This window comes from Mesobacillus subterraneus (assembly GCF_023715485.1).
Taxonomy (GTDB): Bacteria; Bacillota; Bacilli; order Bacillales; family Cytobacillaceae; genus Mesobacillus; species Mesobacillus subterraneus_B.
This window is the reverse complement of sequence record NZ_JAMBOF010000001.1, coordinates 403,701-461,371: the sequence shown is the minus strand read 5'-3', so window position 1 is coordinate 461,371 and position 57,671 is coordinate 403,701. Positions and strand designations below refer to the sequence as shown.

53 protein-coding genes and 1 riboswitch (2 of these 54 cut by a window edge) are annotated in these 57,671 nt (G+C 42.2%); of the genes, 17 read left to right on the top strand and 36 right to left on the bottom strand.

The window, feature by feature from the left end; translation table 11 throughout:
* The 3 genes from M3204_RS02295 to M3204_RS02285 form a co-directional block, all read right to left on the bottom strand.
* Nucleotides 1–391, bottom strand: partial view of a DUF58 domain-containing protein gene (locus M3204_RS02295; protein ID WP_251477944.1) — the 5' portion only. It extends 809 nt beyond the left edge of the window; only the first 391 of its 1,200 coding nucleotides appear in the window; the start codon lies at nt 389–391; its stop codon lies off the left edge, out of view.
* Nucleotides 392–395: 4 nt separating this feature from the next.
* Nucleotides 396–1,340, bottom strand: a complete 945-nt coding sequence (locus tag M3204_RS02290; protein WP_251477941.1) for an AAA family ATPase — start codon at nt 1,338–1,340, stop codon at nt 396–398.
* Nucleotides 1,341–1,675: 335 nt separating this feature from the next.
* Entirely contained in the window at nt 1,676–1,870 is a 195-nt protein-coding gene (locus tag M3204_RS02285; protein WP_251477939.1) for a hypothetical protein, read from the bottom strand.
* 375 nt (nt 1,871–2,245) lie between these two features.
* Between M3204_RS02285 and M3204_RS02280 the strand changes: the two genes are divergently transcribed.
* Nucleotides 2,246–2,434, top strand: coding sequence for a YkvS family protein (locus M3204_RS02280; protein WP_023615106.1), 189 nt, complete (start codon nt 2,246–2,248; stop codon nt 2,432–2,434).
* A gap of 45 nt (nt 2,435–2,479) precedes the next feature.
* Here M3204_RS02280 and M3204_RS02275 read toward each other — a convergent pair whose 3' ends face one another.
* Entirely contained in the window at nt 2,480–2,596 is a 117-nt protein-coding gene (locus M3204_RS02275) for a DUF6254 family protein (protein ID WP_251477936.1), read from the bottom strand.
* A 128-nt stretch (nt 2,597–2,724) separates the two neighbouring features.
* Here M3204_RS02275 and M3204_RS02270 point away from each other — a divergent pair, with 128 nt between their 5' ends.
* Together M3204_RS02270 and M3204_RS02265 are read left to right on the top strand one after the other, a co-directional pair.
* On the top strand, nt 2,725–3,336 hold the full coding sequence (locus tag M3204_RS02270; RefSeq protein WP_251477934.1) for a CPBP family intramembrane glutamic endopeptidase: 612 nt from the start codon (nt 2,725–2,727) through the stop codon (nt 3,334–3,336).
* 190 nt (nt 3,337–3,526) lie between these two features.
* Nucleotides 3,527–4,192: a hypothetical protein gene (locus M3204_RS02265; RefSeq protein WP_251477932.1), complete on the top strand. Its 666-nt coding sequence runs from the start codon at nt 3,527–3,529 to the stop codon at nt 4,190–4,192.
* 46 nt (nt 4,193–4,238) lie between these two features.
* Here M3204_RS02265 and M3204_RS02260 read toward each other — a convergent pair whose 3' ends face one another.
* A complete protein-coding gene (locus tag M3204_RS02260) occupies nt 4,239–5,282 on the bottom strand; it encodes a YkvI family membrane protein (RefSeq protein WP_251477930.1) in 1,044 nt (347 codons plus the stop codon).
* A 363-nt stretch (nt 5,283–5,645) separates the two neighbouring features.
* On the opposite strand from M3204_RS02260, the gene M3204_RS02255 reads away from it, so the two are divergent.
* Both M3204_RS02255 and M3204_RS02250 read left to right on the top strand, forming a co-directional pair.
* A complete protein-coding gene (locus tag M3204_RS02255; RefSeq protein WP_251477927.1) occupies nt 5,646–7,799 on the top strand; it encodes an ATP-dependent Clp protease ATP-binding subunit in 2,154 nt (717 codons plus the stop codon).
* Between the two features lie 118 nt (nt 7,800–7,917).
* Entirely contained in the window at nt 7,918–10,944 is a 3,027-nt protein-coding gene (locus M3204_RS02250; RefSeq protein ID WP_251477924.1) for an efflux RND transporter permease subunit, read from the top strand.
* A gap of 282 nt (nt 10,945–11,226) precedes the next feature.
* On the opposite strand, the gene M3204_RS02245 is transcribed toward M3204_RS02250, so the two are convergent.
* On the bottom strand, nt 11,227–12,921 hold the full coding sequence (locus M3204_RS02245; RefSeq protein WP_251477921.1) for a M3 family oligoendopeptidase: 1,695 nt from the start codon (nt 12,919–12,921) through the stop codon (nt 11,227–11,229).
* 160 nt (nt 12,922–13,081) lie between these two features.
* Nucleotides 13,082–13,516, bottom strand: coding sequence for a MarR family winged helix-turn-helix transcriptional regulator (locus M3204_RS02240; protein ID WP_251477918.1), 435 nt, complete (start codon nt 13,514–13,516; stop codon nt 13,082–13,084).
* Between the two features lie 279 nt (nt 13,517–13,795).
* On the opposite strand from M3204_RS02240, the gene M3204_RS02235 reads away from it, so the two are divergent.
* The gene (locus M3204_RS02235; RefSeq protein ID WP_251477916.1) at nt 13,796–14,365 is read left to right on the top strand and encodes a LemA family protein; all 570 of its coding nucleotides are present in this window, start codon (nt 13,796–13,798) and stop codon (nt 14,363–14,365) included.
* A gap of 2 nt (nt 14,366–14,367) precedes the next feature.
* Complete coding sequence (locus tag M3204_RS02230) at nt 14,368–15,102, top strand: TPM domain-containing protein (RefSeq protein WP_251477913.1); 735 nt, start codon at nt 14,368–14,370, stop codon at nt 15,100–15,102.
* A 295-nt stretch (nt 15,103–15,397) separates the two neighbouring features.
* Here M3204_RS02230 and M3204_RS02225 read toward each other — a convergent pair whose 3' ends face one another.
* Nucleotides 15,398–16,390, bottom strand: a complete 993-nt coding sequence (locus M3204_RS02225; RefSeq protein ID WP_251477911.1) for a phosphotransferase enzyme family protein — start codon at nt 16,388–16,390, stop codon at nt 15,398–15,400.
* Between the two features lie 152 nt (nt 16,391–16,542).
* Here M3204_RS02225 and M3204_RS02220 point away from each other — a divergent pair, with 152 nt between their 5' ends.
* A complete protein-coding gene (locus tag M3204_RS02220; RefSeq protein WP_251477908.1) occupies nt 16,543–17,775 on the top strand; it encodes an MFS transporter in 1,233 nt (410 codons plus the stop codon).
* Nucleotides 17,776–17,856: 81 nt separating this feature from the next.
* Nucleotides 17,857–18,054 (top strand): hypothetical protein, encoded by a 198-nt coding sequence (locus M3204_RS02215; protein WP_251477905.1) that lies wholly within the window; start codon nt 17,857–17,859, stop codon nt 18,052–18,054.
* Between the two features lie 103 nt (nt 18,055–18,157).
* On the opposite strand, the gene M3204_RS02210 is transcribed toward M3204_RS02215, so the two are convergent.
* Nucleotides 18,158–18,685: a hemerythrin domain-containing protein gene (locus M3204_RS02210; RefSeq protein WP_251477902.1), complete on the bottom strand. Its 528-nt coding sequence runs from the start codon at nt 18,683–18,685 to the stop codon at nt 18,158–18,160.
* 217 nt (nt 18,686–18,902) lie between these two features.
* Here M3204_RS02210 and M3204_RS02205 point away from each other — a divergent pair, with 217 nt between their 5' ends.
* The gene (locus tag M3204_RS02205; RefSeq protein WP_251477899.1) at nt 18,903–19,238 is read left to right on the top strand and encodes a hypothetical protein; all 336 of its coding nucleotides are present in this window, start codon (nt 18,903–18,905) and stop codon (nt 19,236–19,238) included.
* Between the two features lie 301 nt (nt 19,239–19,539).
* Here M3204_RS02205 and M3204_RS02200 read toward each other — a convergent pair whose 3' ends face one another.
* Genes M3204_RS02200 through M3204_RS02185 form a run of 4 tightly spaced genes read right to left on the bottom strand, consistent with a single transcriptional unit; the run spans nt 19,540 to nt 22,992 of the window.
* Nucleotides 19,540–19,824, bottom strand: coding sequence for a ferredoxin family protein (locus tag M3204_RS02200; RefSeq protein WP_023615122.1), 285 nt, complete (start codon nt 19,822–19,824; stop codon nt 19,540–19,542).
* Entirely contained in the window at nt 19,824–21,119 is a 1,296-nt protein-coding gene (locus M3204_RS02195; RefSeq protein WP_251477896.1) for an FAD-dependent oxidoreductase, read from the bottom strand. Before M3204_RS02195 ends, M3204_RS02200 begins: the two co-directional genes overlap by 1 nt.
* Complete coding sequence (locus M3204_RS02190; protein WP_251477893.1) at nt 21,112–22,137, bottom strand: electron transfer flavoprotein subunit alpha/FixB family protein; 1,026 nt, start codon at nt 22,135–22,137, stop codon at nt 21,112–21,114. Before M3204_RS02190 ends, M3204_RS02195 begins: the two co-directional genes overlap by 8 nt.
* A 27-nt stretch (nt 22,138–22,164) precedes the next feature.
* A complete protein-coding gene (locus M3204_RS02185; RefSeq protein WP_251477890.1) occupies nt 22,165–22,992 on the bottom strand; it encodes an electron transfer flavoprotein subunit beta/FixA family protein in 828 nt (275 codons plus the stop codon).
* 399 nt (nt 22,993–23,391) lie between these two features.
* On the opposite strand from M3204_RS02185, the gene M3204_RS02180 reads away from it, so the two are divergent.
* The gene (locus M3204_RS02180; protein WP_251477886.1) at nt 23,392–24,126 is read left to right on the top strand and encodes a ZIP family metal transporter; all 735 of its coding nucleotides are present in this window, start codon (nt 23,392–23,394) and stop codon (nt 24,124–24,126) included.
* 57 nt (nt 24,127–24,183) lie between these two features.
* Here the strand turns inward: M3204_RS02180 and M3204_RS02175 are convergent, their stop codons facing one another.
* The 6 genes from M3204_RS02175 to M3204_RS02150 all read right to left on the bottom strand — a co-directional run bounded on the left by M3204_RS02175 (nt 24,184) and on the right by M3204_RS02150 (nt 29,228).
* The gene (locus M3204_RS02175) at nt 24,184–24,429 is read right to left on the bottom strand and encodes a Spo0E family sporulation regulatory protein-aspartic acid phosphatase (RefSeq protein ID WP_251477883.1); all 246 of its coding nucleotides are present in this window, start codon (nt 24,427–24,429) and stop codon (nt 24,184–24,186) included.
* A 180-nt stretch (nt 24,430–24,609) separates the two neighbouring features.
* A complete protein-coding gene (locus M3204_RS02170) occupies nt 24,610–25,143 on the bottom strand; it encodes a 1,2-dihydroxy-3-keto-5-methylthiopentene dioxygenase (RefSeq protein WP_251477880.1) in 534 nt (177 codons plus the stop codon).
* Between the two features lie 112 nt (nt 25,144–25,255).
* Nucleotides 25,256–25,891 (bottom strand): methylthioribulose 1-phosphate dehydratase, encoded by a 636-nt coding sequence (locus M3204_RS02165; RefSeq protein ID WP_251477877.1) that lies wholly within the window; start codon nt 25,889–25,891, stop codon nt 25,256–25,258.
* Complete coding sequence (locus tag M3204_RS02160) at nt 25,888–26,550, bottom strand: 2-hydroxy-3-keto-5-methylthiopentenyl-1-phosphate phosphatase (protein ID WP_251477874.1); 663 nt, start codon at nt 26,548–26,550, stop codon at nt 25,888–25,890. Before M3204_RS02160 ends, M3204_RS02165 begins: the two co-directional genes overlap by 4 nt.
* Nucleotides 26,547–27,770: a 2,3-diketo-5-methylthiopentyl-1-phosphate enolase gene (gene mtnW / locus M3204_RS02155; RefSeq protein ID WP_251477871.1), complete on the bottom strand. Its 1,224-nt coding sequence runs from the start codon at nt 27,768–27,770 to the stop codon at nt 26,547–26,549. Before mtnW ends, M3204_RS02160 begins: the two co-directional genes overlap by 4 nt.
* A 95-nt stretch (nt 27,771–27,865) precedes the next feature.
* Nucleotides 27,866–27,973, bottom strand: a riboswitch (SAM riboswitch).
* Between the two features lie 61 nt (nt 27,974–28,034).
* Entirely contained in the window at nt 28,035–29,228 is a 1,194-nt protein-coding gene (locus tag M3204_RS02150; RefSeq protein WP_251477868.1) for a pyridoxal phosphate-dependent aminotransferase, read from the bottom strand.
* A 127-nt stretch (nt 29,229–29,355) separates the two neighbouring features.
* Between M3204_RS02150 and M3204_RS02145 the strand changes: the two genes are divergently transcribed.
* A complete protein-coding gene (locus M3204_RS02145) occupies nt 29,356–30,138 on the top strand; it encodes a carbon-nitrogen family hydrolase (RefSeq protein WP_251477865.1) in 783 nt (260 codons plus the stop codon).
* A 72-nt stretch (nt 30,139–30,210) separates the two neighbouring features.
* Here M3204_RS02145 and M3204_RS02140 read toward each other — a convergent pair whose 3' ends face one another.
* From M3204_RS02140 to M3204_RS02125, 4 genes are all read right to left on the bottom strand, one after another.
* A complete protein-coding gene (locus M3204_RS02140) occupies nt 30,211–30,795 on the bottom strand; it encodes a metalloregulator ArsR/SmtB family transcription factor (protein ID WP_251477862.1) in 585 nt (194 codons plus the stop codon).
* A gap of 192 nt (nt 30,796–30,987) precedes the next feature.
* Nucleotides 30,988–32,568, bottom strand: coding sequence for a PAS domain-containing sensor histidine kinase (locus M3204_RS02135; protein ID WP_251477859.1), 1,581 nt, complete (start codon nt 32,566–32,568; stop codon nt 30,988–30,990).
* A 198-nt stretch (nt 32,569–32,766) separates the two neighbouring features.
* Nucleotides 32,767–35,061, bottom strand: coding sequence for a thiamine pyrophosphate-dependent enzyme (locus M3204_RS02130; RefSeq protein WP_251477856.1), 2,295 nt, complete (start codon nt 35,059–35,061; stop codon nt 32,767–32,769).
* Complete coding sequence (locus M3204_RS02125; RefSeq protein WP_251477852.1) at nt 35,061–36,074, bottom strand: 2-oxoacid:acceptor oxidoreductase family protein; 1,014 nt, start codon at nt 36,072–36,074, stop codon at nt 35,061–35,063. The genes M3204_RS02130 and M3204_RS02125 overlap by 1 nt, the downstream gene beginning before the upstream one ends.
* Nucleotides 36,075–36,403: 329 nt before the next feature.
* Here M3204_RS02125 and M3204_RS02120 point away from each other — a divergent pair, with 329 nt between their 5' ends.
* Complete coding sequence (locus tag M3204_RS02120) at nt 36,404–37,447, top strand: acyltransferase family protein (protein ID WP_251477849.1); 1,044 nt, start codon at nt 36,404–36,406, stop codon at nt 37,445–37,447.
* A 318-nt stretch (nt 37,448–37,765) separates the two neighbouring features.
* Entirely contained in the window at nt 37,766–39,508 is a 1,743-nt protein-coding gene (locus M3204_RS02115; protein WP_251477847.1) for a B12-binding domain-containing radical SAM protein, read from the top strand.
* 185 nt (nt 39,509–39,693) lie between these two features.
* On the opposite strand, the gene M3204_RS02110 is transcribed toward M3204_RS02115, so the two are convergent.
* Both M3204_RS02110 and M3204_RS02105 read right to left on the bottom strand, forming a co-directional pair.
* Nucleotides 39,694–39,834 carry a hypothetical protein gene (locus M3204_RS02110; RefSeq protein ID WP_251477843.1) on the bottom strand — a complete coding sequence of 47 codons (141 nt, stop codon included), beginning with the start codon at nt 39,832–39,834 and terminating at the stop codon, nt 39,694–39,696.
* Nucleotides 39,835–39,996, bottom strand: a complete 162-nt coding sequence (locus tag M3204_RS02105; protein ID WP_251477840.1) for a hypothetical protein — start codon at nt 39,994–39,996, stop codon at nt 39,835–39,837. It abuts the gene before it with no gap.
* Between the two features lie 138 nt (nt 39,997–40,134).
* On the opposite strand from M3204_RS02105, the gene M3204_RS02100 reads away from it, so the two are divergent.
* On the top strand, nt 40,135–40,482 hold the full coding sequence (locus M3204_RS02100) for a DUF3905 domain-containing protein (RefSeq protein WP_251477837.1): 348 nt from the start codon (nt 40,135–40,137) through the stop codon (nt 40,480–40,482).
* Between the two features lie 84 nt (nt 40,483–40,566).
* Here M3204_RS02100 and M3204_RS02095 read toward each other — a convergent pair whose 3' ends face one another.
* A complete protein-coding gene (locus M3204_RS02095; protein WP_251477835.1) occupies nt 40,567–41,925 on the bottom strand; it encodes a TrkH family potassium uptake protein in 1,359 nt (452 codons plus the stop codon).
* Nucleotides 41,926–42,246: 321 nt separating this feature from the next.
* On the opposite strand from M3204_RS02095, the gene M3204_RS02090 reads away from it, so the two are divergent.
* Nucleotides 42,247–42,447 (top strand): alpha/beta-type small acid-soluble spore protein, encoded by a 201-nt coding sequence (locus M3204_RS02090; RefSeq protein ID WP_251477833.1) that lies wholly within the window; start codon nt 42,247–42,249, stop codon nt 42,445–42,447.
* Nucleotides 42,448–42,534: 87 nt separating this feature from the next.
* Here M3204_RS02090 and M3204_RS02085 read toward each other — a convergent pair whose 3' ends face one another.
* The 10 genes from M3204_RS02085 to M3204_RS02040 form a co-directional block, all read right to left on the bottom strand.
* Complete coding sequence (locus M3204_RS02085) at nt 42,535–43,605, bottom strand: anti-sigma factor domain-containing protein (RefSeq protein WP_251477830.1); 1,071 nt, start codon at nt 43,603–43,605, stop codon at nt 42,535–42,537.
* A complete protein-coding gene (gene sigI, locus M3204_RS02080) occupies nt 43,602–44,348 on the bottom strand; it encodes an RNA polymerase sigma factor SigI (protein WP_251478132.1) in 747 nt (248 codons plus the stop codon). Before sigI ends, M3204_RS02085 begins: the two co-directional genes overlap by 4 nt.
* Before the next feature lie 118 nt (nt 44,349–44,466).
* Nucleotides 44,467–45,636: a DUF5667 domain-containing protein gene (locus M3204_RS02075; RefSeq protein ID WP_251477827.1), complete on the bottom strand. Its 1,170-nt coding sequence runs from the start codon at nt 45,634–45,636 to the stop codon at nt 44,467–44,469.
* 185 nt (nt 45,637–45,821) lie between these two features.
* Nucleotides 45,822–46,592, bottom strand: a complete 771-nt coding sequence (locus tag M3204_RS02070; protein WP_251477824.1) for a TerC family protein — start codon at nt 46,590–46,592, stop codon at nt 45,822–45,824.
* Nucleotides 46,593–46,869: 277 nt separating this feature from the next.
* Nucleotides 46,870–47,304, bottom strand: a complete 435-nt coding sequence (locus M3204_RS02065) for a hypothetical protein (RefSeq protein WP_251478129.1) — start codon at nt 47,302–47,304, stop codon at nt 46,870–46,872.
* Between the two features lie 371 nt (nt 47,305–47,675).
* The gene (locus tag M3204_RS02060) at nt 47,676–49,229 is read right to left on the bottom strand and encodes an aldehyde dehydrogenase family protein (RefSeq protein WP_251477821.1); all 1,554 of its coding nucleotides are present in this window, start codon (nt 49,227–49,229) and stop codon (nt 47,676–47,678) included.
* Nucleotides 49,230–49,237: 8 nt separating this feature from the next.
* The gene (locus tag M3204_RS02055; RefSeq protein WP_251477818.1) at nt 49,238–50,335 is read right to left on the bottom strand and encodes an SDR family oxidoreductase; all 1,098 of its coding nucleotides are present in this window, start codon (nt 50,333–50,335) and stop codon (nt 49,238–49,240) included.
* A 228-nt stretch (nt 50,336–50,563) separates the two neighbouring features.
* Complete coding sequence (locus M3204_RS02050) at nt 50,564–53,836, bottom strand: efflux RND transporter permease subunit (RefSeq protein ID WP_251477815.1); 3,273 nt, start codon at nt 53,834–53,836, stop codon at nt 50,564–50,566.
* 831 nt (nt 53,837–54,667) lie between these two features.
* The gene (locus tag M3204_RS02045; protein ID WP_251477813.1) at nt 54,668–56,065 is read right to left on the bottom strand and encodes a Na+/H+ antiporter NhaC family protein; all 1,398 of its coding nucleotides are present in this window, start codon (nt 56,063–56,065) and stop codon (nt 54,668–54,670) included.
* 363 nt (nt 56,066–56,428) lie between these two features.
* Nucleotides 56,429–57,442, bottom strand: a complete 1,014-nt coding sequence (locus M3204_RS02040; RefSeq protein WP_251477810.1) for an EAL domain-containing protein — start codon at nt 57,440–57,442, stop codon at nt 56,429–56,431.
* 139 nt (nt 57,443–57,581) lie between these two features.
* Here M3204_RS02040 and M3204_RS02035 point away from each other — a divergent pair, with 139 nt between their 5' ends.
* Nucleotides 57,582–57,671 carry the 5' portion of a hypothetical protein gene (locus tag M3204_RS02035; RefSeq protein ID WP_251477808.1) on the top strand. The gene runs 117 nt beyond the window's last position, so 90 of the gene's 207 nt are visible here — the first part of the coding sequence; it begins with the start codon at nt 57,582–57,584; its stop codon lies beyond the right edge, outside the window.

The following is a 57,671-nucleotide window of genomic DNA, read 5'->3' as shown; positions in this document are numbered from 1 at the left end:
TTTTTTCCTTTTGGCTAAGGGAAAAAGGAACATAGACATCGACCTTTGACTGATGGATGTGAAATTCCCCAAAAGCAGGCGTGACTGCATCATCAAAATAAATGGTTAAATTCCCCTTCATGATCGGCAGTCCATAATTCGCAAACTTTAGTGACCACTCCCCTTGATCACCAATAAAAAAACGGTTCCTTTCACGGATGTTCTCAAACAAAAGTCCTTCGCCTATGTGTGTTAAATAATAGCTATTACCAGCCGCAATCAAAATAACCATCAGCCCGGAACCAAAAATCAGCCATGAATTGATATAAAAGCTGGCGATAAGCAATAGAATGCCGAGAAAGGACAGGATGGATAGAAAGCGGTCCTCTATGATTACTTTTTTCCACTGCATAGCCTTAAACCTCAACTTCCACCGGGAGTGGAATTGATTCCAGCAAATCCTTAACTACTTTTTCAGGCGTAGATGTTAATGAAGCCTCAGCAGATAAATAAATCCTGTGGCCTAATACGAAAGGCGCCATTTCTTTGACATCATTAGGAATCACATAACTCCTGCCATTAACGAGGGCCCTCCCCTGGGCTGCCTTCACCAATGCCAGAGTGCCTCGAGGACTGACTCCGAGTTCAATGGACGGATGATTCCTGGTTTCCCTGGTGATTTGAAGCAGGTACTGCTCGACAACCTCAGAAAGCTTCACATTTTCAAGCTCCCTCTTTAACTCGTGGATATCCTCTTCATTCAAGACAGGGTTAATTTCTGCCCTTGAAGAACCAAATCTATGTTTACGGATCATTTCGCTTTCTTCATTTAAATCCGGATAACCAAGTGAAAGCTTAATAAAGAAGCGGTCCATTTGCGCCACAGGCAGCTGAAATGTACCTTGCTGTGATTCAACCGGGTTTTGTGTTGCAATTACAAGAAAAGGAGATTTCAGCTGGATAGTGTGGCCGTCAATCGTAACCTGGTGCTCCTCCATTGCTTCAAGCAAGCTGGACTGAGTACGTGGCGTTGCACGATTTATCTCATCAGCTAACAGAATATTCGTTACGATTGGTCCTGGTTTTAATTCAAACTCCTGAAGTTTCGGATTAAAAAACTGAATACCCGTAATATCGCTTGGCAGTACATCAGGTGTAAATTGAATCCTGGAAAACTGCCCGCTGATTACACCCGCAAAAGTTTTAGCGAGCAAGGTCTTACCTGTCCCGGGTACGCTTTCCATAAGGATATGGCCATTATTTAAAAGAGAAATGACCATCATCTCCACTTCATGATCGCGGCCGATTACATTCTTGCTAATTTCCATTTTTAATAAATTGAGCTTCTCATTCCAACCCATCTCAAATCCCCCTAAAAACATTTCTTTTTTAGGCTCTTTTCGTATACAATTTGGATTTTTCTTTATGTATCATCGATCTTCCTTCTTAATGAAAAGAGCACGAAATTAGTTTCTTTCCAAAAAATCAAAGCTTGTAAAAAACTGATTTTTATAAAATTTGCTTATCTCAAAGTTTAACATCAGTATTTATAAAAGGATACTTATAACCATTTTTATCCAACAAAAAAAGAGACACCCTCAACGAGTGCCCTAGTAGTTTATTAAACTGAGCAAGGAACAGTTTTCTTGCCGGGAAATACGAAAAGAGCCTTTAATAATTACCGTTTTTTTTGAAATTAACTGCGAGCTTCATTCATATATTGATAAATGACATCCCCACCTCTTTGTGCGATGCCCCTGAATTTTTTAAAGTCCTCTCTTTTCACAATAACCTCCCGAAAAACCATAAAATCCTGTTTCGAAACGAATATTTCTTCTACTTCCCTATTTTTTAAGCTATCCAGCATCCTAGCAGCCTGGTCTTTTTCCATGAAAAGCTCCTCCTTATCCAGTCAAACTAACAACTATTTTATCTCCTTCCATTTGAATTGCAACCTTTATTCTAATAAATATTGAACCATATTAAGTATTAAAAAGAAGTTTCCAGCAAAATAAAAAGGGAATCTAATTTAAAAAGATTTCATTGATTTAGAACATGAAAGCCCAATTTATAAGAAGAAAAAAATTCCCTCTAGATGGAAATGAAAATGTTTTATATAATATTATTTATAAAGATTGAATTTTCTAATTTCTATAAAGTGAAAATTTCGTGAACATTTAAAATTTATAACAGATTTTCCTTTACGCATCTATCATTATAGTGCAAAATGTTAGTAATTCGAAATATAACGAAGGAGCGAGGTTATTTGAAGAAAGCTGAGGTTGGAAATGTAATCGAATTCAAAGAAGGATTACAAGGAGTAGTGGAAAAGGTCAATGAAAATTCTGTCATTGTAGATTTAACATATATGAACAATTTCCGCGACTTGGAGCTGGACCAGCGAACTGTAATCAATCATAAAAACTATAAAATTGTTAAGGAAACAGCCTATTAATATATGAGATACAAAGTAAAAGCAGCCGAGGCTGCTTTTTCTTCGTTAATTTTTCGTTTCTTTTCCAGCTAGTTCCTTAAAGGACTTCACTTTCCCGTGCGGATGCTGATCCTGCTTTCGAACAGCCCATTTGCGTTCTTGCTCTCGCTTAGATTCTGACATGCTTTCCCCTCCAATTTAGAAATAGTATTTCTGTATTACCATTCCCCAATTAGAAGAAATCTTTTCCTTACAACTTTAAGAAATTTTTTGGTACAATAAGTTTTGTTTCTGGAAAGGGGTTTATCATAATGAAAAATTCGATGGCGGATCGCAGGTTGGTTCTTGGGGTTTTGATCGCCCATCTGCTATTATTTTTTACCTTTGAGGATAAAGCAGTATTCTGGTATATATTCACAGCGTCAATGCTGGTTTTAATTAGTTACTCCATCATATATGAAGAAATCGAGGACAATGCGGCAACAATGCAATACTTAACATTAGGTATCGCATCAGGACTTGGCCTTTATGGGCTTTTTTGGCTGGGAAGTTTTATGATCGATGTATTGAATCTCCCCTTGTCCAATCAAATTTCCCGTCTTTACAGCAGATTCTCACCTGATATATTCTGGCATTATCTAGTGTTGGTAATAATAATCGCGCCCGGTGAAGAAATATTTTGGCGAGGTTTTATCCAAAAACGCCTGAGCAATTACTTTAGCATAAAAATGACCGTAGGCCTTTCGGTACTTTTGTATACTTCTGTCCATCTATATTCAGGAGAATTCATCCTCGTGTTAGCCGCGCTTATTGCCGGTCTTGTGTGGAGCGCCTTGTATGCATGGAAACGCAGCATGCCTCTCGTAATCGTTTCTCATATTGTTTTTGATTTACTATTGTTTGTCTTTCTGCCTTTACGTTGATAAAAGCTGTCACCTAATATCTATAAAAAATGACCCAGGCCTGCAATGGCTGCCATGGGTCATTTTTATTATTGTCCAATAAGCTTGTCCATGATATCTTTTGTTTATCAGCCAGGACTTGTAACTTTATTTTTTTTATTGCGTCTAAAAAAATAGATAACAACAAATGAGAATACAGGAGGCAACAAACATGAACAAACTTTTAAAACCTTTTGCGTTAGTAGGATTATCAGCAATATTCATAGCAGGCTGCGGTTCTATTGAGCCATCGGAGTCAGCGGACAAGGGTTCTGCAGCTAAACCAGTAACGGCACCTGAAAAAAATGAAGAAGACAAAACAGCAACTGATCAGGATCAAACAGACCAAAACAGCGAGGAAGGCATAATCCGCATCCTCGAACAAAATCTTACTTATAAAGTGAATGGTGAGCAGAAGGAACAAACTGCTTTCTTAAAAAACAACGACAATCAAAACTATTCTATGTATGTCTTGCCTGATTATGAGCTGACAGCAGAAGAACCGAACAAGGATGTTCTGTTTTGGAGCGAGGATGACAGTGTGTTCATGAGAATCGAATTGCTTCCTGCTGAGGTAGAGTGGCCATTAGTTGAAGAGAATTCAAAAGCCCAGCTGGCGGCCGTCGGCCCTGAAGTAAAAGAAATTGAAACACCCGAAGATCCTTTCTTTAGCAATGCTTGGGCAATGGAGACTAAGACCGAGTCAGACGTTGTTACTTCCTATTTAATCAAAAATGACAAACAACCGCTGAAATTGACAATCTTCACAAAAGATGGTGCTGACCACCGAGAAGCATTCATAGAAATGGCTAAAACAATCATGAATGAGAATGAATAAAAAGAAGGGGCTGCCCCTTCTTTTTTTGTGCAGTGTTTTAATATCCTCAATTATTAAATTTTATCGGTTTCATCCACAGTAGTATGATAAAAATCAGACTGATATAGCCGAAAACTGGATAGAGGATGGAAAGCAGTGTTCCATAATGAATCAAGCTGATAAAATAACAAATCAGGAATAGCAGCGCGACTATGAGCAAGCTCGGCAGTTTGATGTACCTTTGAATCTGTCTTTCCAAACCATAAATATTCCCGATTACGGATGTAAAAATCTCCCCATATACAATCAACACAAAAATCCAGTATAGTCCTGAAATTAATTGCTTCATGATCACTGCCATCGGAATTTCAAAGGTTTCAAAACCCGGAAGCATAATTAAAGTTAAATGGCTGGAAAGCAGGATTAAAGTAAGTGCTACGCCCCCTAGAATTCCTCCCCATTTTACCGTGTTATCATCCTTAATTTCGGCTGCGACTGGGACCAAGACCGCCTGTGCTAAAGAAAGGTTTAATGCTGTATATGAAAATGGTGCGACTACAGATTTCCAGCCATCCTCAGCATATGGAAGAAATACGACTTGTTCAATGAAGCCTGGCAATTTTGATGAAAGGAAAAACAAGATAAGACTGAACAAAATCATCATTGGCACAACAAAGGTATTTACCGCAAAAACTCCCTTTAAGCCTACAACCATTACTGCCAAAGAAAGAGCTATGGTAATAAAAATCCCAAGAGATTTTGACAGCCCGAGCTGTTCCTCAAAAACGGCCCCCGCTCCTGAAAGCATGACGGCACAAACTCCCAGAAGCATGACCAGCATTACCATATTGATTATTCTTCCAAAAAACCTCCCAAACAAGTGTTCATTCATTTCTTCATATGAACGGGCCCCGATAGAAGCTGCAATCCGCATTAGCTTAGAACCCATGTATATAAGCATATATCCGCTCATTAATATTCCAATCAAACCAAATAAACCAAAGCGGGAAAAAAATTCGACGATTTCCCTCCCGGTTGCAAAGCCTGCCCCTACAACAGTGCCAACGTAAACTGCAGCAATCTGAAAGGCAGCACCCCAGTTTGTCTTCAAAGCATTCCCCTCCCTCCTTTCCAATATATGTAGGCATAGACAAACCATGACGAGCTTTTTAAGAAAGGCTATTTTCCAATGAATTTTTACTTTTCGAAGAAACCTGTTCACCCATGTTTCTTTGGCTTCGAGAGCTCTTCCCGTTAATTTTTTTATCAATGAATGGAATAAAAAACGATTTTTACTTTTATGAAAAGCCTTTAGAAAAATCAAACATGTTTTAAATAGAAAAAATTCCCATAATCAAACCTCTTGAAAGTCAAAGAAGGTCAAACTATAATTAAGTTAAATTGATCAAAGATAGTCAAAGTCAAAGGCTATTAATCAAATTAAATATAGAAAAATTTTGAAGGAGGAATTTAAATGCTTTGCCAACATTGCCAAGTGAAACACGCTAACATTCAGTTAAAAGTAAATTTGAACGGTAATCAGAAGCATTTGATGCTCTGCGAAGATTGTTATCAAAAAGAGAGAGAGAAATTCGGGGCTTCCCTTAACAGCCCAATGTCCGGAATTGCCGGCTTTGGAGGTTCGCCCTTTAATGATATGTTCAATCAGTTTCCTGGAAATCCGGATCATAACATACCTGGGCAACCCTCACCTGCCTCTGCCCCTAAAAGCACAGGCGGAAATGGTTTTATCGATCAATTCGGCAGAAACTTGACCCAGATTGCCAAGACTGGACTTATTGACCCGGTAATTGGCCGTGACGAAGAAGTGAAGCGCGTCATTGAAATCTTAAATAGAAGAAACAAAAACAACCCGGTGCTGATCGGTGAACCTGGTGTCGGTAAAACAGCGATTGCTGAAGGCCTTGCACTGAAGATTGCAGTAGGCGATGTACCGAACAAGCTGAAAAACAAGGAAGTCTATCTTTTAGATGTAGCTTCAATGGTTTCCAACACAGGAATCCGCGGCCAATTTGAGGAAAGAATGAAACAGCTGATTGGTGAACTTCAAGCCCGCAAGAACATCATTCTTTTCATAGATGAAATCCACCAGCTTGTTGGGGCTGGCTCTGCTGAAGGTTCAATGGATGCTGGCAATATCCTGAAGCCAGCACTTGCCCGTGGTGAACTCCAGGTAGTTGGTGCTACAACCTTGAAGGAATACCGTCAAATTGAAAAGGACGCAGCGCTAGAAAGACGCTTTCAGCCTGTCCATGTCCTTGAACCTACTGTCGATGAAGCAATTGCCATTCTGAAAGGAATCCAATCTAAATACGAGGACTTTCATGAGGTATCTTTTGAGGAAGATGCGATCAAGGCTTGCGTACAACTATCACATCGCTATATCCAGGAGCGCTTCCTGCCTGACAAGGCGATCGATCTAATGGATGAAGCGGGTTCAAAACTCAACCTTGACTCTGATTACACAAATAAAAACGATGCCGAAAGCCGCCTTGCCGAAATCACGAAGGAAAAGGAAGAGGCATTGAAGCAGGAGGACTACGAGACAGCTGCAAAGCTTCGTGACGAGGAAGCAAAGCTGGAAAAGGCACTAAATGAAAACGGCAATACGGTACGTCCGTTTGTAACAGTCCAGCATATCCAGGAGATCATCGAAAAGAAGACTGGAATTCCTGTGGGCAAACTCCAGGAGGACGAACAAGTAAGGATGAAGAACCTTGTTGAAAACCTCAATGGCAAGGTAATCGGCCAGGAGCATGCTGTGCAGAAAGTAGCGAAGGCAATCCGCCGCAGCCGTGCTGGTCTGAAATCTAAAAATCGCCCGATTGGATCCTTTCTCTTCGTCGGTCCAACAGGTGTTGGAAAAACGGAATTGACAAAGACACTGGCTGAAGAATTGTTTGGTTCGAAGGATGCCATGGTTCGGCTAGATATGAGTGAGTATATGGAAAAGCACAGTGTTTCCAAGCTGATCGGTTCACCTCCAGGTTATGTCGGACATGATGAAGCCGGCCAGCTGACTGAAAAAGTCCGCCGCAACCCATACAGCATCATTTTGCTGGATGAAATCGAGAAAGCCCATCCAGATGTCCAGCACATGTTTCTGCAGATCCTTGAGGATGGCCGCCTGACTGACAGCCAGGGACGCACGGTAAGCTTCAAGGATACCGTCATTATCATGACAAGCAACGCAGGTGTTGGCCATAGGACAGTCAAGGTAGGCTTCGGCCAGAACACTGCTATCAACGAATCAACCATCCTGGATTCGCTAGGAGGCTTCTTCAAGCCAGAATTCCTGAACCGCTTCGACAGCATCATCGAGTTCAAGTCACTTGAAAAAGAACATCTTCTTCAGATTGTGGACCTGATGCTTGCTGTACTGAAAGGCACTCTCGCAGAGCAAAACATCAGTCTTGAGGTTACGGATGAAGTAAAAGAAAAACTTGCTGAGCTGGGATACCATCCAGCATTCGGTGCCCGTCCGCTTCGCCGTTCCATTCAGGAACAGCTGGAGGACTCTATAGCCGACTTCATCCTTGAAGACCCAGAAGCTGTGACTTTGGCAGCAGTGATTGACAATGAAGCAATCACCATTAAGCGCAAATAAATCTTGATAACCCGGAGGCCAACTCCGGGTATCTTTTTATTTTTACAGTTTAAAAGTGAAAACTACATAAAGAGCATATAGAATGAAAGTATACTTTTTAAGAAGAGAGGTAAACCTTATGGGTTTTTTGACGAAATTCAGTTTAAAAAATGCTTTTGCTGTTTTTATCATTTCATTCTTATTAATTCTCGGCGGCTTGTACTCCTTTACACGTCTAAAGGTCGATTTGCTGCCAAATATTGAATTTCCGCAGCTATCTGTGGAAGTCATTTATCCAGGCGCATCCCCGCAGGACATCAATGAACAAGTAACCGAAAAGCTCGAAACAAAATTCAAGGGTATTGACGGAATCAGCAAGGTTCAAAGTTCATCCTTTGAAAGCATCGCGATCATCAATCTCGAGTTCCCTTTCGATAAGGATTTGGATGATGCTGAGCAGCAGGTTAATACCTATATCAAAGATGCCGGCCTCCCTGAAACTGTCCAGACAAACGTAAACAGATTTTCCTTTGGCACCTTCCCGATTTTTAACATCTCACTGTTTGCCAAAGGTGATCAAGACTTGGAGCAGCTTGTTAATGAAGAAATCATTCCTGAGCTTAATAAAATACAGGGTATTAACAGCGTTTCTGTTGGCGGGATGACAGACGAAGTCCTGCAGATTACGGTTGATCAGGAAAAGGCTTCCCAGCTGGCGCTCAGTTTGAATGAAATCAAAGAAACAATTAACGCTAAAAAATTCAGTTTCCCTGCTGGCAACCTGAATGAAAATGAAATCCAGGTCCCTGTCAGGGTACAAGAAAAAATAGCTGAAATAAGCGAGCTGGAAAATCTGGTCATCAAATCTAAATTTGTACCAGAAGCTCCTCCAGTTAAACTAAGTGAAATCGCATCAATCGAAGTTGTAACTGAAAAGCCTGAAATCACTCGTTACAATGAAAAAGAATCACTATCAATGGCGATTACAAAAAAACAGGATGCCAATACTGTCGAAGTTGCCGATAAGGTTCTAGCAGTAATTGACGGCTATAATGACCGCCTGGATTATGCGATTGGCTTTGATTCTGCAGAGGGTATCGAGAAATCTGTAAATACATTAGTAAAAGAAGGGTTGCTGGGAGCACTATTTGCTTCAATAGCCGTGCTTATTTTCCTGAGGAATTTCAGGGCTACCATCATTGCGATTGTTTCGATCCCGCTATCTCTATTAATATCGTCAATATTCTTGAACCAGCTTGATATTTCCCTGAACATCATGACTCTTGGCGGGATGGCAGTGGCCGTTGGCCGCGTCGTTGATGACAGTATCGTAGTCATCGAGAATATTTTCCGAAGAGTACGGAAGACAAAGGAAGGCATGACGGATGAATTGATTCAGGATTCCACGAAGGAAATCCTTAAAGCTATCACATCATCAACGATTACAACTGTTGTCGTGTTTTTGCCTCTTGGACTTGTGGGCGGCATTACTGGTGAGTTCTTCCTTCCATTCGCACTGACCATCGTATTCTCACTGCTCGCTTCTCTGATCGTGGCGGTCACAATCGTTCCAATCCTGGCAAAATTCTCATTTAAAATGGTGCCAAAGGAAGAAAAAGAAGGTGCGATGCAGAGGGCTTACGCGTCCGCAATCAAATGGTCATTGAATCATAAAGCCCTGGTCATCATTATGTCCGTACTTCTGCTTGCAGGTTCCGGCTTCCTGGTTAAAGGACTTGGCTTCACTTTTATCCCGAACGAAGAACAAAAACTGCTTGTAGCAACATTCCAGCTTCCATCATCCACATCACTCGAAAAGACGAATGATGTTTCCGTGAAGGTCGAGGAAATGTTCGCAAGCAAAAAAGAAATTAATGATGTCACAGTCGGCATTGGCAGCCGGGATTTCCAGACTGGTTTGAAGCGCCAGAACCAGGCGAACTATTTTATCAGCCTTGGTGAAGGAATAAGTGTTTCTGAGTTTATACCTGAGCTTGAAAAAGAAATGGAGGACATCATCATCGCGATAGAGCCTGATGCAAAAATCGGCATTCAGGAGCAATCCACTGGCGGCCCTCCATCGAATAATAATGTGAATATCGACTTATACTCTACTGACCTCTCAGCATTGCAGCAGGCAGCAGCCTCAGTAGAAGATTATATGAATAAGCAAGAAGATCTTAAATATGTTTCAAACAATTTTTCCGAAAAACAAAAGCAGGTAATTGTTGATATCGATCCCGAGAAATCTGCTCAATTTGGTCTTTCTGGCTTCCAGATCCTTGGCACAATCACCGATAAAACTAAGCCGGTTGATGCTGGAACTATGGAATTGGGTAATGAAGAGCGCAAGGTTTCCATCACTTATGATGAGAAGTCAGAGACATTAGAAGACTTAAAGAATACGATTATTTTCACTCAGCAAGGACCTGTGCCAATAACAGAAATAGCTGAAATAACAGAATCAGACGCGTTCACTTCCATCCAAAAATTAGATGGTAAAATATTTGCGAGAGTTTCTGCGCAAATAGATTCAAATGATATCAGATCCGTATCAACCAACGTCATAAATGGTGTTAAGAATGATATCGACCTGCCTGAAGAGGTTACATTGGAAGGCGGCGGGGGCAGTGACGAAACAGTTGAGACCTTTACTCAGCTTGGCATTGCTATGGTTGTCGCAATTGGTCTAGTATATTTGACGATGCTGATCACGTTCGGGCAGGCCAGAATTCCTTTCATCATCCTGTCTTCGTTGATTTTCGTCCCAATCGGCTCCCTGCTTGGACTTTGGATCGCAGACGAACCAATGTCAGTCAGCGTTATGATTGGACTGCTTATGCTTATAGGGATTGTTACCACCAACGCAATCGTCATGGTAGACAGAATCGGGCAGAACCGTACCGAGAAAGGCATGCCAATCCGTGAAGCACTTATTGAGGCTGGCATCACTAGGCTTCGCCCGATCCTGATGACCGCATTTGCAACAATTGCTGCTTTAATTCCATTAGCACTGACAACATCATCAGGCACACTGATTTCAAAAGGGCTGGCAGTAACCGTTATCGGCGGCCTTACCTCCTCCACCCTGCTGACGTTAATTTTAATACCTGTCATCTATGAAGTATTTTTCTTCAGGCAGGTTAAAAAGGAACGCAGTATGTAAATTAAAAAGATGCCCGCATTGACATTAAGTCGATGCGGGCTTTCTTCTGTTATAATCGATTTCATTTTAATGGAATATATTTATTTTCTTAGGAATAAGTCATTAAACCAATTTCAATCGGCATGTTTTTTAACCGTAAGTATGCATTATTGAGCAAGTTTCACTTATAATTGTCCAATACAAGAGCAATTTGGGGCAATTCCTCCTATCTACAACTAAAATTGGTTAATATCTTTTCCGATAAATAAAAAAGCTAAGCCCGCTGGCCTAGCTTTTCCTTTTTTACAGCTTACTGTCATCGACAGAATCAAGCCAGTTTTCAATTTCACCGATTACAGATTCCACGCAGCCTTTTTCAAACGGAGATATTAGATTCGCTTCCTTTACAAGCTCAGTGAAAGCCATGCTGCCTCCAAGCTTGCACAGGTGGGCGTAATCATTCCACGCTTCTTCTTGGTTTTCCCTTGAACGCTTCCAGAATTGGAAGGCACAGATTTGTGCAAGTGTGTAGTCAATATAATAAAATGGTGAATTATAGATATGTCCCTGGCGCTGCCAGAATCCGCCTTCTTCCAAATAGGTATTGCTATCATAATCTTTATGAGGAAGATATTTCTTCTCAATTTCGCGCCATTGCTGTTTGCGCTCTGCAGGTGATGCTTCAGGGTTTTCGTACACCCAGTGCTGGAATTCATCTACTGATACTCCATAAGGCAAGAATAGAAGAGCGCTGCTCAAGTGAGAGAACTTATATTTATCTGTATCTTCCTTGAAGAACAAGTCCATCCACGGCCATGTGAAAAATTCCATGCTCATTGAGTGGATTTCGCATGCCTCATAAGTTGGCCAATTGTACTCCGGAATCTCGAAATGGCGGCTCGAATATACCTGGAATGCATGACCTGCTTCGTGGGTAAGAACATCAATATCTCCTGATGTACCGTTGAAGTTAGAAAAGATGTATGGCGATTTGTAATTTTCGATATATGTGCAATATCCGCCTCCGGCCTTACCCTTTTTAGCCACTAGATCCATTAGGTTGTTTTCATTCATATATCGGAAAAATTCGCCTGTTTCGCTTGAAAGCTCGTCATACATCTTCTGTCCGTTATCTACAATCCATTCTGGGCTTCCTTTAGGTACTGCATTGCCTGTTTTGAACCCGAATGGCTCATCATAATACTTTAGAGCGTCAACCCCAATGCGGCTCATCTGGCGTTCTTTAAGCTTTGTAGCGACAGGAACAATATATTTATGAACCTGGTCCCTGAAGGCAGCAACCATTTTACTGTCGTAATCTGTTCGGTACATACGGAAATAAGCAAGCTCTACAAAGTTTTTGTACCCAAGCTTATGGGCAATTTCCGTTCTGACCTTAACAAGCTCATCATAAATGCGGTCAAATTCTTCTCCGTGCTCAGAGAAGAACGCGAACTTTGCCTCGCTCGCTTTCTTTCTTGTATCACGGTCTTTTGACTCTGTAAAAGGATCAAGCTGCGCAAGGGTCCTTTCTTCACCTTCGAACATGATCTTTGCGGAAGCAACAAGCTTTGTGTACTCAGTAGAAAGCTTATTCTCTTTCTGCATCAATGGAACGATTTCTGGAGAGAACTGTTTTAATTGTGCTTCTGCCAATGCGAACAGCTGGCGTCCCCACTTTGCCTCGAGCTCATCCTTGAAAGATGATGCCACAAGTGCTTCATAATACTTCGTCACTAAACCCTCTACCTGAGGAGCAAGCTCGTCAAGAAAATCCTGTTCCTGCTTATAGAACTCGTCCTCAGTGTCGATAGAATGGCGGATGTAGCAAAGATTGAACATTGTTCCGACATCATTGCGCAATTCATTGATTTCGTTCATTGCTAAGCTCTGTTCCTCAACTGAGCTAGCATTTTTGAATTGTTCTAACAGGTTATCGAATTTGGCAGTAACCTCATCCAAATCCGGGCGAGTGTATGTATATTGCTCAAATTTCATGGTATTGCCCCCTTTTTCTCTATATAGGAATGAGCATATTCCTTTCTCTTTCCTATTCTACGAATATTCGTTATTTCCCTTTTTATTCCGTAAAAATTGTCCTTTTTAACTTAGGTATTTATTCGGGACTAAAAAAAAAACGGCAATTGCCGTTTCCTTTTTAATATTTGCTCACAGAAAGGCCGAGCTTCTTCAGCAGCTCAATCGCTGTGCCCTTCTCCTCTTCTGATAGGCTGCCCATCAATTCATGGATCAAAGCACTGTGCTCAGGGAAGATCTCTTCAATCAATTTTTGTCCATTATCGGAAATTTTCGCGTAAGTCACCCTTCTGTCTTTAGGGCAGGCAACTCTATTTAAATAGCCCTTTTCTTCAAGCTTATCCACAACGTAGGTAATACTTCCGCTTGCAAGCAAAATCTTTCCGCCAATTTGCTGCAGCGGCTGCTCACCCTTGTGGTATAGAAGCTCTAGTACAGCAAATTCAGTGGGATTAAGTCCGTTTTTCTGGATTACCTTGTTCACTTTTTCATTGACTGCCCGATATGCCCTGGACAGGACAATGAATAATTTTAAAGATTGATTTTCATTATTCATCCAATTTCATTCCTTTACCTTAAACGACTTTTCCATAACTAGAGTATAGCTGAATTTGTTGTTTTTATCAGTATTTCCCTTGATTTTATACAAAAAACTATTTTTTCTGCATAACTTTTTGCAATGATATATACATCTTTCAACTGAACAACCAGTGCATTAAGGCATTTACCTGGACAATTCAGCAGGTCTCCCAAAAACATTAAGTTTAAAAACCTGTTAAAAGAGGGAAAAATACGTTCATCACTATAACATCATAGAATCAGGAGTGGCAAATTCATGAAAAAAGGATTAGGAATCATTATTGGTTTGTTAGTCATACTCGGCATTTTCATCATGATGGGGGTAGGAAGTTATAACAGCTTTGTCGCTGAAGAGGAAAATGTCAACCAGGCATATGCACAGGTTGAGAATCAGCTCCAACGAAGGCTTGATCTTATTCCAAACCTCGTTAATACAGTTAAGGGATATGCAGCACATGAAAAAGAAGTCATTCAGTCAATTTCAGACGCAAGAGCTAGATTGGCTGGTGCGAAAACACCTGAAGACCAGGCAACTGCTAACGCGGAGCTTTCTGGTGCATTAAGCCGATTGCTCGTAGTCGTTGAAAACTATCCGAACTTAAAAGCAGACACACAGTTCACGCAATTAATGGATGAACTTGCTGGCACTGAGAACAGATTAGCTGTAGCAAGAAAAGACTATAACGACCAGGTCTCCGTGTATAACAAGAAAGTGAAGCAATTCCCAGGTGCCATTGTCGCTAGCGTTACCGGGTTTGACGAGAAGGAATACTTCAAAGCAGACCCTCGGGCGCAAGAAGCTCCTTCAGTTGACTTTGGAGGCTGACAATGAGCCACATAAGATTCTCCGGGTTATCAGCAATATTGGGCATCCTGCTGTTGCTGCTCCCAAACGGGGCAATCGCGGCACCGAATGAAATACCGGCACCTGTTGGAGATATCTATGTCCAGGACCATGCGAATATTTTAAGTGATAATGAAGAAATCCAGATGCGAAATATGGGAAGATCGATTGAAGACCAGAACACTTCGCAAATTGCTGTCCTTACTGTCGATACAATTGGTGAAACAAGCATTGAAGAATACGCAGTGGAAGCTTACCGCAAATACGGTCTTGGCACCGCAGAAAACAATAACGGTGTACTGCTCGTACTGGCGATGCAAGAAAAGAAGATCAGAATTGAAGTCGGCTATGGACTTGAAGGCATAATACCTGATGGCAAAGCAGGAAGAATTCTTGATGAATACGCCATTCCGCATTTGAAAAATGGACAGCCGAACCTGGCTGTCATGAATACTTATCAGGCACTGGCTAATGAAGTGTCTGGAACAAGTGAATTCGGAAATGCTCCGCGTGAGCCTCAGCAGCAGGATTTCCCGATTCCAACCTGGCTGCTGATCATTATCATAATAGGAGTCGTCATCCTGGATTTCATGTTCTTTGGCGGGACTCTAACCTATTTACTGCTGTCCATCATTTCAAGAGGAGGCGGCGGTGGCGGCGGGCCTCGGGGTGGTGGGGGCGGATCCTCCGGCGGCGGCGGTGCTAGCCGGGGCTGGTAATGATTAATGAAAGTAACAAAAACACCAGATTACCTCTTAATCTGGTGTTTTCTTTATAGTACATACTTTTCATAAAACATAACACACTAGGCAATGAAAGAAGGTGAGTGATAGTGAATCCACAATTCATGCGATACTATTTGATAATAGCGGTTATCACAGACTTAATTCTTATTGTTTATTTAAGTACACTGATTGATGAAATCGGGATTCTTTTCTTTCTTTTCATGGTCGTTATCCTATTGGGCGGAACTTTTTTCCTCTATACAATTTTAAAAAGGAATAATGGGCAGCATTAATTAACGTTTACAATCGGCCTTTTACTCCTGATCCTGGCTGATATCTCATCCATCATCTTAAGCAATCGTTCTCCCCTGTCTTCAGGGGCTATTTTTTTGTGTAAAACTGCATAAAGGACAACGTCACGGAGCATCAGGAATAATGGCACCTGAGCTTTCCATCCTTCCGGCAGCTCATTTTCTTTTTGATAGCCTTTAATGAATGCTTTCAGGAAACGATCAGAAAATTTCTGCCTCTCCTCCTGCTGGCTTGGAGGGATTTTATAAAAAATCGAGTAAAACAAAGGAATGGCAATATCAGATGCAAACCAGTGATAGCTTGCGTCATCAAAATCAAAGACATGGATTTTTTCTCCGTCATAAAAAAAGTTTCCTGAATGGATATCTGTATGGATTACACCAAATTGATCAGGGTTTTGCGAAAGCTCTGAAATTCTCGCAATAACTTCCCTGGCATTTTCAATTAATTGCGGGTCCCCTGATGGATAATGTTTCTCGACCTGTAACAGTTCGTCCTCGTCCCACCGCGCCCGCTTTTTGATGCCATCTGATGGTTTATATGTTTTTGTTGCTCGATGCATAAAGCCTGTTGTTTCGCCCCAGACCGAGAACAGATGTTCATCGAACTTTTCAGAACGGACGCCTATAGCCTCTCCCTTAGCTCTGGCGTACAGACATCCCATAAATAGACTGTCGTCTGCAGCGGGCAACACTTCTACTAATTGTCCGTTAATGGATGGGTAAACCTCAGGGACCGACAGGCCGGCTTTGTATAAATGCTGCATCCAATCCAATTCAGAAGCAATCTCTTCCTTGCTCCGATGGGAACTATGGGTAAGCCTTAATATATAGGGCTGCCCATCTTTATATGCCTCATAAACGTAATTTTCGAAATCGCCGAGTTTTTTTATCTTTTTATCAAGGGCGTATTTGTTTAAAAACTCATAGAGCAAATCTTGAGTCATCAAAGCATCCACAGCTTTTTCCATAGCTCTTCATATTCCCCTTTGAATAGTTTTTATTTTCTTAATACTTAAATATATTACACAAAATATTTCATTAGAAAAGCTATTTTTATCTCGTGACTTTTTTTGTAAAATGATATGTAGGAAAACGAAATAAATTTTAGAAGGAGATATACATGAATCAATCTGCAGCCGCTGTTAAACTCAAGCCACAGAAACAGAACGAGACAGCGTATAAAATACTTTTTATTATTGGATTGGTCCACTTACTAAATGATTCAATCCAATCCGTCATTCCCGCAATGTTCCCAATTCTTGAGAAATCGATGGGACTCTCATTTACACAGCTTGGAATGATTGGATTTTCCCTTAATATTGTTTCATCCGTCCTGCAGCCAGTGATCGGCATGGCTACCGACAAGAAGCCAATGCCGTATGCCCTTCCGCTCGGCTTGAGTTCAACCATGTTTGGGGTCCTTGGGCTGGCTTTTGCTCCTAGTTTTGAGTTTGTTATTCTATCAGTTTTATTTATAGGCTTAGGCTCCGCCGTTTTCCATCCTGAGGGTTCAAGGGTTGCTTATATGGCAGCCGGGCCACGCAGAGGACTTGCACAATCGATTTATCAGGTTGGCGGTAACTCAGGACAGGCACTTGCCCCGCTCATTACAGCACTTATCCTTGTGCCTCTCGGTCAAATCGGCGCCGCATGGTTTACTCTCGTAGCTGCGATCGCGGTTGCATTGCTTGTTTATATTGCTTCATGGTATACAAAGAAACTGGATTTTGAAAAATTAGCATCAAAGGCAAAGCAAACTAGCAATGAAATAAACAAAGGAATTTCGAAAGATATTAAGGTTGCCCTTGTTCTGATTTTATTTTTAATCTTTGCCCGGTCTTGGTACATATCGGGAATGACAAATTTTTATGCATTTTACGCAATCGATCAATATGGCCTTTCAATTAAAGAGTCACAGATGTTCCTGTTTGCTTTCCTGGTTGCTGGTGCATTCGGCACTTTCTTTGGTGGCCCGCTTGCAGACCGTTTTGGGAAGAAAAACATCATTTTCCTATCGATGATTGCCGCGGCACCATTGTCTGCAATTATACCTTTCGTTCCATCCGCCGCAGCTTTTATCCTCTTGACAGTGAGTGGATTTATATTAATGTCTAGTTTCTCAGTCACAGTTGTTTATGCACAGGAACTAGTACCGGGAAAAATCGGGACCATGGCAGGCCTGACAGTTGGCCTCGCATTTGGAATGGGTGCGATTGGCTCAGTCGGTCTCGGCTATTTAGCTGACTTGATCGGTTTGCATATGATGATTATCTGTGTAGGCTTCCTGCCGTTGTTAGGCTTGCTCACAATGTATCTTCCATCCGATGAAAAGCTGGCAGAATGGAACAATTAAAATTTTCCATTTGCTGAATTATGTTTAAGCATGATCCTCTTAAGGAAAAATGTAATGAGCATAACAGGAAGGGAGATCAACATGTCAAAGTTTAAGATTAACTATTTTTTCGAAAAAGATTTTTCAGTATCACGGCCGATTGAGGTGGAAGACATTTCTGCAGCAATCCAGGATGCCAAGGATAATGAGGGTATGATTGAATTCACTGGAGAAGATCATGTTTTTCACAGATTCGATACAAAAGACATTAAACTAGTTACCATTACTGAAAATGAATAAGAATAATAAAAGGGTGAAGCGATCGAAAGCTTCACCCTTTTTGATTAAGTTATTTATGCGATAGCTGTTCTCGCATTGATTTTTACTTTACGAAAAGATCCTATTAGATTAATTTGATTCGCGCAGCGAGCTCCTGCTTCTCTTCCTGTGAAAGCAAATTTTCAGCCATCGGGAAAAGGATGCTTTCTTCTTTTGCAAAATGGCTGACCAGCGTGTAGTTGGCATTTTTAACCAGCTGGGCATTCTCTATCATTTTTTCCACTGAAAAACCTTCCGTACCATTCCTTGTATTGTGAAGAAATGTTCCGATGAATCTTTTCGCCTGGTCATGTTCGTATTCCATGACAGCAATCGGCCCCATTTCCCTTCCAATATAAGCTGCCATCATTTCGAACAGGACTCCCTCCTCACGATCCGAGTGAGGTTCAAGTTCAGCTAAAAAGTCTACAACAGCTGGTCTGAGCTTTGAAAAGTTCTCCTCCATTTCCACTCCGTCTTCGATTTTCAAAGAAATCTCCAAGAGGTGTGCAAGAACATCCAACAGCGGCGGATGTTCATTTTTCAATTGCTGCAGCCCTTCACTTAAAACAAATGTTGAATCCTGATTTATTCCGCTCATGCAGCCAGTCATCTCGATCGGCCTCCTATATGCTTTTGATACTTTCATTATAGGATTGAAGATTTAATCAAGTTGTGATGGGCATCACAACTACGAATTTTTCGGAAAAATGTGAAGAAAAAATGACACTTCGTTAAAATTTCTAAAAATTTTAACAATTCGCCTTCAAATTTCTTATATCCTTACATATAATGAAGTTATACATTAATGTAAAAGGAGTGAGTTTTCATTGCAAAACGAAATATACCGCGATTTTTATGAGAAAGCCTTGATTCCCGCTGGTTCTAGTGACTCGAAGGCATTCATGGATATTCAGCCTGATTTGCTTCATACCCATTTACTGATCGGACTCCAAGGGCACCAAGAACATGGCAAGGAATATTACCACTGGAACGTAACCATTTATAAATCCGATTCAGTTGGAAGCTATGATGCTTGCAAACCAATTTACGCTTCTTCCTTGTATGATAAGTTTGATGATGCTGTTGAGGCTGCAAGGAATATAGAAAAAGAAATTCGAAACGACCAGCTTCATACAGTGCGCCAGCAAGAAAAAATCAGCTAACCCCCTCAGCAATCCCCTCTCACTTAGCTTCTCTCTTTTTGAACCCATTTGTGAATTAACTTACATATAATGAATATAGGAATTTCTAATCAAATTTTAAATTTATGATAAAAAAAATACATCCACGTTATCTGATTTCCTCGCTTCTTTCTCCAACTTATACGGTCACATAAGCTCCTTTTATCTTACCTTTGCCTTCCTTCTTCCTGTTCTACGGCACTTATATAAGCAAATACAAGGCGTAAATTCAAAATAAAAACTGGCGGACAAGTATTTTGTCCGCCAGTTTCTTTCCGCTATATTACGCAAGCCTGAACACGATTCCGTGGCCGCCTTTTGGATATTCCCACTTAATATTCTGGTAGGGGCAGCCGATTCTGCAGCTTCCGCATTCGTGACAGCCTTCATAGCCCACCTGCATTCGTTTTCCTTCCCATTTATAGACTTCTGCGGGGCAAAACACGGTACAGAGTTTGTCAGGGCACTGAGTCATGCAGACGTCATGGTCCAGTACAGTCAGATGCGATTTTGTGTCACACTTAAACCTTAAAAGAAATTGTTTTTCCTCGATGTTTGTCGTTGACATTATTTCACCGCCTTCCAGGCACGATAGATGTCTTGCATTACCTTAAAGGTTCCTTTTTCAGCAGTCACGCTGCGCATGATTTCTTTTTGTTTCTCTCTTTTCGGCGTTCCGTCTACTGTAAAGAATTTGCTCATTGCCTGGTTCATCATGGGGACGTAGTCCTTGAAGTATTGTGGATACTTCTCGAAGGTGTGCGCCGCATCCTTATACTTTTCAAGGTCTTTAATGATGAAGCTTCCATATAATGCTTCTTTATAGCGATTTAAGCTGCTTTCGCTGAAGTTTCCTTCTTTTTTCGCTTCAAAGATTGCCTCTGCGGCCATTTTGCCTGATGCCATCGCCATGTTCGAGCCTTCGCGGTGGATTGCGTTAACGAGCTGGGCTGCGTCCCCGACAACAAGCACTCCATTACCGGCAACGCGCGGTACAGAATGGTAACCGCCTTCTGGAATCAAGTGGGCAAGGTACTCAGCTGATTCGCCACCTTCAATATATGGACGAACCATCGGATGTTTTTTCAAATAATCGAGCAATTCATATGGCTTCAGCTTCGCTTTGATCATGCTGGAAAGCGTGGTTCCTACCCCGATATTCAAACTATCTTTGTTGGTATACAGGAATGCGGTTCCGAGGTTGCCTTGCGTTGAATCCCCGAAAATTTCGATCGTTGTTCCATGGTTCCCTTCGAGATTGAATCGGTCGTTGATTTTTTCCTTAGGAAGGTTGATTACTTCCATTACAGTCAGCGCAACTTCATCGGGACGGAATTCCCTGTGGAAGCCAAGCTGTTTGGATAGCAATGAGTTAACGCCATCAGCAAGTACAACAACATCAGCGAACGCCTCTCCGTCTGGGCGGTCAGTGCGAACGCCAACGACTTTGCCATTCTCAACGATGCATTCTGTGACAACAGTTTCATTAATCAACAACGCGCCTGCCTCGACGGCTTTCTGTGCGAACCACTGGTCAAATTGCGCGCGCAGCACCGTGAAATTATTATATGGTTCAACAGCCCATTCAAGACCTTTATAGCCAAACTGGACAACAGACTCTTTGTCCATCATCCAGAAGCGCTGTTCGACTACTGGCCTTTCAAGTGGAGCTTCCTTCCAGAATTCAGGAATAATTTCTTCCATTTGTTTGCGGTAAAGGACACCACCCATTACATTCTTGCTGCCTGGATACTCTCCACGCTCGATCAATAAAACCTTGAGCCCGCTTTTGGCGCAGCTGTATGCACATGAGGTTCCGGCAGGGCCGGCTCCTACGACGATTACATCAAATTTTTCAGGCATAGCTCATTTCCCCGCCCTTCTCTTTGCTGAGCTCTTTAAACTGCTGGATTAGCTTCGGAACGATTTCCATCGCATCGCCAACGATGCCATAAGTGGCTACGTCGAAAATCGGTGCGTTTGGATCTTTGTTGATAGCGATGATCAGCTCAGAGTTCTTCATTCCTTCAACATGCTGAATTGCACCGGATATTCCAATAGCAAAGTAGATTTTAGGTGTGACTGTCTCCCCTGTCTGGCCGATTTGCTGCTCATGCTTAAGCCACCCTGCCTCCACGACATCACGCGTGCCTCCAACACTGGCTCCGATTACATCGGCTAAGTCATGAATTACCTGGAAGCCCTGGAGATCGCCAAGACCTTTTCCGCCGGCGACAATGACATGTGCTTCTGCAAGGCTCGCTTTTTTTGTTACGTCCTTCACAATTTTGATCACTTTTGTGCGCATATCTTCTTCACGCAGATCTAATTCTTCTTCGATAATGATACCCTTGCGGCCATTATCAGTTTCTAGCGCCTTCATTACTTTCGGGCGGACCGTCGCCATTTGCGGCCTGTGCTTTTTACAAAGGATTGTTGCCATGATATTTCCGCCAAACGCCGGACGGCTTGCCTCGAGCAGCCTTTTTTCGACGTCAACATCCAGCATTGTCGTATCCGCTGTCAGGCCAGTGCTTAAATCTGTTGCAACCGCGCTCGCCAAGTCCTTTCCGTTTGGTGTTGCCCCATATAGAAAAATTTCAGGCTTATACTTTTCAGCCAGCGTACAAACGCCTTTCATATAAGACTCCGTCCGATAATTTTTCAGGACTGGATGGTCAACGACATATACCTGATCTGCTCCTGCATAAATTACTTCGTTCGCTATCGGTAATACACCTTCACCAAGCATAACACCTGAGAGAGGCACCTCTAGCTTATCTGCCAGCTTCCTGCCAGCGCCCAGCAATTCCAGTGATACACCTTCGATTTTTCCTTCGTTCACTTCAATGAATACCCAGACTCCCTGGTTTTCTTCCATCCTGCTATTCCCCCTTTAAAATCGGAATCAAGAGTTGGCTGCTTTTATTTTAAATAAGTCTTTTCTTTCCATTAAAACTTCCATCAGCTGTTCGACCTGGGAATCTGCGTCGCCTTCAATTCTCTTTCCGCCTTCAAGCTTTGGAGGAGAAAACATTTTTCCGACAATTGTCGGGGATCCTTTCAATCCAAGCTGGGTTTTATCGACATCTTCCAGGTCATTAACGGACCAGACCACAGGCTCGTAACGTGCAGCATTGATCATATTAGGCAGTGGCGCATACTCGATGTCGTTGATTTCCTTCTCTACTGTCAATAAGCATGGCAGCTGAGACTGAATCACTTCATAACCGTTGATTTGCTTGCGCTTAATATGAACATACTTTTCTTCCTTATTAAACTCTGAAACTTCGATTACATTTGTAATAGGCGGAATGTCAAGCCTGCGCGCGATACCAGGTCCTACTTGCCCCGTGTCTCCGTCAATCGCATGTTTTCCGCAAATGACGAGGTCTATCGGATTTTCTTTCGAGATTTTTTCAAGCGCCTTGGATAGCGCATAGCTCGTTGCCAGTGTATCCGCTCCGGCAAATGCTCTGTCAGAGATTAAGTATCCCTGATCTGCTCCTATTTCAACACTCTTTTTAATGACCGCAACTGCCTGCGGCGGGCCCATAGATAGTACCGAAATGGTACCTCCTGACTTATTCCTGATTTTGACGGCTTCCTGTACAGCATGGGCATCATATGGATTCAGGATCGCTGGTGCGCTCCGCCGGTCCAGGGTGTTCGTCTTAGGATTGATTTTGATGATTTTTGTATCGGGCACTTGCTTGACACAAACGACAATGTGCATATTCTCTTTTCCCCTCCTTAAAATGAAAAACTATTAATTTGAAAGCGGTTTCTTTTAAGTAAAAAATAAAATGCTATGTAGTACGATATATGAATCGCCTTACAAGCATAGTACCAACAATTGAAAAAGTGGAAAGCAAAAGGTGCAGTTTGAGAAACAAAAACGTGGGAATTCAAAAATCTTCATGAACATAATTTAGCCCATTGTATAAAATGGTAATACGTTGCGATGACATGGTGGGGTGTATTAGCAATATGATGATAAAAACCTATCTATGTTAAAAATATATAAAATGCACGATTAAAAATATGATAAAAATCACACAAAGCAATTTTCTCGTGAATTTTTGAGCAAATTGTTAAATCTGGCTAATTAGCCTGGAAAGGAGTTGGCTGTAAATTGAGTTCCGTTTTGATTGGAAGTTCACTCTCCGCCCTTTCTACTGGCTTGGGAGCGTTAATCATTTTATTCATGCACCGGTCGGTAACTCATAGATGGAGAGATTCTTTGCTCGCTTTTACCGCGGGCATCATGATGGCTGCTTCCACTATGGGACTGATTCCAGAAGCATTGAAGATTGGAGGATTTCCTGAACTGGCTTTCGGGGTATTCTTCGGAGTGCTGATCTTAACGGTGATGGAAAATAATATTCCACACATTGATCTGCAGCATTCAAACAAACAAATACAGTTTGACGAAAAAGCAATGCTGATCATTGCCGCAATCACACTTCACAATATACCGGAAGGATTGTCTGTAGGGGTAAGCTATGCTTCTACCCAGGGAAATGAAACCGGGAATCTCATCGCATTTGCCATTGGCCTGCAAAATGCACCAGAAGGATTCCTCGTGGCATTGTTTCTGATTAACCAACAAATCAATAAATTTAAAGCATTCATCATCGCCACTCTAACAGGTGTGATTGAAATCATTACTTCCCTGCTTGGCTATTTCTCGACCTCCTATGTAAAATTCCTCGTACCATTTGGTTTATCCTTTGCCGCTGGGGCAATGCTTTTCATTATCTATAAGGAACTGATTCCTGAAAGTCATGGAGACGGCAATGAAAGGTCTTCAACATATTCCTTCATAGTGGGCCTATTATTCATGATTCTGCTGATTGAAACATTTTAGCCACTGCCGGATATGGGCAGTGGCTAATTTCCTCCAATATTCAGCAATTGAATATAATCAGGCATGTGCAAGCACATATTGTTTCTTTGTCAGCAGGATAATTTGTCTAAAAAGAATCTTGGCTCTTTGTCGCTGCAATTCACTTTCCTTACAGTAACTTTGATATTCATAAATAAGGCGGTCGAGCTCCTGGCTGCGGCGAATCGTTTCTTCGCTTGTATATCCAGTTTCCCGCGCAGCAGCTACCATTAATCCCCTTACGCGATCAATTTCCTTCAACAAAGCAATTTGCGATTGATACACTTCTAAAACTCCTCTACTACTTTACTTCCTTAAATGAATAAAAGATTACTTGAAGAATTATTGCAAATGCTTGTATCAATGTAAATAGATTCGCAAAATAAGACAATTTTCACTGCTGAAATTTTTTTCTTCGACAAAGTTCACCATATCTCCATGCTTACATAAGTACTTGTAAATTGATTACTGGCTTACCGTTTCATTCTCGTAAATAGGCACCCAGCCTTCAGTTGTAACGAAAATCCTTACCGCAACCACCTGGCGGTCATCTTGCAGCGTGAAGTAATGACGAGTATTTTCAGGGACGGAAATCAAATCGCCCGGATCAAGGAAGACTTCAAAGAATTCTCCTTCCTTACCCTGGATCACGAATACACCATGGCCACTGACAATGAACCTTACTTCATCATCAGTATGGTGATGCTCCTGCTTGAAGTTCGCCAGCAGCTGGTCAAGATTTGGTGTATTATCGGACAGCGAGATAACGTCTTTTGCTTTGTAGCCTCTGCGGGAAGAAATGTCCTCGATTTCAACTTGAAATGCTTCAAGGATCTGCTGTTTTTCTTCATCGGATAACAGAAATTTTTCCTGAAGATTAGCTGGAAGCTTTTTAATATCCCATTTTTCGTAAATTACTTCTTGATCATTCAAAAATGCTTCTACCTGCTGTTCTTCAACAATTCTTTCCTGTGAATTTTGCTTTACGATAAATGCCATGTTTGATCTCTCCCTTGTTTATTTATTGAGTAAGCCTTGTAATGCCAGTTGATTTCGGCTCCAATCAACATAGTGCCGAAACCAGCATAAAGATTTTAAACTACCCTTTTAGTTAAACAACCTTGAATAATTGGAATGGTTTGTGCTCGAGGAGCCTTAACTGATATCGGAATAAAAATTCTGTGGCTTCCAATATTTTTTTAGCTTCAAAAGCGTTCCTGCCCCAGACGGTGATGCCATGGTTTCTGATCAGGACTGCTCCGGTATCTCCTTTTACATGCTCAGAAAAAGCCTTTGCTAATGTCGGGATGTGTGCATAATTCGGAATAATGGGAATTTTAAGGACAGCATCTTCTTCCCATTTATCGAATGCCTTGATTAATTCCTGTCCCTGGAACTGTACCTCACCCCTGTCACCATAGACTTCAGAAATGACATTATTATCAATTGTGTGGACATGGAGACTGCAGCCGGAGTTTGTCTTTCTGTACACCTCAACATGGAGCAACGTTTCTGCAGACGGCTTCAAATGCGTTTCTTCAACAGGACGGCCGAATTGGTCGACTAGCAAAAAGTCTTCATCCGTTCGCTTCCGCTTATCCTTTCCGCTGGCCGTTACCAGGAATTGCACCGGGTCGTTATTAACTTTGATCGCAAGGTTGCCGCTGGTGCCCATAAACCAGTCACGCTCTGCAAGTTCTGATTTCACATCAGCAAGTTCTTCCCACTTCGTTTCTACACTGCTCATCCTCTCACCCCTGTCTTAGTTTTAAGAGCTTCAATACAATCATAGAAAGTTTCAAATGGTGTATGTGGAATAGCCCATTCTTCACATTTAATTTTCAGGTAATCTCTTGCGAATACATAATCTGCTTGTTTTGCGGCTTCTAGGTCGGTCACTGAATCGCCGATGACGATTTTATAAGTATCGCTTTGTACAAGCTTTCTCATGATGGAAGGCTTGCAACAGCCGCAATCATTAGAACATTGATCATCACAGCTGTTCGGCCATTCGATTTTTATAGTGGTTTGTGAAAAATCAGATCCATTGCAGTACACTCCTGCAAATGGACCAAATTTGTTTATAATTGGTTCAAGAAAAAAATCGATCCCTCCGCTGACAATATAAACAGGAATTCCTTCCTCCTTCGTGAAATCCAGGAATTCTTGAAAACCGGAGCGGATTCTTGCATGATCTAACGCAAATTCAATAATCTCTTCTTTCAAGCTTACCGGCAGCAGGGAAAACATTTTGCCAACACCTTCCCTGATGGAAATGCTTCTGTTGAGCACGCCTTCCTTCAGCTCTTCCCAGCCTTCTGGTGCGAATCGATTCATGATTGCGATGATATTATCCTTTTCGGTTACCGTACCATCAAAATCGCAGAAAATCACTGGATTGTTCACTTGGCCACCGCCTCAGCTGAACCCCATAGATTAATAGCTGTCTTTAACTCTTCATGCTCTAAAGCTCCTTCTTCAAGAGATTTCCCTTGAAGAACTGTGTCTATGGCCTGCCTGAAAGCCTTGCCGCCGCCCTGAGCTCCACCAGGATGTCCGTGCACACCGCCTCCGGCATTAATAATTGAATCTACTCCAAAATCTTTAACAAGCAGCGGGACCATACCTGGATGGATGCCGGCAGATGGAACCGGGAATGACTTTTGGAAAAGGTCCTCGGCTGTCAGTGCTTCAGCGATTGATAGTGCCTGCTGCTTTTCCAATGCGACACTTCCATATGGCGAAGGGAACAGTGAGAAATCTGCCCCTGCATAGCGAACGAGTTTTCCAAGAAGCAGAGAATGTGAAAATCCATAATCATCAGCCGATGTCAAAGCACCGCTTACAGCAGGGTGTGCCATGATTGGAATGCTGATCTCATCATCTTCCCTAAGTTCCTGAAGCACATCCAAACCGTATGCAAATACATTGAACAGCAACGCATCGGCTCCCAATTCTGCTGCTTTTCTTGCTTTATCTCTAAGCTGTGTGGTCCTCCCCGTCAGATTCGCTGCATATAAGGTTCTGTGGCCAGTAGTTTCATAGACCTCATCCAAAATCTGATTCCCAAGAGCGATTCTCTTCTCAAAAGGAGTGAGTTTATTTTCAAACAGGATTTCATCATCCTTAATCAAGTCAACTCCTCCAAGGCTTTGCTCTTTTAGCTGCTTTAACAAGAATTCCATGTCTCGGCCGATTACGCCTTTGAAAATGCTCATCAATAATGGCCGATTATGAACACCTAGTTTATTTCGGATTCCTTCAATTCCGAAGCGCGGACCCGGAAAATCTTTCTTCAGTTCATCACTAAATTGAAGGTCCACAAGTTTTACCTTGCCATCCAGCGAAAGCTTCCCGAATACCGTTGTAAGGATTGCAGGCAAATCCGCTGAAAAGTTCAGGGCAGGATAGGCTATTTTAATTGTCGCGACTGTTTCTGCATTGCTGTCAAGGCCAGTGCCTTCGACTGAAACGACTCTTCCTTTATGCTTTTTAAGCTGTCTTTGATCCAATTCCGGCAAATCCGTCCAGGAACCAACTGTCAACCCAAGGGCGATTCCCTCCGCCTTTTTCTCCGGGTTATGTTTTGCATCATGGACAATATAAGTTGCTGTAATTTCACTCATGAAGTTCAATCCTTTCCAAACAATAATGATCCCCGTTTAATGGGGCATAAAAAAAACCTCTTCGAAAAGAAGAGGTTAGATAGCAAACTAACATCTCCTTATCTATCAGCTTTCGCTGCAAGAATTAGCACCGTGCCCAGCATAATGCTGGGTCGGTTGCCGGGCTTCATCGGGCTCGTCCCTCCGCCTGCTCTTGATAAGAAAATAATTTAATTAAGTTATTTAATTGGTTAAAGTAATTTATTAATTAGGATTATGTCAGGTTCATAAAACATTGTCAATATCTTTTTTGAAAATTCCTAAGCTTTCAATTCTACTGACAGCTTCTCGCAATCTCTTCTCCGAAGTAAGCAAGCCAACCCGGACATAGCCTTCTCCGCAATCGCCAAACCCAATTCCGGGAGCAACAGCGATGTGTGCCTTATCCAATAAAAAATCGGCAAATCCAATGGAGGAAAATGGTTCAGGCACTTTTAGCCAGGCAAAAAAGGAGCCTTTTGGAGCAGTAACATTCCAGCCGATATTTGTCAGGCCATCAATAAGCACGTTCCTTCTGGATTCATATAAATCATTCAGTTCAGCCACGCATTCCTGTGGTCCAAGCAAGGCTTCAGCCGCTGCTTCCTGTACTGCACCAAATAAACTGACATACATATGGTCCTGAAGCAAATTAATCGCGGCAATCACACTTTTGTTCCCTGCTGCAAAGCCAACACGCCAGCCGGCCATGTTATAGGTTTTTGAAAGTGTGTAGATTTCAATGCCAACATCCTTGGCGCCTTCAGACTGCAAAAAGCTGTATGGGCGCTTCCCATCAAAACCAATTGCACCATAGGCAAAATCATGTACGACACAAATTTCATTTTTTCTTGCCAATTGGATTGTCTCATCAAAAAAATCTTTGCCCGCTACAGCACCTGTCGGATTGTTTGGGTAATTGAGAAACATGAGCTTAGCTTCGGTTAATTCTTCTGCACTTAGCTCGGAAAAATCAGGCAAGAACCTGTTTTCTTCCCTCAGTGGCATCGTCACCATTTTTGCTCTTGCCATTTCAACGCCAGACCAATAATCGGGATATCCAGGGTCTGGGACAAGAATCGTTTCTCCTGGATTCAGCAGGCATTGAGGAATTTCAACCAGACCAGCCTTCCCGCCAAAAAGAATCGCGATTTCCTCTTCAGGATCGAGCTGAACTCCGTATTCTCTTTTATAAAATTCTGCCGCCGCTTCTTTTAATGAACGCAGTCCCCGGAATGGTGAATACTTATGATTAAGCGGGTTCTCTGCAGCAACTTTTAACTTTTCGACAATATGCTCCGGTGTCGGCTGATCCGGATTCCCTTGCCCAAGATTAATTACATCCGCCCCTTGCTCAGTATAAGCGCCTACTTTTTGCACAAGAGAAGCAAAGAATTGCTTGGGCAGACTTTTCAATAATTCTGATTGTGGAAACTCCATTTTTTCACCTGCTTATAAAACTTAAGATTATTTGAAAATTTTAATTTGAAATTCTAGTCACAAATGATATAACGTAAATAGTAACTTGTAAAGAGTTAATTTTCAGAAAGTATGGCGGTGATTCTAGATGAAATATAAAATAGCATGCTTGCAAATGGACATTACTTTTGGGAATGCGGCTCAAAACTATGAAGCAGCCAGCACCCTGATTGAGAAAGCAAGCTCAGTAACCCCTGATATTATTGTCCTCCCGGAACTGTGGACCACGGGTTATGATTTAAAAAATCTTAAAGATAAAGCTGATGAAGAGGCGCAGGAAGCCTCTGCATTCCTAAAAGAAACAGCCATCAAGCAAAAAGTCCATATTGTCGGGGGCTCTGTTGCCAACAAAACAGAATCGGGCATCGAAAATACAATGCTGGTATTCGATAAGAATGGGGAGCAGACTGGAAAATACAGCAAACTCCATCTGTTCCAGCTGATGGATGAACACTTATATCTTGCTGCTGGAAAGGAAAAAGGTCTCTTTTCTCTCGACAGCCAAAAATTTGCCGGACTAATCTGCTATGATATTCGTTTCCCTGAATGGGTCCGTGCACATGCCCTTCAGGACGTTGAAGCAATGTTCGTCGTAGCTGAATGGCCGATCCAGCGTCTTGAGCACTGGCGCGCGCTGCTCATTGCACGTGCGATTGAGAACCAATGCTATGTGATTGCCTGCAACCGTTCAGGCTCAGACCCCAACAACACCTTCGCCGGACATTCCATGGTGATTGGTCCGTGGGGAGACGTGATTGCTGAAGCAGGCGAAGGCCAGGAAATCCTTTTCGCGGAAATTGACCTTGATCAGGTCAAGGATGCCAGAAGCAAGATTCCGATATTTGCAGACCGCCGGCCAGAACTGTATTAAAGCTCTTCGCTAAAAAAACACAAAAAACCGTTCAGGTACCTGAGCGGTTTTTTGTGATAATAATTCAATTAATCATTCCGGTTTTGCCCACATTTCTTCGGGATTCAATTCGTAAATTCCATTTTCACGATACATGTAATGGTTGATGATGAATTCTCTTCTGATTGTCGCATAGTCTTCATGAAACTTCTTAATATATTCGTTCAGTTCCTTTTCAGGATACTTTTTCCCCGCTGTTAATCCGCGGACGATATATTCGAAAACCATCAGTTTTTTCTTCCGCTGAGCCGGGATATTCTTCAATTTACCATCTTTTGTGATAAAATTTTCGATAACTTTTTGCCTCTCCATATTTTGTCCGATCATCGCTTCCACCTCGCCTTCTTTTTTCTCAATCAATCGGCTCAGGGTCTTTGCCTGCTGCTTAATCACCGATTCATTCAGGTGAAAATAAATCGTATTTTTATCTCTGCGTTCGTAAATCACATTGGTTTCCCGAAGTTTTTTAATATGGTGAGTAATAGTTGGCGGAGTAAGTCCCAGCTTTCCTGCGATCGCCTGGCCGTGAAGCGGGCCATTTGCCAGCAAAGCCACAATTCTTATCCTCGTCGGATCCCCCATCGTTTTATGAAAAGCGACAATTCTGTCCAGTTGCATACATTCACCTCCATCGATTTAACATACATCTAATTAGTTATATATCTAATATACTTTATTTTCCTTTGTTTTAAAAGTCCATATTTAATTTTTTTTGAATTTAGTCTGCACCTTCAAGTGCTCACTGAGGTGGATAATGGGCCTAAATGCATAATTTCATGATATGTGAAAAAGCCTGATTGATTAATTCAATCAGACTTCTCCATTTTTGATTGGAAGATAAACATGAAAGGTCGTACCGTGCCCAATTTTACTTTCTACTTCAATTGTTCCCCCGTGCTCTTCAATGATTTTAAAGCTGACCATCAAACCCAGGCCTGTTCCTCTTTCCTTGGTTGTGTAAAATGGCTCTCCTAGCTTTTTCAATTTTTCCGGAGGGATCCCTTCCCCTTCATCCTTGATGGAAATATGTATCCTGTTGTGGGGATCCTGACTGATTGTGACGGTAACATAACCACCTTTTGGCATAACTTCAATTCCATTTTTTATAATATTGATAAAGACCTTTTTTAATTGATTAGGTTCACATAGCAGTTCTGGTAAACCATCGGCATAATAGGTATTAAATTGCACATCATGAAGCACTGCCTGGGCGGTGAGCAGGTCAACGGTCTCCTTCATGATTTTTGAAATATCTGTGTGGATATACTTTATTGCCTGAGGCTTGGCAAGGATCAGGAACTCATTGATAATGGAGTCAATTCGCTGGAGTTCCGTGGTTATGACCTGAAAATATAATGAGTACGCATCCCCCGTACTGCTTTCGAGCAGCTGGATAAATCCTTTTAGCGCAGTCATTGGGTTGCGAATTTCATGGGCGATCCCGGCAGCGAGCTCTCCGATTATATTCAAAGTATCCGATTTTCGCAGCTGTGCCTCCATTTCAACTTTTTCCGTTATATTCCTGAAAACGATGAGGTTCAAATTGTCTACTAAATGCTGTTTTACCGTATATTCGAAATGCTTCGTCCTTCCGTCTTCAAAAGGGACTGTAATCCTGCCGTCCAATCTTCCGTTGCGAAGAAGTGCTTCCTTTTTTTCATCAATTAATTCCTCTTTAATCCCCAGGTCGAGGAATACCTTCCGGAAGTTCCTCTCCCTCAGGTCTTTAGGCTTCAATTCCAATTTTGCCATTCCTGATGGGTTAATTTCATAGTTATGGCAATCATCATCCCAAAGGATCATTCCCTCAATGGATCCCTCGAAAATTTTCCTGAACCTTTCCTCGCTTTTCCGCAGCTCCTTCTCCATACGATGACGTTCACTGACATCACGTACGATCGTCATATGGTAGCCTGCGCCCGCATTAAGCTTTACAGTAAACTCAAGCAGTTTCTTCTTGCCATTCGGCAGCAAAAAGATGGTCTCCTCGCGAAGCGCACCTTTTTCACTGATTATTTGTTTCATGGCACTATATTTCTCATCTTTTTGGTAAATGAAATCAGAGATTTTGTATTGTAGCAAGTCTTCAAGAGTAACTCCTAATATCTTACAGGTCGCATCATTGGCAGCAAAGATTTTTCCACACTTACCCCAAAAAACGATTCCATCAAGGGTTTCGAGAAACAAATTCTTTAGAAGCCCCTCATTCTCTATGAATCTTTTTTCAAACTCATTGTCAGGGCCAGCAGCAGGTTCCACTGGAAGAAAGCAATCAGAAGCCCCTGGCTGATTGTTAGCGATCATCTCTTTTAAAGAGGAATTTTCACGTTCTAAAGCGGCTATTTTCTCTTTGAGTGCCCCTAGTTCGTCTACGTTGTTAGCACTATTCACCAGAAAGCCTCCTTGTCGGATTCCCATTTTTCTAGTACTTTCTACATTAATGGAGAAAATCCCTTTAAAACAGAGGTATTTTCCTGAAACTTTCCGCTAGCTATAAGTGATAGTTTTGCAGTTTGACACAAAAATTTAAATATTATTTCAAGTTTCACAGAAAAAGAAGCCAGATTACCTGGCTTCTCGGTTGTGGTCTTACAGGTATTCACTTTCATGCTTTGCTTTTAGACGCTGCCATCTTCTTTCGACTTCTTTTTCAAATTCAGCAAGCATATCCTTATTTTCTTCTTTTAGCAAATGCTTGGTCTTACCCATGAATTTCAGCCATTCTGCTAAAGGAATTTTTTTATTCTTTGCTTCTGGATCGTACGTGATGTTCGTGATGCCTTCTTCAACTTCATAAAGCGGGAAGAAGTTTGAATTAACTGCCGCTTCGACAATTGTCTGGCCATAGCGGTCATCAGACTTCCAGTTAAGCGGGCAAGTAATCAGCAGCTTGCCATATACGGTACCGACGTTTTGCGCATACCATTGTGCCTTTGCTGCCTTTTTGACAAGGTCCTGCGGGAACGCTTCTGTTCCTGTGAATACATAAGGAATATTCGTAGAAGCCATGATCTGGGCTGTATCCTTATGGTGGAAAGCCTTACCCTGTTGCGCTTTGCCCACATTCGAAGTACTGGTCATATGACCAAATGGAGTGGAATATGAAAGCTGGGAGCCTGTGTTCATATAACCCTCGTTATCATACTCCAGCATGATCAGTTTGTGGCCGCGAAGTGCAGTACCTATTGCTGATCCCATACCGATATCCATGCCGCCGTCTCCTGTTACCATAACGAATGTCGCATCTGCAGAAATTTCTATTTCACCTCTGCGCTTCAGTTCAAGGAAGGCTTCAAGCGTTCCTGATAATGTTGCGGCGCCGTTCTGGAACAGATTGTGGATCGTTGTCTGCTTATGAGATGTGTGTGGATACGCTGTTGTTACCACATAAGCGCAGCCTGTCTGGAACAGGATAACCAGGTCCCCTTCAATGCCTTTAAAGAATAATTCAAGGCCGCCGAAAATGCCGCAGCCCGGACAAGCACCATGGCCAGATGCAATACGCTTCGGCTTAGAAGTCAATGCCCGCAGCGGCGGGATTTTGACATTCAGTTTATTTTTTTCTTCATCACGAGTTACTTGGATAAGTCCTGATTTGTAAATATCTCCCTGCTGAGGCTCAATGACCTGCTTTAACGTTTTTTCAGGATCACCAGCTACATGGCCATAGTAATCGAATGGCTTCTCTGCATAGCCTTCTTCCATTGCTTTAATCGCCAAAGCGAAAAATGCTTCTGCGTCATCTGCATAGAAGTCCTTTCCGCCAAGCCCAAATACCCTGCTCTGGACGATCGTCGCATTATTTTTGTCATCCTGAAGCACTGACTTAATTTCATGCGTCAGATTTGGACCATGTCCGCCGTAAGAGTCAGCGCGCTCACCCACAAGCAGTGACTTGACATTTGCGAGAGCTTCCCTGATTTCCTGTGCAGGGAATGGACGAATAATGTTAGGGCTGATGATACCAGCCTTAATTCCTTTTTCGCGAAGACGATCGACGACATCCTTTGCAGACTCGGCAGCCGAATTCAATAAGAACAGTGCTACCTCTGCATCCTCCATTTTGTAAAGATCAAGAATATCATAGCTTCGCCCCGATAGTTTTGCATATTCAGCCGCCACTTCTTTATAAACATCCTTCGCTTTATACATCGCTTCAGATTGCTGGAAGTGGTTGTTGATCAAGTCATCGCCATTCATATGCGCCCCGATTGTCAACGGCTTCTTAGGATCCCTTGCGAAATTATATTCAGTTGGAGCTTCCCCAACAAACTTCTGGACTACTGCTCTATCCTTGAAGAAATTGACCTTACGCTTTTGGTGGGATGTGAAGAACCCATCATAAGCCACCATGACCGGAAGGCGGACATCAGAATGCTCAGCAATCTTCAGTGCCATAATATTCATATCGTAAACCGCCTGAGGTGTCCTGGCTGTTAAAATCACCCATCCCGTATTCAAGGCGAAATACAAGTCTGAATGATCGCCGCGGATATCAAGAGGTCCGCTGATGGATCTGGTTACAAGGTTCATGACCATCGGATATCGTGTTCCTGATTGAACAGGCAGCTGTTCAAGCATATACATCAAGCCGTTCGCACTCGTAGCATTGAACACGCGCGCACCTGTTGCAGCCGCCCCGTAACAGATACCAGCTGAGCCATGTTCTCCATCGGCTGGGATCAGCTTGATATCATGCTCTCCTCTTGATTTCATCAGATCCAAATACTGGGCGATTTCAGTGGAAGGGGTGATAGGAAAATAGCCCATGATATGGTAGTTTATCTGTGCTGCAGCCATTGCAGCCATTTCATTTCCTGATTCAAAGGTCGTGACCTGCTCGGCTGCACTCATTGTTTTTAAGTTTTCTTCTAAAATGGACATCAAGAAACCCCTCCAGTCACATAAGGATAGTTATGTTTCACTCTGTTTTCGTCAGCGTAGCCAATCATTTCCCTTAGCTCGCTTAATGCCGTAGTCGGGCAAGCTTCGACACACTTAAGGCAGCCCTTGCAATATTGATAATCGATTCCTTTGAGGAACATTTGCTTTCTGCCTCGTTTGTCTTCTCCTTCTTCCCACACAAAGCAATAGTCTGGACATGCAGTGTCACATGCAGCACAGTTAATGCATTCCTCCTGGACAAATTTAGGCAGGAATCCCTGTCTGGAACCGCTTAAATCTTTTAGGATACTATTTGCCTGAGCGGTGATGACTCCGCCTATTTCCTGTGTTTCATATCCGAGCATAGGTGCAGGACGTTTGAATTCCTTGCCTTGCGCTCCTTCTTCCATTGCGTATGTCTTGAATTGAACTTCATTGTATCCTCGCTCAAAGGTCCTTATATTCGGTTCTACGAAATGAGGATATTTCTTTTCGAATGTTTTGCGGATAACGTTTTTCATCGCTTCAGGATCAAGGAAGTCAACGATGCGATATAAAGCTCCCAGCATCGCTGTATTTACTTTCGTTTTTTCTTCCACTGCGATTGAAAGTGCATCCACAATCGCAAGTGTCCCATATTCAAGGTGCAGATCCTTTTTGATATCATCGAAATCCCTCGTTGAATTTACGAGCAGGATTCCATCTGGTCTAAGACCGCTTACAACATCCACCATTTTATAAAGTGCCTCATGGAAAACACCAACAACATGCGGCTCTTCTATCGGGCTGTGGACCCTGATTTCAGTTTCAGGCTCGCAAAAACGCACGAAGCTTTTAACAGGCGAGCCTTTTTTCTCTGATCCATATGAAGAAAAGTTCGAGCCGTTCAAGCCTAGTCCAAGCACTCCTGCTTCGGCAAGCATTTTTCCAGCAAGGTTCGCACCTAGCCCTCCAATTGATTCAAGTCTTATCTCATAAAATCCCAATTCATTCTTTTTCGGTAAGATAGACATATTCTCCCTCCCCATTTTGGTTGCTAAGGTAATTGAATATCAACATTCCCCACTTATAATTTTAAATACTTTTGGAAACTTTATCTGTGACATAAATCAAACATTTAAACTTTTTTACTGGAACACACCCAAAAATTATTCCATTAAGCCGTATATTTTAATGGATTTCTTTTATATAACAGTGTGTTTTTTGTATTAATACAGATGATGAAATTCCTTTTAAAGGAATAGGTTCCTTATATTTGAGCAATTAGCATAGTTTTTATATGGGGAAAAAAGGGTAAAAGGTTTATAGTGTTTTTCGGGGGTCTCTTATTAAGGGAGGAATTATGAAACAACGAGATTACTACTTTGACAATGCCAAGTTCATATTGATTTTTTTCGTGGTATTTGGCCATCTTCTCCGCTCTTTTATAGAAGATAATGAAATGATCTACAATATATATAAAGTTATTTACACTTTTCATATGCCGGCCTTTATACTCGTATCAGGATTCTTTGCAAGAGGCTTTAACAAAAAAGGCTATGTCCTGAAAATCGCGAGAAAATTAATACTTCCATATTTGATATTTCAATTGATCTATTCCATTTTCTATTATTTTCTCTATAGCAAGTCAACCTTTACTGTCGATCCCTTGAATCCGCATTGGTCGCTTTGGTTCTTGATCAGTGTATTCTGCTGGAACATCATGCTGATCGTTTTTTCAAGGTTCAGCGCGACAACAGGCCTGCTGGTTGCCTTTGGATTGGGACTAGGAGTGGGGTATTTTGATTGGGTTTCCAATTATTTAAGCCTTTCTCGAACATTCGTGTTCTTCCCCTTGTTCCTTCTTGGATACCATCTGACAAAGGACCATATCAAGGTACTGACAAGGCCTGCATTTAAATTCGGTGCATTAATAGCTTTTGCTGTTGTGTTCCTTGGGTTCTACTTTATTCCTGAAATTGATTACAAATGGCTCCTTGGGTCAAAACCATACTCTGCTATGGAGGCGGCATCCATTTCAAGCATGTTCACTCGCCTGGGTTTTTATTTATTAAGCCTGTTAATGGTTTTCAGTTTCTTGACGATTGTTCCAAAAAAACAATACTTTTTTACTGACCTGGGAAAAAACACGCTTTACGTATACCTGCTGCACGGATTTTTTGTACGCACCTTCCGTGAAAGCGAAGTACAGAACTTTTTCCAAAGTCCTGAACGCTTTCTTTTGCTGGCAATGATTGCCCTTCTGTTGACTTTCTTGCTATCAAGCAAATATGCAGCAGCATTTGCACAACCGTTAATCGAATTTAAAACGTCCAGAATCAACCGCCTTAAAACCAGATTTGCGGCAATCCTACGATTTTACCGCAGGAAGCTTTTGAGCGATTAATTATATCTTGAAATTGGTAACGATTAGAGAAGAACAGGGTGAAACAAAACAAGAGCCATTCATAAGGATGGCTCTTTTGCTCGTTTAATTCCTGGCACCTCTGGGGGAAGGATTTCATCTGTCTTTTTTGTCTAAACTGAAGTATAATTAAAAGTTGATTTGCAGTTGGATTTTCACATGGCTTTTTTCGCAAACATTATCGATTTTTACGATTTCTATTGCTTCCATCGGTCAGATGACTTTTAATAAAGCACCAAGCAATAGTAGCCGGAGTAAATAATTTGTGCGAATAAAGCCTTTAATAAAGGAGATTTAATAATGAATATTGTCTTGACCACGCTCAACGCGAAATATATACACACAAATCTTGCGATCAGATACCTGAAGGCTTATGCATATCCGGAGTATGACGCAAAACTGACCGAGTACACAATAAAAGACCCAATTATCAATATCGTGACTGACTTGATCCAAAAGAAACCTGATGTAATAGGATTCAGCTGTTATATCTGGAATATCGAAGAAAGCATTAAAGTCATCAAGATGATCAAAAAGATCAATCCAGCAATCAAAATCGTCATCGGAGGACCCGAGGTTACCTACGATGTAATGGACTGGATGCGGGAAGTTGAAGAGTTTGACTTCATCGTCATCGGCGAAGGTGAACAAACATTCAAGCAGCTTCTTGCTGAAATTGAAGGCAACGGAGATTATGCAGCTGTACCAGGCATCGCTTACCGTAAAGATGACAGCATCCAAATGAATCCACAGCAAAACAAGCTGGATTTAAAGGAGCTTCCGTCCCCGTATCGCTTTCAAGAAGATGTTCCCCATCTTTCCAAAAGGGTCACATATATCGAAACAAGCCGCGGCTGCCCGTTCAGCTGCCAATTTTGCCTATCTTCTATTGAAGTCGGGGTACGATATTTTGACAGGGAAAAAATCAAGGAGGATATCCGCTATTTGATGACGAATGGCGCGAAGACGATCAAATTCGTCGACAGGACCTTCAATATCAGCAGAAGCTACGCCATGGAAATGTTCAGGTTCTTGATTGACGAGCACTTGCCGGGCACTGTGTTCCAATTTGAGATCACTGCTGATATCATGCGCCCTGAAGTAATCGAGTTCCTCAACCAGGAAGCACCTCAAGGCTTGTTCCGTTTTGAAATCGGCGTCCAGTCGACAAATGATTATACAAATGAACTAGTGATGCGCAAACAGAATTTCGAAAAACTGAAGCGCACAGTCACAATGGTCAAGGAAGGCGGCAAGATCGACCAGCATCTAGACTTGATAGCCGGCTTGCCTGAAGAAGACTATAGCTCCTTTAAGAAGACTTTTAACGATGTGTTTGCGATGAGGCCTGAGGAATTGCAGTTAGGATTTCTTAAGATGCTCCGCGGCACTGGATTAAGGCTTAGAGCAGCCCAGCATGACTATATTTATATGGATCATTCTCCATATGAGATTCTTGGAAATAACATACTGGATTTCAATGACATCATTAAAATTAAACAAGTGGAAGACGTCCTTGAAAAGTATTGGAATGATCATAGAATGGACATGACAGTCGAGTATCTTGTCACAAAGGTATTCCCGTCACCGTTCGATTTCTTCCAGGAGTTCGGCTCTCATTGGGAACAAAAAGGATGGTCAAGGATCGGGCATCAGCTTGAGGATCTATTCAAGAGGCTATTCCAATTCTTGAAAGAAAAAGGTATCCCGAACTTGGAAGTAGTCGAAAGCTTGATGAAGTACGATTATCTTGCCAGCATGAAATACAAACCACGGAAGCCTTGGTGGGAACTTCAATCGGACAAGCAGCAGCGATCGGAATTGTACCGCGGTATCATCCAGAATCCTGAGGCACTTGGCTCTCGTTTTACAGAGCTTCGCATAATTGAAAAGGATCTTTACAAACATACTTTGATTGAAGACATTTCAATTGATCTTGAGCGCTTTATGAAAACAGGAGATCTGGTAAAATCCAAAAGCTATATGCTTGTATATTTTGATGCTAAGACTGAAAGACCTGAGTTCTTTTCATTTCAAAAATAAGATGTAAAGCCGGCATAATTGCCGGCTTTTTTCTATTTTGCTTCATAAAAATTATGTTATTCAAACCTGGTTTTTTCTCCCGGATTTCTTTTATCTGCCAGCTCTGTCCGAGGAGGCTTTAATCAGGTATGGGATTACGTAACTTTTGGCTGTGTAAGCAATAAAGTATACGCAGAGAGCCTTTATTATTTATCTTTTCTGTCCTTATGCTTCTCTTTTTTTCCCGCATACGGCAGTTCATAAAGCTTTGCTGCATTAATGTCGCCAAATTCCATGCCGAATTCAACATTATACGGCTTTTGGTGCCGCTCCTGATGCCTCTTCATTTATGCTCTACCCTTTCTGCCTTGTTTGGAATTTCTGTTCGCAAATTTACCAGCGTCTTCTCCATGAGAAAATTCAGCAGAGAATTCCGATTCCTGAAGGTTTTTCTTAGGTGTGTTTGTATATTTAGCCAAAGCATTTCTTTCCGCTTTCCGTTTAGCCATTTTAACCACCTCCGTACTATTATTTTTTTCAATTGGCTGCCAGCTATGTACAGAATTGATTACCTAATTTTACAAAAGGAATATCTGATAAAAAATTTCACCCCAACAAACAATAAACTCAAAAAAGGAGGAGCTAGCATGCCAAATAAGAAGCCGAAATTGAAACCTTTAGATATTGAAGAAACACTGCCGCATCAGGTTAATGCTCCAAGCTTTAAGGATACTGGCATCGAAATGAAGGCACCATTCAAAAATGAACATGGGGTAATCATTGGCGACAGCCTATATGCCTCCCCTAATTCCCCGCTGGAAAACTGGAGTGATAACACAGACCCCGCCATAATGGCTGGCGACGAGTGGGTCCATCCTACAAACGATATTGGCTGGAACACACCTGAAAACCGGGAATTGCTCGAAGAAAAAAGAAAGCCTCAAGCTTATCCATTCATGCACCCTACAAAAGACGTCAGCAAGGGGCAGGATTGAAAAGCTCCAGTAACCCATTTGGACTAGAATGCAAAAAATCCGGGGATATCCCCGGATTTGCTTTTTAGATACTTTGAAGAAAGGTTATCCAATGATTACGCGTTCCTTTGGATAATGGATGCTTTCTTTATCGGTTCTTCCTCCGATTAAAAGCAAGAATGAAATTACTCCTACTCTTCCGATGAACATCAATGAAATAATGACAAATTTACCGATAGTTGTGAGTTCTGGGGTGATCCCCATTGAAAGCCCGGTCGTTCCAAAAGCTGAAGCCACTTCAAAAATAATCGCCATCATTGGCTGATTCTCAGTTGCCACTAATATAATAACGGCTAAGAAACAAATGAGTAATGCCATGATAGACACTACCAAGGATTTAATAATGTCATCCTGATGGAGCTCACGTTTAAATACCTTCACAGATCGTCTTCCCCGAGCGAAGTGGTAAAGGAACAAAAGATTTAAAGCAAACGTCGTTGTTCGGATTCCTCCACCTACTGAACTAGGTGAAGCACCGATAAACATCAATGCACACAATATGAGCAAAGTTGGATCAGAAAAATCACTTACATCCATCGTTGCTAGACCACCATTTCTCGTCGTGGCAGATTGAAAAAAAGAATAGAAGAAAGCTTCATGCCATGGTTTGTCAGAAAAAAAACGGTTATACTCCAGTGTAAATATTGCTATAGTACCAAAAAGAAGCAGCCCAATGAATGTAACCGTTGTAATCTTGGTAAAAAGTGAAAAAGGATATGGCGCTTTTTTATTTTTCCTCCGAAAAAAACCTTTCACTTCAATTAGAACCGGAAAACCGATAGCCCCAAGAGTTAATAGCAGGATATTTATTATTTGCACAAAATAATCATTAGCGTAAGGTATTAACGATGCTCCTGTAATATCAAAACCTGCATTTGTAGTGGCGCTGATTGAGGCAAATAACCCTTGGAGGAATGCTTCCTCCCAAGTGGGAAAGTACTTGAGAAAATAAACTCCCAAAATAATTGCACCAATAATCTCAATTAGAATAATAATGACAAGAATTTCTTTCAAGAGCTTAACTAATCCCGACATATGAGTCTGGTTTTGGTCGGTCATAATCAGTCTTCGTTCTTTTAAACCAATTTTTTTCCTAAGAATTAACCAAAAAAAAGTTCCCAGCGCCATAACACCGATACCGCCAAATTGAAGTACAAACATCAAAATGAAAATTCCAGGAACTGTAAAGGTATCTTGTACACTTATTGTTGACAGCCCTGTTACACTCACTGCACTTGCTGCTGTGAACAATGCATCCATAAAGGACCATTTTGCCCCTGGCTGAATCGCAACAGGCAGGCTCAGTAAACTCATCGCAACTATAACTGCTACTAGGTAATATGCAACAATGATTTGCGCAGGGGATAGTTTGTCTAAAAAATTTCTCCTAATGTTAATCCACATAATTGATTCCTTTCAGAACATTTTCATTTACATTTATCAGAAAATTATTTATTCGTATCACTATTACTCGAAAATTACCTATAAAATAACAAACCTTAAAAAAAGCTTTCATTCCCATACCTATGATAAAGAATATCAAGTGATTAATAAAGTATTTTCCTGCGGTTGCCACAATCATTATATCGTTTATTCAACGATATTTAAAATTGCCTCCAAACAATATCCAATACAATAAAACATTACCATTCATGAACATGGCTGATTTGATAAAACTATCACTACAGAGTTAGCTCTGTAAAACCTCATAAGGAGACGATAACAATGGCAAGAAATTCGAATAAATTGCTGGTGCCAGGTGTAGAACAGTTCATGGACCAGGTAAAATATGAAATCGCACAAGAATTTGGAGTGAACCTCGGTTCTGATACTGTTTCAAGAGCAAATGGGTCTGTGGGCGGAGAAATCACAAAAAGGCTTGTTCAGCAGGCACAGGCGCAGCTTTCCGGACAAAAACAGCAGTAACCTCGATAAGCTTATTGATTTTCAATCTAACAATTGAATATAGACATGGAAAAAGTCCGGAAGAGAGCTTCCGGACTTTATTGCTTATTATTTTTTATTGTGTTTATCTTTGTTGTTTCCAGCTTGTCCTTTGGACTCCTTATTATGCCCCTGCTTATAATTGCTGCTTTTTTTATTTTGATACTTTTTTCCGTCCTGCGCCGGCTTATTATAAGTATATTTTTTGCGCTTATCTGCATTTTGGCTGTTGCCTTGGCCATTGTTGGAGTTAGTATTCTTGTCATTTTGGCGGCCATTGCTTTTTTCAGATCCTGGTGTCACTGGCTTGACAGGCTCAGTCTTTTGGGGTACTTGCATCTGCTTTTTATCCTGCCCAGGAGGATCTTTCTTTTCAGGCTGCTTTTTCAATGGTGGTGCTGGTTGTTGCTTGGCAGGCTTTGGTTTAGCTTCGTTCTTTTCTGTTGAAGGCTTGGCTGGTGATTCAACCTTTTTGCTTTGCTTTTCCTTGTATACACCAGGAGTCAGCCCTTGCTTCTTGGCATTATCACGGTCTTCACTCGTAGCTTCCATAACCTTAAGCTCAAGATTTTCTTCTTGTGTTGCCTTTTTAATTTCCGAAATCTTTTGATCCAGCTTTCTGTCAACTGTCTCATTAACTTTTCCGTTATGAACGGTTGCGATTACCACATCATTTTTTTCTTTAAAGAATCCTTTTTCTTCGATTTTATCCAATATCATTTCAGCGACAACAGCGGCGTCCTTCTTTTTCCAATCTGCAATCTCCTTAATGATCTCTATGCCCTCAGGATTATAGCCTTTAATTTGTAAAACCTTCAATTCTTCGCTTACAGCCATTTCGATGCTTGGATTCACATCAATTGACATATACGCATAAACCTGTCCGCTTTTGTAAACAGGGAGCAGCCCGGCCATGACAAGCATTAATGCTGCAGCAAGTGCAATTGTCCTTGCCTTGAAACTATTTACAAACGATAGATTGAAGCTTTTCCTTTTAGCTGCTGCCATTTCGGGAAAAAAATCGATTTCTTCTCCTACCTGATAATCTTGTTGAAGCTTTCGGGCTCGTAAAAACTCGCCTTCGGGGGTCAACAATGTTAGGTAAAAATCATTGATTTCAAGGATAACTCCTTTTCTCATGTCTCTAACACCCCTTTAATATAATCCTTTAAATAAACATAATCCCCGATTAATATAAGTGCGATTGCAATAATATATTTTCTGTTTCTCTCTATTGTTTTTCTGCTGACATCGACCATTTCTTCCAAATGCTTGATAGGCAAGCGCTTTTTATCCAGGAGCAGATTCTTCAGCTCTTCGTTTTCAACCATCACTTTCGCAACGAGCATGGCGTTTTTACGGGCGTCTGCATGCTTTGGTGATTGCTCAAGCAGGTCCTGGAACGAAAGGTCAAATTCTTTAAGTATACCCTGGAACTGGATGATTTCTTCTCTTCTTAATTCCTGCTCTGTCTTTTTCCTGAATTCATCAAGAGACAGCTCATCTTCTATCGTGGAGCGCTGCTGTTCTTCTTCTGCCAAGTCATTTGATATATTAAAGCTCAGAGTCTGGTTCCTGCTCTGCTGACGAATATAATCGATTACCCTGCGCTTGATCATGACTTCCGCAAAGCTTAATAATGAATTCCCTTTTTCAGATGAATATTTCTGAATTGCCTCATTGAAAGCGATAAGGCCAATGCTAAATTCATCGTCAGATTCATGTATGTATCTCTTGCAGACTGCTGAAACGGTCTTTGCTATAAAAGGTTTATAAGAATCAATCAATTCTTCCCTTAAAGCAGCATCCCCCTGGTGGATTTTCTCCACGGTCTCTTCTAAAGGTCTGCGCCGTTTCTTTGACATGAACAATAAACTTAGCAATAGCCTCACCTCTTTCCTCCCCACATTATATCATATCGTGTCAATTTGCTTTTTGTGGTTAGGCAGTGAAAAGATAGCCTTGAAAGGCTATCTTTTCGAGTCTATTGTCCATGAGAAATTAATGCTTGTCATTACCTTTGCCGTGGCCTTTGCCTTCATTGCCTTTTGATTGGCTCTTTTGTTTACCATGGTGCTTTGCTTCATTCTTTTGTTGTTTTACTTCTTGCTTTGCAGCTTTGCGTTCTTGCTTCACAGCCGCTTTTTCTGCTTTGCGCTCTTGCTTTGCCTGTTGCTTCTCAGCTTTTACAGGTGCCACAACAGGAACAACCGTTGTATCGTCATCTGCAGGCATTGTATCTTCAGCTTGCTCTTCAGGTGTTTCATCAGCTGGTTGAAGATCTGACTCAACCACCGGCTCTAGTTCTACTGGCTCAGTTGTTTGTGTATCTTCTTCTTCCTCAACAGGCTTCTCTGCATATTTTTCTTCCAATTTGGCCAATTTCTTTGCCATCTTAGCGTATGTCTTGTCAATGTTCTTTTGAAGTTGCGCTCTTGCATTTTCATTGCCAACGTGTTCCATGGCAGCTTTCAAGGCAATGATATTCTGTCTGAGCATTCCTTCAATTTCTTCGAAAGGATCTTCGCTTACTACTTCTTCCTCTTCAATTACTTCTTCTGCATCTTCATCACTTGGGTCTTCCGCGACTACATCGTCAACAGGAGTTTCGCCATCTTCAGTTTGCTCATCTGAATCTGCGTCCTCTTCAGAATCAGTATCTTCGTCAGACTTGGCTTCATCTTCAGAATCAGTACCATCTTCTAAATCTGTATCATCTTCTTCTTCGTTTGAAGTTTCTTCATCGACGATGACCTGGGAATTTTCCATATATTCTACAGCCGCTTCGATTACTTCAAGGGCTTCATCTTCTTTTCCTTCTGCAAACAGGGCGCTAGCTTCAGCTAGACGTTCAGATGCGTATGTAGAAAGCAATTCTGCTTCTTTTGCGTTATCAAATGTAAAAGCGAGCTTGATTTTCTCAAGTGCGATTTTAGCAAAGTAGAAGAAATCTCCTGGGATTAAAGTAGGGTTCGTTTCTTCCAACTCTTCAACTTGTGTTTTTGCCTCTTCAATTTCATTAGGACTTACTGTTTGTAATTCTACTGTTTCAAGTTCAGAAGTGTTTTCTTCTGCCATTGCGATTGGTGAAAATGTAAATGTTCCTGCAAGCACTAGAGCCAATGTGCTCTTTGCGATTTTCTTCATCTCTTGGTTAGAAAGTTTCTTCATCCTCTGTTCACCTCATATGTTTTTAGGAGCGGCCGCTTTAATCACTAAATGGTTACGTTTGCACCTAGGGTGTTTGTGGGGGTTTTTAAAAAATAAATAAAAAACTTCAGTCAATTTTTGACTGAAGTTTTTAAAGTATTTGTTGATACATGTGGATTCGAGGGTTTTTTTGCTTAAAAAAATTTTTATGAATTATGCTGGACACGCAGTCTTCTCGATGAAAAAAAGTAACCTCCGACAGCAATCGAGATCAAAACAACCCAGAATATAAACTTCCAGACGAAGGATTCAGGAAAATGTTGGTCCAATATCCCGATTTCAGGATGGGCAAGGGTAAATACTGCAAGTTTCACGCCAACCCAGCCGACAATCAAAAAGGCAGCAGTTTCTAGTGTTGGCCGTTCCTGCAAAAGCTTAACAAACCAGTTCGCGGCAAATCTCATGATGACAAGCCCGATGATTCCACCAAGGAACATGACCATGAACTGTCCGCCATCAATACCGCCAATATGGAACCAGCCTGTAGGCGTCAGTGTCACCGCAAGAGCTACTGCTGCGAGCATTGAGTCAATTGCGAAGGCGATGTCTGCAAGTTCAACCTTTAAAACCGTCGTCCAAAAGCCTGTGCCACGTGCGCCATTTTGCACTTGATTTTCATGAGCTTTTTTGCCCATGTAATTCTTGATAAGATGATTTGCGGAGATAAACAATAAATACAGCGCTCCAAGTGCCTGCACCTGCCAAACATCTGCCAGCAGGGAAATCATGAAAAGTGTCGCAAACCTGAATATAAACGCCCCGAACAATCCATAAAACAATGCTTTCTTCTGCTTTTCCGCAGGCAGGTGCTTGACCATTACTGCCATTACAACTGCATTATCAGCTGCTAGTATTCCTTCCAGTCCAATTAAGACCAACAGCACCCACCCATATTCAAGTAACAATGCCAAATCCATATTTGTCACCCTCCGGTTCTTATTATTAACCATACTCCCAGCTGATAAAGGTACAATTTCTGGATTGACAACCACAAAAAGACCTCTGCCAGGCGGCAAAGGTCTTGCTAAGCATATGTACATGCCAACAAAGCCGATGAGGTTTTCCCCATGAAATGACGACTTTGCTTTAGGTTTCCCTAACAGCTACTCCCCTTTGGAAGACACTATTCGTTTTTCCAAGAACAAAATAGTTCTTTTTATACTATATGCACCTGCGTTATTTTATGACAATAAGTTAACGATCATAGAATTTCAATAATAGCTTCCTGATCAAAAATCCAGAAAGCACGCCAGGTACTACAAAGAGCATCGGAAGGAAAACAGGCCCTGGAAATACTCCAAAAAACTTCACCTTTGGAGAAATCATTAAACCAACCGTGACAAAATACGCGGAAAATACGAAAGGCAAAAACGTTATCTTCTCCTCTTCTGGCATTACGCTCCTGTAGGCATCCCACATAGCGAACATATATAAACAAGGGTAGAACATCAGCCACTGGTAATCCACTGCATACATGGCCTTTTCTGTTTCACCCAGGAAGCTGTACATGATTCCTTTATTAAAGTTGCTATTTACATTAACGAGGAACTCCAATATGACAAAGAAAATGCCCTTGACCAGGTTGCCAGTCAGAAGTTGGGCAAATCCCGGGAGTGCTATGCTCCACATCACCGCTTCTATTTTGGTTAACTTCTTTTTAATGGCCACTTCACGATTCATCCTTTAATCATATTATTAATGCTCTCTTTCGCAGTTTTAAATGATCTTCATTTACTAATGGCAGGTCAACGAACCATTCTCTGACAAAAAATAATTGGCCGTAAAACAGCCTTTATGAAAAAAACTATGCGCACTCCTAATGATTTTAGAGTGTCCAATTAGTGCTTTGAATTATCATTTTTCCAGTAAATTGTTAAATATATTCCTTAATACAGCGCCAGCGCCATGTTCAGCCCCCGACAAGCTCTGCCTGCCGGGAACACCACGCTTTCTTATTTAGCAAAAAAAAACCGTTCCCTTTGCCGGGAAACGGTGAACAGTCACTTATTGCTTCTGAGCAATGCTAGATAGTTCTTCGCGAAGGAAAGCCAATCTCTTTTATCACTAAAATAACTTTTAAATAAATTAAGGAATAGTGGATATTTCCCTTTGTACGGATACCATTGGATCTCTGCGTTCATCAAACCAAGGTCCTCCATGATGGCTTTTTCATGGCAAAAAATCCTCAGTCCGCCCTCAGCATGATATCTCCCAATGCCGCTTTCCTTTGTACCGCCAAATGGCAATCCATGGTTGGCAACGGTAATGATAACATCATTGATGACGACCGCTCCGGAAACCAGCTTCGAGGCAACCCGGCGTGCCTTTTGTTTATCCTTTGTCCAGATACTTGCATTCAATCCAAAAACAGTTCCGTTTGCAAAAGATACCGCCTCTGATTCATTATCGAATGGCACCACAGGAAGCAATGGCCCGAATGTTTCTTCCTGGATGATTTTCATATTCTGTTCGACATTGGTAACGACTGTAAGCGGCAGGAACATTCCTTCCTGCCATTCAAACGGCATAAGTCCAGTTTCGAGCCTTGCTCCTCGTTCCAGAGCTTCGTCCAGCTGCTCTTTCACAACGCTCTTCTGCGCCGGAAATGTCATGGACCCCACATCTGCATTTTCATCGGTGCCCTGCTTCAGAGAGTTTACTTCTTTTTTCAGCATTTCTAAAAATTGATCATATACGGTGCGTTCAACATACAAACGCTCGGCGCTCATGCAGACCTGACCACTGTTCGTAAAAGCCCCCCAGGAAGCAGCCTTCGCCGCCCGTTCCAGGTTGGCATCCCCAAAAACGATCATTGGATCCTTGCCGCCAAGCTCCAATGTCGTCGGAATCAAGTCCTTAGCTGCCTGCTGCTGTATTATTTTCCCGGTCCTGACGGAACCAGTAAAGAAAATATAATCAGGCTTACCTGCAGTGAAGGCAGCCCCTACTTCTTTTCCTCCGTGCGCAACCTGGAATGTGCCTTCCGGAAACCCGGCACGCTTGAACAGATCTTCTATGCATTTCCCGACTAGGGGAGTCACCTCTGAAGGTTTAAGAATGACCGTGTTGCCTCCTGCCAGAGCGCTGATCATCGGAACCATCGCAAGCTGCAGCGGATAATTCCATGGAGAAATCACGAGCACAACACCTCTTGGCATGTATTCAATAAAAGATTTTTTGCCAAGCAACAGAAGCGGCGTTTTGACCTTTTGGCGCCTTAGCACCTTTTCTGCATGCTTGATGATATGATCAATAGCATCAAGCGTAGGCATAATATCGGCTACGATAGCTTCTGTTAATACCTTTCCCGTATCATCTGAGATCGTCCGTGCAATCTGGTCCATTTCATCGACCATCAGCTGCTTAAGCTTTTTAAAATAAGCCATGCGCTCAGATAACGAAAGGCTGCTCCAGACTATGAATGCCTCCTTGCCTTTCTGGTAGAACAATGGAACTTCATGGACAGGCGTCTCCTCAATCTCGGCGATAACGTCCCCTGTCGCAGGTGCAATAACCGTTAATTTTTGTACTTGTCCTGCTGAATGCACGTTCATTCACCTGCCTATAAAATGTTAATTTGGTAATTTGGTTCATGTTTGTTTTGTTGATAAAATGATGCCATGGCAGAAATGCCTTCCTTGAAATCCGGGCACTGGATTCCTGAGCCCTTAAGGTCATCCTGCGCTTGTGAAGAGTCAAAATTCCCTCTCCAGGTAAAATAGTCGAGTGCTTCCTTTTCGACCCCAAGATATCTTCTTAGAACCCTGAAATTAAGTCCTGCCTTTGCCAAACTTAATGGAACCGAACCTTTTGGCTGTTTCTGCAATAGCTCTGCCATCATCATTTCATAAAGTTCGGATACTTTATATGGTTTCGGATCAGTGAGATGATAAGTCTTCCCCGCTCCTTTATCAGCGAACGTCAAATAGGTAGTTGCCTCAATAATATAATCGACCGGCACAAGATTTACAACTGTATCCCCTTTGCCAAGCCGAGGCAAAAATGGCATGAAGCTCAGGCGATCGATAAAGTTCATGATAAAATAAGGGCCATCAAATTTGATCGTTTCCCCTGTCTTTGAGTGCCCCTTTACGATCCCAGGGCGAATGATCGTGACAGGAACCTCGGCTTTTAGTGAATCAACGAGAACTTCGGCTTCATACTTCGTTTCTTCATAAAAATTTTTGAATGCAGGCGGCCTGATCAATTCATCTTCATACAAAATGCCTTCTCTTTTCCCTGCTACGAATCCCGTGCTGAAGTACGTAAAGCGTTGGATATTTTTTAATGTCCTGACCCAATCATTGACGTTTCTTGTACCGTCAACATTAACACGGAATGCTATGTCCTTTGGCACTGCGAGGTCATAAATGGCGGCCAGGTGGAAAACATGTGTAACCCTCTCTTTCAGTAATTCATTCTTTTCTGGATGAATTTCCAGTCCAGGCTGTGTGATGTCTCCTTCTATGATCCTAAACTGGTCCTCAGAAATTCCGAAATCACGAATGATCGCCATTCTTTCGAAATTCGCCTTCTCTGTCATTGAGGGCAGGACCAATACATTTACTGTTCCTTCGCCATTGTTTTTTCGCAGAACCTCCCGTATCAACTGATTGCTGATGAACCCTGGAAAACCAGTAAAAAAATATCCGTACTCCATGTTCGTCCTCCTTATCGGTAATTAGCTATATTTTAACGATAAGCGCTTACATTGGCAAAAGTTTTTGCTGATTATTCAGAAAATACTATTATAAAAAAGTGCAAGCTCCTTGTTCAGCCCCGATAAGCGCTGGTGCTGGACAATTCTCGAAGTTAATTTTATGCTTTCTTATTTTGAAATAAAAGAATGCCTGATCAATTACAGATCAGGCATCACATTTTAAAATATTTATCTACGCCTTCTTAAATCATGGTTGGCTGGTGAGTCTCCCTCTTCTTTAACGAGCTGAAGGAGTTCTTCTAGCATTCCGGCCATTTCTTCTTTCGAATACTTTCCTTGCTGAAGGCTTGTTAAATGTTCTTCAACAGCTTCATAATCGGTTCCTTTATGTTCTTTCAGCAAATATGCTGGCACTAAATGTCCATCAGGCGTTGCAACCATTCGGTTCCTTCTTCTAAAATCTCTGTCAAAGAAACTATATACAACTGGGATTACAAAAAGTGTCAGGAACGTACTGCTGATTAAACCGCCAATAACCGTGATTCCCATAGGCTGATTGATCTCGGTTCCTTCCCCGATGCCTAGCGCAAGCGGGATAAGACCCAGAATTGTGGTCAAAGCAGTCATCAGGATTGGACGGGCCCTGTCCTTCACAGACAGAACAATCGCTTCATGGGGATTCAATCCTCGCTCCTTTTTCTGGTTGATATAATCGACAATTACGATCGCATTATTGACTACTATTCCCGCCAAAACAATAATCCCGATGATCACTGTCAAGCTGATTGGTGTCCTGGTTGCAGTCAACGCTACGGCTACCCCAATAACCATCAATGGAACGGTAAACATGATGACGAACGGGTATTTCAATGATTCAAACTGGGCTGCCATCACGAGATAAATCAAGATAATCGCCAGGATGAAAGCAAGCACTAAATCATCTATCGACGATTCCAGAAGCTCCCTGTCACCGCTGAAGACTACTTCTGTTTCTTCGGGCAAATCCATTTCTTCTATTTTTTCATCTACCTGTTTAGAGATATCTCCCAGGTTGGTTGAAGATTTGTACTTCATCGTAAACTCGACTGCATCCTGTTGATTGATCCGCTGGATTTTAACAGGACCGCTGCCCGTTTCAATATTGGTTACCTGGCCAAGCGTGACGTAGTTTCCATCAGGCTTCTTGATCAGAAGCTGTTTCAGCTTATCCAGGTTCTGTGTTACGGCACTGTCATATTCAACAAATACCCCAAGGATTTCTCCATCTTCACCGCCCATTTGGGTGGCCATATTCCCTCTGGTCACATCGTTAACAACCATGGCGATTTGTGCAGGAGCAAGCCCCTGGGCAAGCGCCTTTTCCCGGTCCACGGTTACCTGGACTTCTTCCACTTTTTCATTCTGGCTCGTCGACAGTTCATTGACCTCGTCAAGTTCCTTGAGCGAATCATAAATTTTTGCTACCGATTCATTCAGCCGTTTCTCGCTCGTATCCCGGACGCTGAATGTAAGGGTATTAGGTGCCGATCCTGACGTTGACTGAAGGTTGAAACTCAGCTCGGCGCTGCTGTTCGCTTTTGCAGCAGCCTGCTCCAGTTCCTTCTTATTATCATCGACGAACTTGAACGTGCTGATTTCCCTGTCCTTAAGGTCGTCCATTTTTACATATAATTCACCGACGTTCGCATTCCTTGTACCTCTGAAGGAGGATTCTTGCGTTGTCCCGATCAAGCTGACGTATACATCGACGTCTTCTTCATCTTTTAACGCTTCTTCAAGTGAACCGAGGACCTTTTCAGTTTCGGTCAGGGCTGATCCATTTTCCAATTCAACCCGGATGCTGAAAAAGCCTTCGTCTGTAGCAGGAATAAATTGCGTCCCAACCGTTGTCAGGCCGTAACCGCCTCCAGCAAGCATCAGCACGGTAATCAAAATGACAATGAATCTGTGGCGAAGTGCCCATCTGATGGATTTTTCCAAACCTCTCATCGAGCTTGATCGCTGCCTTCTAGACTCGAGATTTTTCTTTGGCGCTTTCAGCAGCCTGCTTGCGAGCATCGGCACAACTGTCAGGGCAACTACAAGAGACGCGAACAAACTGAATGAAATCGTCAGTGCGAATTCAGTGAATAGCTCCCCGATAATCCCCGAAATAAAGACAACCGGCAAAAATACAGCTACTGTCGTCAATGTCGATGCCGTAATAGCCGCTCCGACTTCCTTTGCTCCATCTCGTGAAGCCGTTTTAGGATCTTTACCCATCGAAAGGTGGCGATAGATATTTTCAATGACGACGATAGCATTATCCACAAGCATGCCTATACCAAGAGCAAGTCCGCCGAGCGTCATGATATTCAAGGTAAAATCAGCAAAGAACATCAATACAAAAGTGAAGATAACTGAATACGGAATTGCAATACCGATAATCAGAGGGCTTTTCACATTTCTCAGGAAAAAGAACAGCACGGCCATCGCCAGCAAGCCCCCAACGATCAGGGAGTTCGAAATATTGCCGATTGCCATTTTTATATAATCCCCCTGGTCAAAAAGGACTTCGGACTTAATTCCAGCGTATTTATCTCTTTTCAGCAATGTTTCCAGTTCATCAAGAAAGGCCTTTGAAACCTCCGCAGTATTGGCGTCAGATTGCTGCAGGACACTTAATAGAACCGATGGGGACTGGTTCGTTCGTGTTATCGTGCGGTCATCCTGTTTTCTTAACTCGACCTTGCCGACATCCTTTAGCGTTACCTTTTGTTTTGTCACTGGATTTGTGAACACTGTCAGGTTCTTTAATGTATCAACCGAATCAAGGCTACTGATGATTCTTGTCGTCAATTCTTTTCCATCTGTTAAAATCGTATCTCCAGGCATTGAGACATCATTCGCCCTGATCATTTCAACGATATCTGATTGGCTAAGTTTGTATGCCCTCAATTTTTCCTGGTCGAGTTCAACTCTTACTTCCTGAACAGATGTTCCGGAAAGGTTCACACTGGCGACTCCATCAACCTTCGTCAGTTCGAGTTCTAACTCCTCGGCCAATTCCCTTAACGATTCTTCATCCTGATCGGAGCTCAATGATAATTGGATAATCGGAAATTGAGAGGGATCGAATTTCAGGAACCGCGGCTTTTCAGCATCATCCGGAAGCGGCGCCATATCGAGCCTCTGGATGACTTCATCCTGGATATCATCTATATTAGTTGTCCAGGAAAACTGCATCAGGATCAGGTTGGCTCCCTCCTGGGAAGTAGAGGTCATCGTCTTGATCCCCGGCAGTGTAGCGAGGTTCGCCTCCAATGGTTTCGTTACTTTTTCTACCACTTCCTCTGGGCTCGCTCCCTGATAGTTGGTCACCACCACTCCAACTGGCGGATTAATATCAGGTATCAGTTTTAAAGGAATCCTCATCAAAGAAACAACGCCTAAGATCAGGACCAAAAACATGGTCACCATTGTAAAAACGGGTCTTCTAATCGAAAAATTGCTGATTTTCATATGTATACTCCTTTCGGTAAGAGAAGCCCAAGCGCCATAGTCAGCCGGATAAAGTAACTCGAGTGGCTATGTGCTGGGGCTGGCAAAGATCGATGTATGAATTTGAAAAACAAGCTGACTGACCGGACGGTTTCGAGTAATACCTCCCTAAATATAGAGAAGCGCGTTAAAGATTGCAACTATCCTATATGCATGGTTTAAGAACAACTTTTAACAAAGGCCCTTTTGGTAACTTCGTTGCCTTCACAACCAAAAGGAAAAATCGTCATTTGGATTAAGAAGTACTTGGAAGAAACCATACAATTCATTTTAAAACAATTGATAATCTATTGAAACTTTGAGCTACTAATTGGAAGTGAGAACCTTGCAATCATAAGAAAACAGCGATTGATCAAAACAAAAAGCGCAAGCGCCTCGTTCAGCCCCGACAAGCGCTGGAGGGCCGACCGGTGAAGTCGTTCTTTGACTTCATTGGGCGGACCGAAATCGAAAAGTATAGGCGACTGTCCAACTCCGACAAGCGCTGGAGGGCCTGACAGTGAAGTCGTTCTTTGACTTCATTGGCAGGACCGAAATCTAAATGTATAGCCGACTGTCCAGAAACGCAGAAACTGGAGACTCCGACAAAGAAGCGTTTTTTGCTTCTGCCGGCGGAGTTGAAGTTTCGGAGTTTCTAGGAGGCGACACTAGACAAGCGTCTCGAGGAGTTAGGAGCCGCAGCTAGACAAGCGACTCGAGGGGCTAGGCGCTGGAGCTGGATTAAGAATACTACTTGTAGTTATCCACAACTAAATAATTTTATAGTTTCCTAAAGAACAAAAAAGCGGCAGCTTAAGCCACCGCTTTTCTTCCTATTCTTGTAACTGTAATTCCCGTGAATCCGGCTGTCAGTGTCAATAACGGAGACAGCAGGCAAAAGAACGCAAATGGAACATACTCGACTGTGTTTACTCCGAGGACACCGCTCAGGAAAACTCCGCAAACACTCCATGGGACAAGCGGATTAATCACTGTTCCTGCATCCTCCAGGACACGCGAGAGGTTTTTAGGATGGAGTCCGGCTTTTTCGAAATGCCCGGCAAAGGTATTGCCGGTTAATAGAATGGAAAGGTATTGTTCGCCAATCAAAAAGTTAATCCCTACAGCTGACAATGCTGCTGAGCCAATCAGCACAGGCACTCTTTTCAGGCTGCCAGCAAGCCCTTGCAGCAGTGCCGGCAGGACTCCAAGCTTGAACAGTAATCCACCCATACTCAAGGCAAGAAGGACAAGTGACACAGAAAAAAACATGCTCTCCATTCCGCCCCGGGACAATAGCGAATCCAATTGTTGATTGCCGCTTTGTGATTTGTAGCCTGAGTATAAGATACCCGGGAGTGAGCCCCATTGTTGCTTTTCAACGACGAAGAGGCTGATTGCCATCGCAGAAAGGGTTCCGGCTCCAAGTGTCAGAATAGAAGATACTTTTTTTACTGCAAGTACAGCAAGAACCATTAAGGGAATAAGTGAAAACCAGTGGACGAGATTCATCCCGACTAGGGCATTCTGCAAGCCTTCTAGTTTAGTGAAATCCGCTGAGCCAAGCTCTGGCGACATCCCGGCAAAGAGAATTAATGAAATTAAAAAGGCAGGAATGGTTGTCCACGCCATATTTTTAATATGGTCGAATAAATCCACTTTCACAGTGGATGATGCAAGGACCGTTGTATCCGATAGCGGCGACATTTTATCACCAAGGAAAGCACCAGATACCACTGCCCCGGCAGTGATCGCCGATGAGAGCCCGAGCGTTTCACTTACGGCGATGAAAGCAACGCCGATGACTGCAGATGTCGTCAACGAGCTGCCAATGCTTAATCCGATAATCGATGTTACGACGAAAACAATACCGTAGAACCATTTCCCGGAAACCATCTCAAATGCGAGGTAGATCAATGTAGGAATTGTACCGGCAGCGATCCAGCTGCTCACTAGCATCCCGATAAAGAAAAAAATCATCACTGCGCCAAGTCCGGCTTTTGCTCCCTCAATCATGCTGTTTTCAAGATCGGCCATCTTAATTTTTTTTATCAATCCGTAAACTATCAATGCTCCGATACCGAGAAGCACCGGGATGTGCGGGACTAATTCAAGTTTGATCATTCCATAACTGATTCCTGATAAAAGCAGCAGGATGACTGCTGCGGCTTCTGAAGTTTTTATTGCGGTTGCAGGCTGATGGTTAAACATGTCGATCCCTCCAATTAGTTGAAATACAAATAGCCCCTCTGCGTTTAGGGACGAAGGAGCTCCGCGGTACCACCCTAATTGGCAAACAACAATGTCTGCCCACTTCATTGACCGTGTCTTTCTAACAGTTGTAATTCAAATCCGCCACTGCCTGGATTTCCAGCAACCATCCAGTCTCTTCCTGCTGCCCATGGCGATTCTACTTATTTCTGTCAACACATCATTTTAACTTTTTCACTTAAACGCTTTTATGCATAAAAGCGTTATAGAATAATATTAATATAGTATCTCAGGTTTAAAAAGTCAAGAAAAAAACTGCCGATCATTTAGGCAGTTTTAATTTTTACTATTTTCGTTTGCTTTTTACTTTGAAAATACTGCATCTTTAAACTCTGCATTCACACTAGGTTTTCCTAAGTAATATCCTTGTGCGAGATCGATGCCGATTTTCATGCAATACTCCAGTTCTTCTTTGCGCTCGATTCCTTCAGCAAGAACCGTTATGCCCAGCTTATCTGCCAGTTCAATCACTCTCGCCAAAAACTCCTGGTTGGCGGTGTCATGGTCGCAATGGTTTATATACTGGCGATCAATCTTAACATAGTCAGGGTTCAGCATTTCCAGCACTTCAAGCGTTGAAAAACCAGCACCGACATCATCCAGCGCTACTTTCATTCCCTGCCTCTTATATGTATTAAGAACCTTCTTAAGATGGGCGATATCCGCTATTTTTTCAGATTCAACCACTTCAAATACGAGTTCATCTGGATCTATTTGATATTGATTCACTAAATTAAAGGTATGCCGCAGACAGTATTCAGGGTTATAGATCGTTGATGGCAGGAAGTTTATGAAACTTTTGATTCCGGCTGGTATTTTTTCTTTCTTGGATTTAATTGCTGCCTCTCGCGCCCGTTTGTCCAGCAACGAGAGCATGCCGGTTTCATGAGCAGTCCTGAAGAGCTTTCCTGGTGAGACCTGCAGGGGTGCTTCTGTTCGCAGCAAGGATTCATAGCCATAAAGGTGTACGCCATTCTTAAGGCTGACAATTGGCTGCAGGTAACTGACTAGCCTGCCGTAATTAATTAAGTCGACAGTTTCCCTGTCACGGACTCGGGCTAGTAACGATGTCAGGCTAATAGACATTAAAGGAAGTTCGGGAGTCTTTGATATTCCAGCTTTTATTCTGGTTTGATCATCCAATTGAGCGGCTGCTTCATGAAGTAACTCTTCCAGTTCTTTTAATGATTGATACCTTTCCATCGACCAGCGTTCATTGAGTATAGTTAAATTGTAGTCATCATTATTTAATATAAAAAGGTACCCAGTCTCGAATAATTGAAACGGCAGCCCGCATTGAATGCACTCTTTTTCCATCCTGTTCCTCCTGATAAACTTACTAGTTCTTCTTGATTATAACAATACCATCAGAAATATAGGAAAATCCAACCTTCTACCCATGTAAGAAAAGCGCAAGCGCCTTGGTCAGCACCGACAAGCGCTGAAGGGCCGACCAGTGAAGTCGTTCTTTGACTTCATTGGGCGGACCGAAATCGAAATGTGTAGCCGACTGCCCAGAAACACAGAAACTGGAGACTCCGACAAA

Coding starts and splice junctions, on each gene's coding strand:
- M3204_RS02290 (WP_251477941.1), bottom strand. CDS start 1,340: ATGGGTTGGAATGAGAAGCTCAATTTATTAAAAATGGAAATTAGCAAG.
- M3204_RS02285 (WP_251477939.1), bottom strand. CDS start 1,870: ATGGAAAAAGACCAGGCTGCTAGGATGCTGGATAGCTTAAAAAATAGG.
- M3204_RS02275 (WP_251477936.1), bottom strand. CDS start 2,596: ATGTCAGAATCTAAGCGAGAGCAAGAACGCAAATGGGCTGTTCGAAAG.
- M3204_RS02270 (WP_251477934.1), top strand. CDS start 2,725: ATGAAAAATTCGATGGCGGATCGCAGGTTGGTTCTTGGGGTTTTGATC.
- M3204_RS02265 (WP_251477932.1), top strand. CDS start 3,527: ATGAACAAACTTTTAAAACCTTTTGCGTTAGTAGGATTATCAGCAATA.
- M3204_RS02255 (WP_251477927.1), top strand. CDS start 5,646: ATGCTTTGCCAACATTGCCAAGTGAAACACGCTAACATTCAGTTAAAA.
- M3204_RS02250 (WP_251477924.1), top strand. CDS start 7,918: ATGGGTTTTTTGACGAAATTCAGTTTAAAAAATGCTTTTGCTGTTTTT.
- M3204_RS02245 (WP_251477921.1), bottom strand. CDS start 12,921: ATGAAATTTGAGCAATATACATACACTCGCCCGGATTTGGATGAGGTT.
- M3204_RS02240 (WP_251477918.1), bottom strand. CDS start 13,516: ATGAATAATGAAAATCAATCTTTAAAATTATTCATTGTCCTGTCCAGG.
- M3204_RS02235 (WP_251477916.1), top strand. CDS start 13,796: ATGAAAAAAGGATTAGGAATCATTATTGGTTTGTTAGTCATACTCGGC.
- M3204_RS02230 (WP_251477913.1), top strand. CDS start 14,368: ATGAGCCACATAAGATTCTCCGGGTTATCAGCAATATTGGGCATCCTG.
- M3204_RS02225 (WP_251477911.1), bottom strand. CDS start 16,390: ATGGAAAAAGCTGTGGATGCTTTGATGACTCAAGATTTGCTCTATGAG.
- M3204_RS02220 (WP_251477908.1), top strand. CDS start 16,543: ATGAATCAATCTGCAGCCGCTGTTAAACTCAAGCCACAGAAACAGAAC.
- M3204_RS02215 (WP_251477905.1), top strand. CDS start 17,857: ATGTCAAAGTTTAAGATTAACTATTTTTTCGAAAAAGATTTTTCAGTA.
- M3204_RS02210 (WP_251477902.1), bottom strand. CDS start 18,685: ATGACTGGCTGCATGAGCGGAATAAATCAGGATTCAACATTTGTTTTA.
- M3204_RS02200 (WP_023615122.1), bottom strand. CDS start 19,824: ATGTCAACGACAAACATCGAGGAAAAACAATTTCTTTTAAGGTTTAAG.
- M3204_RS02195 (WP_251477896.1), bottom strand. CDS start 21,119: ATGCCTGAAAAATTTGATGTAATCGTCGTAGGAGCCGGCCCTGCCGGA.
- M3204_RS02190 (WP_251477893.1), bottom strand. CDS start 22,137: ATGGAAGAAAACCAGGGAGTCTGGGTATTCATTGAAGTGAACGAAGGA.
- M3204_RS02185 (WP_251477890.1), bottom strand. CDS start 22,992: ATGCACATTGTCGTTTGTGTCAAGCAAGTGCCCGATACAAAAATCATC.
- M3204_RS02170 (WP_251477880.1), bottom strand. CDS start 25,143: ATGGCATTTATCGTAAAGCAAAATTCACAGGAAAGAATTGTTGAAGAA.
- M3204_RS02165 (WP_251477877.1), bottom strand. CDS start 25,891: ATGAGCAGTGTAGAAACGAAGTGGGAAGAACTTGCTGATGTGAAATCA.
- mtnW (WP_251477871.1), bottom strand. CDS start 27,770: ATGAGTGAAATTACAGCAACTTATATTGTCCATGATGCAAAACATAAC.
- M3204_RS02150 (WP_251477868.1), bottom strand. CDS start 29,228: ATGGAGTTTCCACAATCAGAATTATTGAAAAGTCTGCCCAAGCAATTC.
- M3204_RS02145 (WP_251477865.1), top strand. CDS start 29,356: ATGAAATATAAAATAGCATGCTTGCAAATGGACATTACTTTTGGGAAT.
- M3204_RS02140 (WP_251477862.1), bottom strand. CDS start 30,795: ATGCAACTGGACAGAATTGTCGCTTTTCATAAAACGATGGGGGATCCG.
- M3204_RS02130 (WP_251477856.1), bottom strand. CDS start 35,061: ATGTCCATTTTAGAAGAAAACTTAAAAACAATGAGTGCAGCCGAGCAG.
- M3204_RS02125 (WP_251477852.1), bottom strand. CDS start 36,074: ATGTCTATCTTACCGAAAAAGAATGAATTGGGATTTTATGAGATAAGA.
- M3204_RS02120 (WP_251477849.1), top strand. CDS start 36,404: ATGAAACAACGAGATTACTACTTTGACAATGCCAAGTTCATATTGATT.
- M3204_RS02115 (WP_251477847.1), top strand. CDS start 37,766: ATGAATATTGTCTTGACCACGCTCAACGCGAAATATATACACACAAAT.
- M3204_RS02110 (WP_251477843.1), bottom strand. CDS start 39,834: ATGAAGAGGCATCAGGAGCGGCACCAAAAGCCGTATAATGTTGAATTC.
- M3204_RS02105 (WP_251477840.1), bottom strand. CDS start 39,996: ATGGCTAAACGGAAAGCGGAAAGAAATGCTTTGGCTAAATATACAAAC.
- M3204_RS02100 (WP_251477837.1), top strand. CDS start 40,135: ATGCCAAATAAGAAGCCGAAATTGAAACCTTTAGATATTGAAGAAACA.
- M3204_RS02095 (WP_251477835.1), bottom strand. CDS start 41,925: ATGTGGATTAACATTAGGAGAAATTTTTTAGACAAACTATCCCCTGCG.
- M3204_RS02090 (WP_251477833.1), top strand. CDS start 42,247: ATGGCAAGAAATTCGAATAAATTGCTGGTGCCAGGTGTAGAACAGTTC.
- M3204_RS02085 (WP_251477830.1), bottom strand. CDS start 43,605: ATGAGAAAAGGAGTTATCCTTGAAATCAATGATTTTTACCTAACATTG.
- M3204_RS02075 (WP_251477827.1), bottom strand. CDS start 45,636: ATGAAGAAACTTTCTAACCAAGAGATGAAGAAAATCGCAAAGAGCACA.
- M3204_RS02070 (WP_251477824.1), bottom strand. CDS start 46,592: ATGGATTTGGCATTGTTACTTGAATATGGGTGGGTGCTGTTGGTCTTA.
- M3204_RS02065 (WP_251478129.1), bottom strand. CDS start 47,304: ATGTGGAGCATAGCACTCCCGGGATTTGCCCAACTTCTGACTGGCAAC.
- M3204_RS02060 (WP_251477821.1), bottom strand. CDS start 49,229: ATGAACGTGCATTCAGCAGGACAAGTACAAAAATTAACGGTTATTGCA.
- M3204_RS02055 (WP_251477818.1), bottom strand. CDS start 50,335: ATGGAGTACGGATATTTTTTTACTGGTTTTCCAGGGTTCATCAGCAAT.
- M3204_RS02050 (WP_251477815.1), bottom strand. CDS start 53,836: ATGAAAATCAGCAATTTTTCGATTAGAAGACCCGTTTTTACAATGGTG.
- M3204_RS02045 (WP_251477813.1), bottom strand. CDS start 56,065: ATGTTTAACCATCAGCCTGCAACCGCAATAAAAACTTCAGAAGCCGCA.
- M3204_RS02040 (WP_251477810.1), bottom strand. CDS start 57,442: ATGGAAAAAGAGTGCATTCAATGCGGGCTGCCGTTTCAATTATTCGAG.